This window comes from Blautia sp. MB18-30 (genome assembly GCF_023669475.1).
GTDB lineage: Bacteria > Bacillota > Clostridia > Lachnospirales > Lachnospiraceae > Blautia_A > Blautia_A fusiformis.
Window position 1 is genome coordinate 1 of record NZ_JAMOYY010000017.1, and the last position, 57,671, is coordinate 57,671.

At 45.1% G+C, this 57,671-nt stretch carries 44 protein-coding genes and 1 other annotated feature (1 of these 45 running past the window's edge); of the genes, 11 read left to right on the top strand and 33 right to left on the bottom strand.

Annotated features, from left to right (window positions below):
• The coding region (locus tag NCY57_RS09495) for a hypothetical protein (RefSeq protein WP_250789619.1) at positions 1-211 on the top strand (211 nt) is incomplete at its 5' end.
• Here the strand turns inward: NCY57_RS09495 and NCY57_RS09500 are convergent.
• The 16 genes from NCY57_RS09500 to NCY57_RS09575 form a co-directional block, all read right to left on the bottom strand.
• Positions 198-1,646 carry a uracil-xanthine permease family protein gene (locus NCY57_RS09500; protein WP_118752848.1) on the bottom strand — a complete coding sequence of 483 codons (1,449 nt, stop codon included), beginning with the start codon at positions 1,644-1,646 and terminating at the stop codon, positions 198-200. The genes NCY57_RS09495 and NCY57_RS09500 overlap by 14 nt on opposite strands.
• Positions 1,647-1,852: 206 nt before the next feature.
• A complete protein-coding gene (locus NCY57_RS09505; RefSeq protein ID WP_148446271.1) occupies positions 1,853-3,229 on the bottom strand; it encodes a radical SAM protein in 1,377 nt (458 codons plus the stop codon).
• A 56-nt stretch (positions 3,230-3,285) separates the two neighbouring features.
• Positions 3,286-3,840 carry an HdeD family acid-resistance protein gene (locus NCY57_RS09510; protein WP_021977012.1) on the bottom strand — a complete coding sequence of 185 codons (555 nt, stop codon included), beginning with the start codon at positions 3,838-3,840 and terminating at the stop codon, positions 3,286-3,288.
• Between the two features lie 201 nt (positions 3,841-4,041).
• Positions 4,042-4,602 (bottom strand): TetR/AcrR family transcriptional regulator C-terminal domain-containing protein, encoded by a 561-nt coding sequence (locus NCY57_RS09515; RefSeq protein ID WP_015526280.1) that lies wholly within the window; start codon positions 4,600-4,602, stop codon positions 4,042-4,044.
• 155 nt (positions 4,603-4,757) lie between these two features.
• On the bottom strand, positions 4,758-6,086 hold the full coding sequence (locus NCY57_RS09520) for a hemolysin family protein (protein ID WP_227588962.1): 1,329 nt from the start codon (positions 6,084-6,086) through the stop codon (positions 4,758-4,760).
• A gap of 262 nt (positions 6,087-6,348) precedes the next feature.
• A complete protein-coding gene (locus NCY57_RS09525; protein WP_330638986.1) occupies positions 6,349-8,031 on the bottom strand; it encodes a sensor histidine kinase in 1,683 nt (560 codons plus the stop codon).
• A gap of 187 nt (positions 8,032-8,218) precedes the next feature.
• Positions 8,219-8,902: a phosphate signaling complex protein PhoU gene (gene phoU, locus NCY57_RS09530; RefSeq protein ID WP_250789620.1), complete on the bottom strand. Its 684-nt coding sequence runs from the start codon at positions 8,900-8,902 to the stop codon at positions 8,219-8,221.
• Positions 8,903-8,906: 4 nt separating this feature from the next.
• On the bottom strand, positions 8,907-9,665 hold the full coding sequence (gene pstB, locus NCY57_RS09535; protein ID WP_015526284.1) for a phosphate ABC transporter ATP-binding protein PstB: 759 nt from the start codon (positions 9,663-9,665) through the stop codon (positions 8,907-8,909).
• 9 nt (positions 9,666-9,674) lie between these two features.
• Positions 9,675-10,589 carry a phosphate ABC transporter permease PstA gene (gene pstA / locus NCY57_RS09540; protein WP_148446276.1) on the bottom strand — a complete coding sequence of 305 codons (915 nt, stop codon included), beginning with the start codon at positions 10,587-10,589 and terminating at the stop codon, positions 9,675-9,677.
• Entirely contained in the window at positions 10,579-11,436 is an 858-nt protein-coding gene (gene pstC / locus NCY57_RS09545) for a phosphate ABC transporter permease subunit PstC (RefSeq protein WP_021652474.1), read from the bottom strand. The genes pstA and pstC overlap by 11 nt, the downstream gene beginning before the upstream one ends.
• Before the next feature lie 123 nt (positions 11,437-11,559).
• The gene (locus NCY57_RS09550; RefSeq protein ID WP_173739489.1) at positions 11,560-12,423 is read right to left on the bottom strand and encodes a substrate-binding domain-containing protein; all 864 of its coding nucleotides are present in this window, start codon (positions 12,421-12,423) and stop codon (positions 11,560-11,562) included.
• 155 nt (positions 12,424-12,578) lie between these two features.
• A complete protein-coding gene (locus NCY57_RS09555; protein WP_114001811.1) occupies positions 12,579-13,013 on the bottom strand; it encodes an RrF2 family transcriptional regulator in 435 nt (144 codons plus the stop codon).
• 453 nt (positions 13,014-13,466) lie between these two features.
• Positions 13,467-14,399, bottom strand: coding sequence for a cysteine synthase A (gene cysK, locus NCY57_RS09560; RefSeq protein ID WP_015526291.1), 933 nt, complete (start codon positions 14,397-14,399; stop codon positions 13,467-13,469).
• A 230-nt stretch (positions 14,400-14,629) separates the two neighbouring features.
• The gene (locus NCY57_RS09565; protein ID WP_173745848.1) at positions 14,630-15,640 is read right to left on the bottom strand and encodes a DUF4097 family beta strand repeat-containing protein; all 1,011 of its coding nucleotides are present in this window, start codon (positions 15,638-15,640) and stop codon (positions 14,630-14,632) included.
• On the bottom strand, positions 15,633-16,346 hold the full coding sequence (locus NCY57_RS09570; RefSeq protein ID WP_178688418.1) for a DUF1700 domain-containing protein: 714 nt from the start codon (positions 16,344-16,346) through the stop codon (positions 15,633-15,635). The genes NCY57_RS09565 and NCY57_RS09570 overlap by 8 nt, the downstream gene beginning before the upstream one ends.
• Positions 16,343-16,663 carry a PadR family transcriptional regulator gene (locus NCY57_RS09575; RefSeq protein ID WP_021652481.1) on the bottom strand — a complete coding sequence of 107 codons (321 nt, stop codon included), beginning with the start codon at positions 16,661-16,663 and terminating at the stop codon, positions 16,343-16,345. The genes NCY57_RS09570 and NCY57_RS09575 overlap by 4 nt, the downstream gene beginning before the upstream one ends.
• Positions 16,664-16,838: 175 nt before the next feature.
• Here NCY57_RS09575 and NCY57_RS09580 point away from each other — a divergent pair, with 175 nt between their 5' ends.
• The 3 genes from NCY57_RS09580 to NCY57_RS09590 are packed head-to-tail and all read left to right on the top strand — an operon-like array spanning position 16,839 to position 21,848.
• Complete coding sequence (locus tag NCY57_RS09580) at positions 16,839-17,864, top strand: N-acetylmuramoyl-L-alanine amidase family protein (protein ID WP_235812392.1); 1,026 nt, start codon at positions 16,839-16,841, stop codon at positions 17,862-17,864.
• Positions 17,865-17,885: 21 nt separating this feature from the next.
• Entirely contained in the window at positions 17,886-19,040 is a 1,155-nt protein-coding gene (locus NCY57_RS09585; RefSeq protein ID WP_059086664.1) for a serine hydrolase, read from the top strand.
• Positions 19,041-19,082: 42 nt separating this feature from the next.
• A complete protein-coding gene (locus NCY57_RS09590; protein ID WP_110925833.1) occupies positions 19,083-21,848 on the top strand; it encodes a CAP domain-containing protein in 2,766 nt (921 codons plus the stop codon).
• A gap of 60 nt (positions 21,849-21,908) precedes the next feature.
• Here NCY57_RS09590 and NCY57_RS09595 read toward each other — a convergent pair whose 3' ends face one another.
• From NCY57_RS09595 to NCY57_RS09640, 10 genes are all read right to left on the bottom strand, one after another.
• The gene (locus tag NCY57_RS09595; protein WP_161209897.1) at positions 21,909-23,135 is read right to left on the bottom strand and encodes a hypothetical protein; all 1,227 of its coding nucleotides are present in this window, start codon (positions 23,133-23,135) and stop codon (positions 21,909-21,911) included.
• A 42-nt stretch (positions 23,136-23,177) separates the two neighbouring features.
• Entirely contained in the window at positions 23,178-23,993 is an 816-nt protein-coding gene (locus NCY57_RS09600; RefSeq protein ID WP_250789621.1) for a PP2C family protein-serine/threonine phosphatase, read from the bottom strand.
• A gap of 30 nt (positions 23,994-24,023) precedes the next feature.
• On the bottom strand, positions 24,024-25,973 hold the full coding sequence (locus NCY57_RS09605) for a serine/threonine protein kinase (protein ID WP_250789622.1): 1,950 nt from the start codon (positions 25,971-25,973) through the stop codon (positions 24,024-24,026).
• A 98-nt stretch (positions 25,974-26,071) separates the two neighbouring features.
• Positions 26,072-29,770, bottom strand: a complete 3,699-nt coding sequence (gene rpoC / locus NCY57_RS09610; protein ID WP_015526299.1) for a DNA-directed RNA polymerase subunit beta' — start codon at positions 29,768-29,770, stop codon at positions 26,072-26,074.
• Positions 29,771-29,787: 17 nt separating this feature from the next.
• The gene (gene rpoB / locus NCY57_RS09615; protein WP_110103597.1) at positions 29,788-33,645 is read right to left on the bottom strand and encodes a DNA-directed RNA polymerase subunit beta; all 3,858 of its coding nucleotides are present in this window, start codon (positions 33,643-33,645) and stop codon (positions 29,788-29,790) included.
• A gap of 224 nt (positions 33,646-33,869) precedes the next feature.
• Positions 33,870-36,506 (bottom strand): right-handed parallel beta-helix repeat-containing protein, encoded by a 2,637-nt coding sequence (locus NCY57_RS09620; RefSeq protein WP_195273915.1) that lies wholly within the window; start codon positions 36,504-36,506, stop codon positions 33,870-33,872.
• Between the two features lie 148 nt (positions 36,507-36,654).
• Complete coding sequence (gene rplL, locus NCY57_RS09625) at positions 36,655-37,029, bottom strand: 50S ribosomal protein L7/L12 (RefSeq protein WP_015526302.1); 375 nt, start codon at positions 37,027-37,029, stop codon at positions 36,655-36,657.
• A 75-nt stretch (positions 37,030-37,104) separates the two neighbouring features.
• Entirely contained in the window at positions 37,105-37,614 is a 510-nt protein-coding gene (gene rplJ, locus NCY57_RS09630; protein ID WP_021652200.1) for a 50S ribosomal protein L10, read from the bottom strand.
• A gap of 51 nt (positions 37,615-37,665) precedes the next feature.
• Positions 37,666-37,802, bottom strand: a sequence feature (ribosomal protein L10 leader region).
• A 50-nt stretch (positions 37,803-37,852) separates the two neighbouring features.
• Positions 37,853-38,482, bottom strand: coding sequence for a uracil phosphoribosyltransferase (gene upp / locus NCY57_RS09635; RefSeq protein ID WP_044961929.1), 630 nt, complete (start codon positions 38,480-38,482; stop codon positions 37,853-37,855).
• Positions 38,483-38,639: 157 nt separating this feature from the next.
• Positions 38,640-39,518, bottom strand: coding sequence for a Cof-type HAD-IIB family hydrolase (locus NCY57_RS09640; RefSeq protein WP_021652201.1), 879 nt, complete (start codon positions 39,516-39,518; stop codon positions 38,640-38,642).
• A 331-nt stretch (positions 39,519-39,849) separates the two neighbouring features.
• On the opposite strand from NCY57_RS09640, the gene NCY57_RS09645 reads away from it, so the two are divergent.
• The 4 genes from NCY57_RS09645 (at position 39,850) to NCY57_RS17060 (ending at position 41,877) form a co-directional block, all read left to right on the top strand.
• Complete coding sequence (locus NCY57_RS09645) at positions 39,850-40,986, top strand: FAD:protein FMN transferase (RefSeq protein WP_049947012.1); 1,137 nt, start codon at positions 39,850-39,852, stop codon at positions 40,984-40,986.
• Positions 40,987-41,219: 233 nt separating this feature from the next.
• Positions 41,220-41,327, top strand: coding sequence for a response regulator (locus NCY57_RS17165; protein WP_180211352.1), 108 nt, complete (start codon positions 41,220-41,222; stop codon positions 41,325-41,327).
• A 39-nt stretch (positions 41,328-41,366) separates the two neighbouring features.
• Positions 41,367-41,654 (top strand): hypothetical protein, encoded by a 288-nt coding sequence (locus NCY57_RS09650; protein WP_021652205.1) that lies wholly within the window; start codon positions 41,367-41,369, stop codon positions 41,652-41,654.
• 19 nt (positions 41,655-41,673) lie between these two features.
• Positions 41,674-41,877: a helix-turn-helix domain-containing protein gene (locus NCY57_RS17060; RefSeq protein ID WP_227945655.1), complete on the top strand. Its 204-nt coding sequence runs from the start codon at positions 41,674-41,676 to the stop codon at positions 41,875-41,877.
• Positions 41,878-41,964: 87 nt separating this feature from the next.
• Here NCY57_RS17060 and NCY57_RS09660 read toward each other — a convergent pair whose 3' ends face one another.
• The 5 genes from NCY57_RS09660 to NCY57_RS09680 all read right to left on the bottom strand — a co-directional run bounded on the left by NCY57_RS09660 (position 41,965) and on the right by NCY57_RS09680 (position 47,581).
• Positions 41,965-42,216 carry a hypothetical protein gene (locus NCY57_RS09660; protein WP_044961921.1) on the bottom strand — a complete coding sequence of 84 codons (252 nt, stop codon included), beginning with the start codon at positions 42,214-42,216 and terminating at the stop codon, positions 41,965-41,967.
• A gap of 108 nt (positions 42,217-42,324) precedes the next feature.
• Positions 42,325-44,493, bottom strand: a complete 2,169-nt coding sequence (locus NCY57_RS09665) for a glycoside hydrolase family 2 protein (RefSeq protein ID WP_114001822.1) — start codon at positions 44,491-44,493, stop codon at positions 42,325-42,327.
• 9 nt (positions 44,494-44,502) lie between these two features.
• The gene (locus tag NCY57_RS09670; RefSeq protein WP_021976595.1) at positions 44,503-45,345 is read right to left on the bottom strand and encodes a carbohydrate ABC transporter permease; all 843 of its coding nucleotides are present in this window, start codon (positions 45,343-45,345) and stop codon (positions 44,503-44,505) included.
• Positions 45,342-46,214, bottom strand: coding sequence for a carbohydrate ABC transporter permease (locus NCY57_RS09675; RefSeq protein WP_015526310.1), 873 nt, complete (start codon positions 46,212-46,214; stop codon positions 45,342-45,344). Before NCY57_RS09675 ends, NCY57_RS09670 begins: the two co-directional genes overlap by 4 nt.
• Before the next feature lie 59 nt (positions 46,215-46,273).
• Positions 46,274-47,581: an ABC transporter substrate-binding protein gene (locus NCY57_RS09680; protein WP_092069690.1), complete on the bottom strand. Its 1,308-nt coding sequence runs from the start codon at positions 47,579-47,581 to the stop codon at positions 46,274-46,276.
• A gap of 212 nt (positions 47,582-47,793) precedes the next feature.
• On the opposite strand from NCY57_RS09680, the gene NCY57_RS09685 reads away from it, so the two are divergent.
• The 3 genes from NCY57_RS09685 to NCY57_RS09695 all read left to right on the top strand — a co-directional run bounded on the left by NCY57_RS09685 (position 47,794) and on the right by NCY57_RS09695 (position 52,765).
• Entirely contained in the window at positions 47,794-49,599 is a 1,806-nt protein-coding gene (locus tag NCY57_RS09685; protein WP_118368587.1) for a sensor histidine kinase, read from the top strand.
• Position 49,600: 1 nt separating this feature from the next.
• Entirely contained in the window at positions 49,601-51,208 is a 1,608-nt protein-coding gene (locus NCY57_RS16940) for a response regulator transcription factor (protein ID WP_021652212.1), read from the top strand.
• Between the two features lie 183 nt (positions 51,209-51,391).
• Positions 51,392-52,765 (top strand): sodium-dependent transporter, encoded by a 1,374-nt coding sequence (locus tag NCY57_RS09695; RefSeq protein WP_059086653.1) that lies wholly within the window; start codon positions 51,392-51,394, stop codon positions 52,763-52,765.
• A gap of 179 nt (positions 52,766-52,944) precedes the next feature.
• On the opposite strand, the gene NCY57_RS09700 is transcribed toward NCY57_RS09695, so the two are convergent.
• Together NCY57_RS09700 and NCY57_RS09705 are read right to left on the bottom strand one after the other, a co-directional pair.
• On the bottom strand, positions 52,945-56,337 hold the full coding sequence (locus NCY57_RS09700) for a DEAD/DEAH box helicase (RefSeq protein ID WP_250789623.1): 3,393 nt from the start codon (positions 56,335-56,337) through the stop codon (positions 52,945-52,947).
• A 202-nt stretch (positions 56,338-56,539) separates the two neighbouring features.
• Positions 56,540-57,671: the 3' portion of an aspartate ammonia-lyase gene (locus tag NCY57_RS09705; RefSeq protein ID WP_250789624.1), read on the bottom strand. 299 nt of this gene lie beyond the right edge of the window; only the last 1,132 of its 1,431 coding nucleotides appear in the window; its start codon lies beyond the right edge, outside the window; the stop codon is at positions 56,540-56,542.

Genomic DNA, 57,671 nt, shown 5'->3' on the forward strand with positions numbered 1-57,671 from the left:
GAGGGGAAGAGCGCGAGAAGGGGAGACGGCCTTCGCAACTCCGAGTGCTTCCCCTTCTCGCAAATTACCGCCTTCCAAAAGGCCGAACCTTTATCCTAAAAATAAAAAAATAAAAACATATAAAAAAAGAGACCGTCAGACCAATAAAGTCCAACAGTCTCAAAAAAGAAAAAAACTCTTTTTATTCTTACACTTTTTTATTTATTCTTAACCTTCTCCAGCATCTCCTCAGCTCTCTCAATCTCACTCTTCTCATCCTTCGGAAGAACAATATTAAGAATAATCGCAAATACCGCTGCCGGAACAATACCGGAACCGCCGAAGATCAGGCTGATCGCCTGTGGCAGATGCACCAGGATCGCTGTATTGGAGCCAAGTCCATAACCAAGACCAAGTGCTACGGAAACGATCGTAACATTTCTCGGTCCGATCGGCCACTTGGTAATTAACTGGATACCGCTGACAACAATAGATGAGAACATCATAACAGCAGCGCCGCCAAGAACACTCTGCGGCATGATGGAGATCAGTGCAGCAAGCTTCGGGAACAGTCCGCATGCGATCAGGAAGATTCCTCCTGTAGCGATACAGAAACGGTTTACAACCTTATTCATTGCAACCAGACCAACGTTCTGGCTGAAGGATGTGTTCGGAAGCACACCGAACAGTGCTGCGAAGGAAGATCCAAGTCCGTCACACATAACACCACCGGAAAGCTCTTTGTCTGTAGCCTCTCTTCCAAGACCACCCTCTGTGATTCCGGAAATATCACCAACTGTTTCAACTGCAGTTACAATAAACATGATCAGGATCGGCACGATCGCACGTGCGTCAAACACCCATTTTACAGGCATCAGTGCCGGTACCGCAAACCATTTTGCCTGAGCAACCTTGTCCCAGTTGAGAACCCAGGCCTTTGTAGCCTCCACAGTAGCACCTGTGTCATCTACATATGTAAATGTTGTAGGAAGTACCATAGCCATGATACTTACCAGAATGTATCCCACGATAATACCGATGAGGATTGAAGAAAAGCTTGTGAAGCCTTTTGTTCCATGCTTCAGTACAATGATCACGATCAGAACTACAAAGCCTACGAAAAGGTTTTCAAGAGAACCGTAATCCTTTGCGGAGCTTCCGCCACCGAAAGAGCTGATTCCCACACCGATCAGTGAAAGACCGATTGAAAGTACAACTGTACCTGTTACAACAGATGGGAAAAATTTTCTCAAGGGCTTCAGAAAGCTTCCCAGAACAGTCTCAAAAAGACCGCCGATAAAGCAGGCTGCCATGATTGAACCATAGGCAACGATACCATTTCCCATGACTCCGGCAACGCTCTGACATACGCCGATGAAGCCTGAACTTGTTCCCATAACGATAGGAAGCTTGCCACCGACCGGTCCGATCGTAAAGACCTGTACAAGTGTAACAATTCCTGCGATCAGCATTGCATTCTGAAGTAATGCAACCTGAAGATCCCCTCCTGCTTCGATCCCGCAGGCAGCTGTGATGATCAGAAGCGGGGTAAGATTACCCACAAACATGGCAAGCACGTGCTGCAGTCCAAGGGGAATTGCCACCTTAAGAGGTGGGCGTCCGTCCAGCTCATAAGGGCTGGCTGTGTTTTTCTCCTGTTTTTCCATAATGAATCCATCCTTTCTTTCCCTATGTCCTGACGATAACATAAAAAAGAAGGCAGTTATACCCACTGCTGAATATAACCGCCCTGTTATCTGTCAGTACACGTATCGTGTCTCTTCTGTTTCGACACTCTTATCTGAACTGTTATTTCAGACTCCTGAAAAACGGGTTCATTATACAGTATCCCAACATCTATATCAAGTGTTAATTAACAAGTTGTTGATTTTTTTGCAGCTTTTTTTGCCTGGCTCTCACTCCAGAGCTCATCGGCCTGTTTCTTCCATACCTCTGCATAGTGATCACATTTTGCACAGAGATGCTCTGCTGTTTCCGGAGACTGAAGATCTGTAGATTTCGCTCCTGCACGCTCAACCATCTTGCGGAGAAGCTCAGGATTTTCAAGCATCGGACATGGACGAAGCATGTTTTTGTTGAACGGCTGACCCTTGTGATACTCCATAAAAATCGGGCTCTTCAGCGCCTCAAGGAGTGTACATTCTTTAATATTCGCATTGGAGAAATGAATGAATACGCAAGGATCCACATCTCCGTTTGCATTGATATGGAGGTAACGACGGCCACCTGCGATACATCCGCCTACATACTCTGCATCGTTCTGGAAGTCCATAGTGAAGAGAGATTTTGTGGCACGGAATCTGCGGACGCTGTCGTACATTTTGATTCTCTGCTCCGGTGTGGGAAGGAGATCTGCTGCTGCATCATTTCCAACCGGCATATAGTGGAAGAACCATGCAAAATAAGCTCCGCACTCAATCAGATGATCAAAATACTCCTCACTGCTTACTGCATCTACGTTTGCGGATGTGTAGCATGTGGAAACACCGAACGGAAGTCCGTGGCTCTTCAGAAGCTCCATAGCATGCATAACCTTCTGGTATACGCCATCTCCACGACGTCCATCTGTAGTTGCCTCTGTTCCCTCAAGGCTGATAGCCGGAACGAAGTTTTTCACACGGAGCATTTCCTGGCAGAATTCCTCGTCGATCAGAGTTCCGTTTGTGAAGGAAAGGAACTCACAGTCCGGATGCATCTCACAGATCTTAATAAGGTCTTTTTTGCGGACAAGAGGCTCACCGCCTGTGTAGATGTACATATAAGTTCCCAGCTCTTTACCCTGTTTAACAATAGAATCGATGGTCTCAAGATCCAGGTTCAGCTTGTGGCCATACTCCGCTGCCCAGCATCCTGTGCAATGAAGGTTACATGCGCTGGTAGGATCAAGAAGAATTGCCCACGGTACATTGCAGTCATTCTCTTCTGATACCTTTTCCTGCGTTGCGCTTCCCTTAAGACTGGCATTTACAATAAAGTTGCGGAAAAATGTCTGGCGTACGCCGGCATCCAGCTGATACATACGAAGGATCAGCTGATACCAGTTGTCCTTTGCCTCGATGGAGTGACGGATCGCATTTCTCTGTCCTGCATACCAGCCATCCGGTGTTACTTTATCAACCATTTCCATGATCTTCGGTATGTTTGTCTCCGGATCCTTCTCAAGATAATCCAGTGCTTTTGTTACGGTAGCTGCGATCGCTGCCTGTTTTGCTTTGTCTACGATTCCCATACTCTATTTCCTCCTATGTTATTATCTAAAGTGATTGGTTATTTTTATGTTTATGTTTAAAGCCGACTCTTGATGATCTTGATCGTCAGGATCCCGACCCATAGATTGAGGATCCCTTCCAGTAAAATGGAAAATCCTACCAGTGCCATCATCGTAGCTGCTGCTTCACATGGTCTGATAAAAACCAGAACTCCGATCACTCCGGTGACCAGTGCGACCAGCAGAATCTGCCACCACAGCGCCAGACCGAATCTCTTCGCATCTACAGACATCTGGATCTTAAACAGGGCATCTGCCAGGATCAGGATTCCGAACACGGAAAAAATAAGATCCACTGCGAAATTTTTTCTGGCTATCAGGATCACTCCCACTGCCATCAGCAAGATCCCGAAAGCCAGATCAAACTGAAATGCCAGACAGAAAGCATCTCTCGTGAAATATCCGCTGATCTTAATAGCCCCGTACAGGATCAGCATGATTCCCATAAGCACGCACAGCATTTTTACAGAGCTTTTGGGCCTTGCCATCAGAAAAATACCCAGCACACAGAACAGTAATGACATGACGATGTAGATGTTTTTTACAAGCTTCAGCTGTTTCAGGTCATCCATACGTTCCCTCCTTGATAATTTTTTCTCATTTATTGTACTGAATTATACATCCCTGTGTCGTTTAAAAAAACAGACAAAAAAGAGCCAGTGCCTAAATTTTAGACACCAGCTCAAAATTAACCGTTTCTATACCTTAATAAAATTCGAGGACATTCCTGTTCTACAGCTAAATGGATATTTTTAATCTTCATTTAGTTGAAATCATAGCTTTTCTTTCAGATTTTTGTACTGACTCTCAAGGCTCTTCTCGTAAATATACTCCAGCTTATGCATATCTGACAGGATATCATAATCCATATCATGCCGCAGCCAGTCCAGGATCACTCCCACAAATACGCATTTATAATACCGGCTTATAAGATGCCTATCTTCCTGATCCATTTCAAAGTCTCCGACCGCCCTGTTGATCAGCTCCTCCACCACACGCTCTGCGGCATGATCCAGATAATCGGCAAATACATCCCTCTGGATCGAGCGGTACAGATGTATCATGGCTTTTTTGTTCTTCTGAACTGCGTTGACAAGGATTTCCATACAGTCGCTGACTGATTCCGGTACTTTCTGATCCTTCAGAATGTCATTCAGCTCTTCCTTTACCATTGCTTCCACTGCATCCGGAATATCCCTGAAATGGTAGTAAAATGTATTCCTGTTTACTCCACAGCGTTCCACGATGTCCTTTACCGTGATCTTGGACAATGGTTTTTCGTTCATAAGTTCCGTCAGTGTATGCAGTATGATCTGTCTTGTAAAACCTGGCATTTTTTCTCCCCCATCACAAGCTTTCCTCGGGTTATTTCCTTATTATGTCATAAAAATAACATACTTTCAAGCAACAACATGTTCGAAAATGTCCATAAATCCCCGGAGATCTTTCTCCCGATAACTGTCCCATGACCTGGCTGAACAAGGTTTTGTCAGATCTCTTCTTTCTGTTCCTGCACTTTTTTCTCTGGCTGAACATGAACGATTCCCTCCACAACGGTATGGTTTCTGACCTGATTTACCACAATATCCAGGTTTTTCCAGCTGCATCGGAACTGTTCTCCGTCCTCCGGTACACGTTCCAGAACTCCGCAGACAAAGCCGCTGAAAGTATCATATTTTTCTACAGGAAGCTCCACATTTATGACCTCTGCCACATCATCCAGGATCGCTCCTCCCTGTATTTTCCAGATATGTTCTCCTGTCTTCTCAATATCATCCGGCTTCGGCAGATCTGTCCTGTCGTCAATATCTCCTACCAGCGTCTCCACAAGATCATGCAGAGTGACAATTCCCACAAAGCAGCCGTATTCATCCAGCACTACTGCAAAATAATCCCGTTTTTCCCTCATTTCCCGGAAGATCAGGTTGGCACGCATGGATTCCGGTACAAAAAACGGTGAATAACAGGCATGCTGCAGAACAGCTTCTCTGGATCTGTCATCCAGGCGGAAATAATCTCTGGTGTCCAGAATATGGATAATATCATCCTGATCTTCCCCGCATACCGGATAAAAGGTGTGACGGTTCTCTCTGATGATCCGTTCCCATTCCTCATCGGAGTCTTCCATATAGAGGACAACCACATCTCTTCTGTGTGTACAGATCTCATCTGCCGCAGTATCATCCAGGTCAAAAACATTCTGGATCATCTCGCTTTCTTCCTGCTGGATGCTGCCCTGTTCATTTCCCTCTGTAAGCAGCATACGGATCTCTTCCTCTGTGGCCTGCTCCTCTTTTTCTTCCGGTTTGATTCCCATCAGATACAGCACACCATTGGCAGTTACTGTCAGAAGTGCAGTAGCCGGCCAGACTGCGATCATCGCGATCTTAAGAAGTCCTGCCAGACGCAGAGACAGCTCATCCGGATTTTTCATTCCCAGACGTCTTGGCACCAGTTCTCCGAACAGAAGACTTACATAGGAAAGCAGTATGGTCACAATGATCATGCATACGATCTTCAGAACATTCTGTGGTACATCTATCCCTGACCTTATCAGTGCCTCTGTCATCGGCTGTGCAAAATATTCTGCCGCAAAAGCGCTCTGCAGAAATCCTGCCGTAGTTACCGTTACACGGATCGCTGTCATAAAATGTGCCGGCTGTTCTGTAAGCTTTATCAAAATCTGCGCCCGGTGATCTCCCTCTTCTGCCAGCTCCTTCATCTTCGCTTCATTCATGGACAGAACCGCCATTTCCGCACCTGCGAAAACAGAATTCAGAAAGATCAGGAACACCAGTAAAACAATTGCCTGTATCATATTTTTATTCCCCTCAGTATAGTCGTCCGGAATTATCCCGAACCAATTATAATACAGAAAGCGGACCGTTATCATCCGCTTTCCTGTTGCTTACTCTGATTATTATTACATAAGATAGCATAACCCTTCCGGTCTGTCAAACCATCAACCTCCAACCAGCAATATACTATGATATAAAAAGCAGCAGATACATACAACAGAACGGCCTTTCATCTTCCACTCTGCTGCATGCCTATGAACATCATCGCTGCACGACCTATGTTCACTCTGCTGCTTCCTTTTCCATATGATGTTTCGGAAATTCCATAATGATCTCGGTTCCCTGTCCCGGTTCACTGTTAAGCCACAGCCTGCCGTTCAGAGTTTTTACCCCGTGCTTCACAATGGAAAGGCCAAGGCCGGTTCCGCCGATTTCCTTGGAATGGCTTTTGTCCACCCGATAAAAGCGTTCAAAAATGCGTTCCTGATCTTCCTTCGGAATACCGATCCCTGTATCCCGCACATTCACGCGAACTGCATCCTCGCCATCCTTCAGTCTCACAAAGACCTCTCCACCCCGGCGGTTATATTTGACAGCATTATCGCAGACATTATAGAGAACCTCTTCCATGATCGTCGGCACTGTATCCAGCACTGTACTTCCGCCTTCCATATACATATGCACTTCCTGCTTTTCGGCAGCTTCATGTAAGGTAGAAAAAATATCATGAGTCAGACTGTAAAGATCCAGTTTTTCCCACTGATACGGCAATCCGCCCTCATCCAGACGGGAGATCCGGATCACATCCCCAACCAGACGGATCAGTCTCTGCGCTTCCTTATAGATGCGTCCTGCAAAAACCTTCACATCCTCATCCTTCACAAATCCGTCCTGCATGATCTCAGCAAATCCGGAAATGGAAGTCAGCGGCGTTTTCAGCTCATGAGAAACATTTGCGGAAAATTCTCTTCGCAGCTGTTCCCGTTCTACTTTTTCGGTCACATCCACCAAAAGGATCACCGCACCCTCTGTCTTATTTTCTCTTGTGACAGGATTGGCGATCACCTGAATCTCATTGCCATCCAAACGAAGGATCTTGTTCTCATGCTTTCCTTCAAGGACCTGCCCAACGACACCTCGAAACTCCTCCGAGCGGTTCAGAAGATATACACTTTCTCCTGTTTTGATCTCCTTTACCTTAAGAAGCTTTCCCACACTGGAGTTGACAGAAAGTACCATGGTATAACGGTCGATCACAAGAAGTCCCTCCTGCATGTTCTCCGTGATAATAGAAAATTCTTTCTGCTGTCTTCTGGCTGCCTCAAGCTGCAGACGGATCTGCCGGCTCTGTCTGCCGATCTTGCTAAGAAGCGGCTGTACCTCATCATAGGCATCATTCTCATCCGGATGCTCCAGATCAAGCCCATTAAGAGGTTCCACAACCTTCCCGGAAAGCCTGGATGCAAATACGCCGGACAGGAGCAGCATAAGTATCAGAACTGCAGCAAAAGGCGGAAGCAGCTGCAGGAGCAGCATCCATACAGAAGCCTGGTTACTGGAAACTCTCAGCACATTGCCATTTTCAAGGCGTACTGCATAATACATTGTTTTTTCGGAAAGCGTTGATGACATTCTTTCATCCGCACCTTCTCCGTTGATCTCTGCTTCACGGATCTCCTTGCGATGTCCGTGATTATCCATGCTTTCCACATTTGCCTCATTGTCGTAGATAACTTTTCCACTTTCATCCACATAAGTGATCCTGGAATCCTCATCATTCAGCTTCTTCAGATAATCTGTCCCGGTACTTTCCACGCCTCTGGAAATATACACGGCTTCTTTCTTCAGCTCACCCATCAGCTGTCCCTGAAAATAGTGATAAAGGATTCCCACGACAAATGCCAGTCCCAGTACTGTGATCAGTGATGAAACCAGCATGATATACTTAAATATTTTTTTACTCAAAGCTCAGCCCTTTCCTTTCTCCGAAATCTATATAGCATTTTACAAAAGCAATGTAAAAATAATTATCCGGAAAAAGTTAAATCCTTGTAAATTTTATCACATTATAAAAAGTGCTGTGATATCCTTTCAATACCACAGCACTTTTTTTGCAATAATGCAACTCTTTGCAATCTGCTCTTACTTATTTCTATTCCTCAACAAAATAGTTATCTGTATGACTGGAACCGCTTCTGTGGTTTCCTGTGATGGAATATTCCACCCACTCTGCAATGTTCACAGCGTGATCACCGATACGCTCGAAATATTTTGCAGCCATAAGGATATCCAGACCGATGCTTGCATCCGGCTTTCCGTTATTCAGGACCTCGGCCAGCTTTTCCTTAATAGCATTGAAGGCATCGTCCACCTTATCATCATCGTCAATAACCTTTCTGCAAAGCTCAAGATCACCCTTTACAAAGGCATCGATGCTTTCTGTAACCATCCGGACAGTATCCTCTGCCATCTTCCGGATATTAATGATATCTCCGGTAACTGCTTTGTCCTCGATATGCTTGGACAGATCCGCAATATCTGCTGCCTGATCACCGATGCGTTCCATATCGGAGATCATCTTCAGCGCTGCGGAAATGGATCGCAGATCTCCGGCTACCGGATGCTCATGAAGAAGAAGCTTCATGCAGAGATTTTCAATCTCTTTTTCCTGTGCATCGATCTCTTTTTCCGTCTCAAAGATCTTGCCAATGAGAGTCATCCCGCCTTCACCCTGAATAGCTTTGGCAGAAAGTGAAATTGCTTTTTCGCAGAGACTTCCCATGGTGATCAGTTCCACGTGAAGCTCTTCCAGCTGTCTTACAAAACGTTCTGACATAATATCAACCAAACCTTCCTGTAATATAATCCTCTGTACGCTTATCCGCCGGCATGGAGAACAGCTTGTCTGTATCCGCAAATTCCACAACCTCACCAAGAAGGAAAAATGCTGTCTTGTCGGAGATACGGGTTGCCTGCTGCATGTTATGTGTGACCATAACAATGGTGTAATCCTTTTTAAGCTCTACTGCCAGATCCTCGATCTTGGAAGTGGAGATCGGGTCCAGGGCAGATGTAGGCTCATCCATAAGAAGCACCTCCGGCTGTACTGCCAGGGCACGGGCAATGCAGAGACGCTGCTGCTGTCCGCCTGACATTCCAAGAGCACTTTTTTTCAGGCGGTCCTTGACCTCATCCCAGATTGCCGCATCACGGAGAGATTTTTCCACGATCTCATCCAGCTTTGCCTTGGAACGGATACCGTGTGTTCTCGGACCGTATGCAATATTATCATAAATGCTCATCGGGAACGGATTGGGCTTCTGGAATACCATTCCCACACGTTTACGCAGAAGATTCACGTCCATATCTCCGTAAATATCTTCCCCGTCAAGCTCTACCTTTCCTGTGATGGTACAGCCTTCCACAAGGTCATTCATACGGTTTAAGGATTTCAGAAGTGTGGATTTACCGCAGCCGCTTGGTCCGATAAATGCTGTGATCTCCTTTTCCGGGATTTCCATATTGATTCCCTTCAGGGCATGAAAGCTTCCGTAATGGAGATTCATATTGTCAATTGAAATTTTTGTATTTTCACTCATGATCGATCATTATCCTTTCGCAATTTTTCTGGCTACCAGACCGGACAGTCCGTTGATAACAAGTACAAATGCCAGAATGACTACTGCTGTTGCAGATGCCTGGTTTACATGAAGTCCCTCACTGGAAAGCACATACATGTGAAGTGCCAGGGTACGTCCGGAACCCATCAGGCTGTTTGGAACTGCCGCAACAGTACCGGAGGTATAAAGAAGTGCTGCAGTCTCACCTACCACACGTCCGATGGCCAGGATCACACCTGCCAGGATTCCAGGAACTGCGGAGGGAAGTACAATCGTAAAAATAGTACGGAGCTTGCCTGCTCCAAGTCCGAAGCTTGCCTCACGGTAAGAATCCGGAACAGATTTCAGTGCTTCCTCAGCGGTACGCATGATCAGGGGAAGTACCATGATCACCATGGTCAGGGCACCGGAAAGAAGAGACATGCCCCAGTGCAATGCAGTTACAAAGAACAGCATACCGAACAGACCATATACGATGGATGGAATACCGGAAAGTGTCTCTGCGGTAATACGGATCAGCTTTACAAAACGGCTGCCTTTTTTTGCATATTCCACAAGGAAGATCGCTGCAAAGATTCCTACCGGAGCGGCAATCGCCAGAGATACCAGTGTCATAATCAGGGTATTGATCAGTGACGGGAGAAGGGAAACGTTCTCTGAGGTATAGGTAAGGCTGAACAGACTTGCATTCAGATAGGGAATACCTTTTACAAGCACATAGCCGATCAGGAAGAACAGCAGTGCAAAAGTGATCACTGCTCCCAGCAGTGTGAGAAATGCCAGGACTCCTGCACCGGGATGTCTTGCATAAGACTTCAGCTGGTCTCCTATGGTAAGTGTATTTCTTTTTTTCATGGTTGTTTCTGCCGCAGGATCTGCAGTTACTGATACGTTAGTTTGCATACTCCGCCCTCCTGTTCAGCAGTGAAAGACTTAAGTTGATGATCAGGATAAATACAAAGAGTACAACTCCTGTTGCGATCAGTGCTTCTCTGTGAAGTCCTGATGCATATCCCATCTCTGTTACGATGTTTGCAGTCATGGTACGGACACCCTGAAGAAGTCCCTTCGGCATACGTGGCTGGTTTCCGGCTACCATGATCACGGCCATGGTCTCACCGATGGCACGTCCGATCCCAAGGACAACGCCTGCCAGGATTCCTGACTTTGCTGCCGGAAGCATAACAAAGAAAATGCTTCTCTCTTTTGTTGCGCCAAGCGCAAGTGAGCCTTCATAGTAGCTTTCCGGAACGCTTCGTACTGCCGATTCCGTAACTCCGATGATCGTCGGAAGGATCATGATTCCCAGAAGGATACATGCTGCCAGCATACTGCTTCCGGTTCCTCCGAACAGCTGGCGGATCAGCGGTACCAGGAGAACCAGACCAAAATAGCCATATACGATGGATGGAACACCTGCCATAAGCTCAATACCGGATTTCAGTGGTTTATAGATTTTTTTCGGGCAATATCTTGCCATAAATACGGATGTAAAAAGTGCGATCGGAACTCCGATAAGGATTGCTCCTGCAGTTACATAAATACTTGCCACGATCATTGGCAGGATTCCGAATTTATCGTTTGTTGGTCTCCATTCTGTTCCGAAGAGGAATTTTAAGGGACCGATCTTTCCCATTGCAGGAAGGCCGTTTGCAAAAAGGAACACACAGATAAGAAATACTGCGAGAACCGATGCACAGGCCGCAATGAGAAAAACGACCTTCATGGCCTTTTCTCCTAAATGATTCATAAGACACCTTTCTCTCTGTCCCAGTGGATATCCACTGTGCTGATATATAACGGAGCGGCTTTCCTGACCTTGTCATGATCGCCGCTCTTTGTAAGATACTTCAATCGTTTTTTATCCGGGAATTTATTTGGTCATGTCTTCCCAGTCTGTGATGTCACCTGTGAAGATGGATTTTACCTGGTCACTTGAAAGCTCCTCAAGGTCATTGTCATTATTTACGATGACTGCGATACCATCTTTTGCGATCTCTGTAGTTTTAACACCTTTCTCTGTTTCCTCGTCCTTCAGCTCACGGGATGCCATTCCGATATCACATACACCCTCTGTTGCGCTATTGATTCCTGTTGTGGAGTCGCTGACCTGAACCTCTACTGTGATGTTTTTGTTTGTTTTCTGATATGCCTCTGCAAGCTTCTCCATTACAGGTCCTACGGAAGAAGATCCCATAACTACGACTTTGCCTTTTGCATCTCCGGCTTTGTATGCCTCTGCTTTTTCATCTACTTTGATGTAGCCTTCTTTTTCGATGATGTCCTGTCCGTCAGAGCTCATGATGTAGTTGATGAAATCCTGTGCTGCATCGCTGAGCTTGTCGCCTGTTACGATGTTGAACGGACGTGCTACCTTGTATGTATCATCTGCAACGTTCTCTGCTGTTGCCTCTGCTCCGTCGATCTTTACTGCCTTTACTGTATCGTTGAGGGAACCAAGGGATACGTATCCGATAGAGTTCTCATCGCCTGCTACTGTGGTAAGCATTACATCTGTGTTGTTTGTGATGCTTGCTTCCTGTGTTGTCATATCTACTTTCTCGCCGTCTTTTTCTTCTTCGATCCCAAACAGCTCTACGAATGCTCCACGTGTTCCGGATCCGTCCTCACGGGAAATTACGTCGATCGCTCCGGACGGTGCTGCCATTACAACGGTTCCCATTACTGTAGTTCCGATAAGTGCTGCTGTTAAGATACCTGCGATTCTTTTTTTCATGATTTTTTTCTCCTCATTTCTATGATCATTTTTACTTGCTTACTGCTTAAATACAGGTGTTATTATAGAAATGGAAGGTAAAATATAAAATCGCGGTTTTGTAAAATGTTAGTAAAAAAATGTGATATAAAAAAAAGCTGCTTGCGCAGCTTTTTTTATATGATATATTCGTCCGCCTTCACGGATTGCCAGTTCATCAGGTCTTCCAGTGTTATATGATCCACCACACCTTTGATAGCATCGTCCAGCTTTTTCCAGAGGATCTGGGTGACGCAGTTCTCCTCACGGTCACAGATGGCTCCGTTGTCGTCCAGACATTCCACAGGGGAAAGGCTTCCTTCTGTGAGACGAAGGATCATTCCGACCGTGTATTTATCCGGGGTCTGCTGCAGTGCATAGCCGCCCTGAGGGCCACGGACACTGCGGACAAAGCCTGCTTTGTTCAGGATGGAGATGATCTGCTCCAGATATTTATCGGAGATCTCCTGGCGCTTCGCCACATCCTTCAGGCGGATCGGTTTTCCTGTATAATTTGTAGCAAGATCCAACATCAGTCTCAGCGCATATCTTCCTCTTGTAGAAATCCTCATGTAATATTTACCTCCAATATTTCAGTATTCTTCTGATTTATAGCCTTTTGCTCTTTCTGTTATTGTGCAGCTGTTCAGCCGGAAATATTCCTCTGTATTCCATAACCGGCACCCTTCTCTGTGATGCACAGGCAGCTTCCTGTATCTTCTTTCATAGGAAGCAGAATCTGCTTTGCAGACTTTATTCTTTATATTGTTAATAGGTTTTGTTTGTTTTCTCTATTATACCTGAAAAAGCTACAAGATACAAGCAAGTCCCCACACACTGCTTATTGCTTTTCGCGGGACCTTACCAGTGAACAGTAACCGCAGCCCCACAGAGGGCTTACTTAATTCGATGAAATCAAGAATAAAACCGGCGCTCCGGCAGCCTGCTTGGACAGGCATTCAGGAGCGCCGTAAATAATCCCACAGAATCACGCTTCAAGGCAAAAGAAGCGGTCTTCGGATCGATTATTTTGTAAACAGTGGTGTGGAGTAGTAACGGTCTCCACTGTCCGGAAGAAGTGCTACGATCACTTTCCCCTTGTTCTCCGGGCGTTTTGCAAGCTGGATCGCAGCATAGAGAGCTGCACCGGAGGAAATTCCTGTAAGGATTCCCTCTTTCTTGGTAAGGAGTTTGGATGTTTCAAATGCATCCTCATTCTCTACAGGGATGATCTCGTCATAAACCTTGGTGTCAAGTGTGTCCGGAACAAAACCTGCGCCGATACCCTGGATCTTATGCGGGCCTGCTTTTCCCTCAGAAAGTACAGGAGAAGTTGCAGGCTCAACAGCAACTACCTTCACATTCGGGTTCTGGCTCTTCAGGTACTCACCTGTACCGGTGATCGTTCCGCCTGTGCCAACACCTGCTACGAAGATATCTACCTTTCCGTCTGTGTCATTCCAGATCTCAGGACCTGTTGTTGCTGCATGTGCCTTCGGGTTAGCCGGGTTCTCAAACTGTCCCGGGATGAAGCTTCCCGGAATCTCCTTGGCAAGCTCTTCTGCCTTGGCAATGGCCCCCTTCATTCCCTTGGCTCCGTCTGTGAGAACCACCTCTGCACCATATGCCTTCAGGATGTTTCTTCTCTCAACACTCATGGTCTCCGGCATGGTGAGGATCGTCTTATAGCCCTTGGCAGCTGCGATGGCTGCAAGTCCGATTCCTGTGTTACCGGATGTTGGCTCGATAATGGTTGCGCCTGGTTTCAGGACACCTTTCTGCTCTGCATCCTCGATCATTGCCTTACCGATTCTGTCCTTAACGCTTCCTGCCGGGTTAAAATACTCAAGCTTGGCAAGTACTGTAGCCTCAAGTCCCTCAGACTTCTCTACGTTCTTAACCTCTACAAGCGGTGTGTTTCCGATCAGTTCCAGTGCGCTTCCGTAAATTTTACCCATGATGATATCCTCCTTATTTCCTTTATGTCCATTTCCTTATTTCCTAGTAACTATATATGTTTTCTGTGATTTGATTGAATTATATCATAGTACAGGGATTTGTCAATACATTTCAGCTAAAAAACGCAGGAATTTTTCTCCGGAAAAACCCCTGCGCTTCATATAATTTCATTTATTCTTTTTTAGGATTTTTACAAGCAGATGCATAGTCAGGCGGATATTCATATTCTTTATTTTTCAGATTCTGTTAATGTAATATCCCCATCGCTGCATTCCACATTTAAAGTCGGTGCTGAAGCACCGGCCTTGTTCTCATAAACAGAGGTGTCTTCCTCATTGTCGGTTTTTCCCCTGGAAAGCCCCTCCGTGTCCACATCTCCGTCTGCAGCTTTCAGATAAATATTGGTTTTCTCTGCACTGCCGTTCTTCATTTCTACAGAAACATCACCGCAGGAGCTATTGATCTTCATATCTCCGTTAAAGCTGCTGTTGTCTATCTGAATATCTCCGTCGCTGAGAGCTATCTGCCCATCTGCAAGCTCTGCCTTTTTTATGGTCACATCTCCGTTTCCGGATTTCAGCTGCATGTTATCTGTACATTGAAGTTCTTTTACATTCAGATCCCCGTCGGAAAGCTTTGCATCAAACTTTTCGAACTCGCCCTTATCCAGCATCAGATCTCCACTGAGAAGTTCCAGGGTCATTTCTTTACACAAAAGCTGATCGGCAGCAAGATCCCCGTCGGAAAGCTGAAGCTCCGCTTCGGAAAGCTGTGCCTTCTCCGGAATATAAAGAACCACCGTATTCAATGCATCTTTCTTTTCTGTCAGATCCGCATGTGTAGAGAATATCCCCAGATCATAGGTTATATAATAACTTCCACTGCCGCCTGCAGGCTCCTCAAGCGTGAGCTCTCCATCCTTATCCTTCCAGGTCAGAGGATTTTTCCTCCCGTTTTTCTCAAGCTTATATTCCATATAATAATGGTCATCATCTGAGGTACGGATATCCAGATCAAAATCCTCAAAATCCACATTCAGCTTCGTAAAATCATCAATCTGTTCTTTTTTCATTACTGTAAGATTTTTACGACTGGAAGAATTTCCTCCGGATACATACATATGATCTGAAGTATATGTGAAATCTTTTCCCCCTGCAAAATATCCTGCTGTGGAAAGAACAACTCCCGCTACACAGAGTGCTGTACCTGTCATCAGCACTGTTTTTGCAATCTTATTCATTTTTATGCACCTTCTTTCTTGCAAGTCTGTTAACCAGACGGCCGATTCCCATTGCACACCATTTACATATATATATGGTAAGTACTCCAACGAGGATTCCCGCACCTGCCATCAGAAATCCACTGCCGACCATCATGCAGGCTGCTGCCAGAGATCTTGCGATCAATGTCACGCCGAAACCTGTGAGCACGATACCTCCGGCAATTGCTGATACACCTGTAACTGCCATGGAAAAGATCACTGCTGCGATGACAATCACCACTGCTGCCAGTACTGCAAGGCCTGCAAACAGCAGCGCAATGCTCACCGGCGATGCACAGATCACCAGAAATGCGAGAAGAATGATCTTTCCGGGGGAACGCTTCTTTCCTGCGGATGTACTGTACCCTGTTGTACTCAGGTTTCCTGAATCTGTCCGGCTATGTGCATGGGAGCTCTCTCCGTAATATGAACCTGCTGCCGGCAAAGCTGCTGTTTTTTTCTCGGTGATGTCTTTACTGTCACCAACACTCTCCTGTAAAAGGTTCAGAAGCAGTTCCCTTGCCGCCTCTTTAGGCTGTCCCAGTTCTTCCATAACCTGCTGTTCATTCTCAGGTCCAGCCTCATCGAAGTATTCCGAAAAATACTCAATGGCATTGTCATAATCTTCTTTTGGAAGCCGCTTCAGATATTTCTTCAACTGCTCCATATACTCTTTTCTTGTCATTTTCGAAGTCTCCCTTCCACAATATCGTCTATAGTATCGCGGTATTCTCTCCACTCTTTCCTCAGATATTCCAGCTGATCACGCCCGGCTTCTGTGATGGAATAATACTTTCGCTTCCTGCCCTGGAACTCTTGGGAATACGTTGTAAGATAACCACCTGTCTCCAGCTTCCGCAGGATGGGATACAGGGTAGACTCCTTGATGGATGCAACCATCTTTACAGTCTGGCTGATCTCATATCCGTAGGAATCCTGCTGTTCCACAACAGAAAGGATCAGACATTCTGTCAGCACAGCTGATACCGGATAGTAATACATACGCTCACCTCTTTATGTAATTATTTTATATATAAAATTTTTATATATAATTATTTTACATATATAGTATCATATTTTCCCCTGTTGTCAAGCCCAATTTCACAATTGCTTTTTCCTATCTCCTTATTTATAATATTTACAAATGCAAACACCCACCAAGAAAGGACGTATTTTTATGGAAAAAAAGCCTCATCTGATGGCAATCGTCCTGTTTCTGACGGGTCTTATCTGTATTGGACTGCTTTTTGGACTCAGCTATAAAACCTACCGGAAGATCGATGCCGTTGACCAGAAAATGGCCTCCGTAATCAAACCGGTCCAGAAAAAGCAGAAATCCATGAAAGAGGATATCGAACTTTATACAGCCAAGATCGAAAAGAAACAGGCAGCCAACAAATACCTGCAGCAGCGGGCACAGACAGAAAAAGCTGTCAAAAACAACACTGGTGAACATGAACGGGCACCGGAAACCGAAAACAGTCAGAAAACGACCAAACCCTCTGTTTTCAATGAAGCCGGTGGTGAGGGATTCACCGATGGCGGTAATGATACCTCTTCTGCTTCCAACAACGGCCATATCGTCGGAATCGATCCCGGACATCAGGGCGAAAATGTTGATATGAGTGCCACAGAGCCGAACGGCCCCGGTTCCTCCACCATGAAGGCCAAGGCTTCCACCGGAACCAGAGGTTCCTTCAGCGGTCTCCCGGAGTATCAGCTGAACCTGGATGTTTCTCTTCTGCTTAAGGATATCCTGGAACAACGTGGATACCAGGTAGTAATGACAAGGACAGACAATGATACCGCTATCAGCAACAAGGAGCGTGCAGAGCTGGTCGCTTCCCAGGGTGCGGAGATCTGTGTCCGTATCCATGCAAACGGAGATGATTCTGCAGATGTCTCCGGTGCTCTAACCATGTGTCCGTCCCAGCAGAATCCTTATGTTTCCAGTCTCTATGACAGTTCCAACAAACTATCCAAATGCATTGTGGATTCCTACTGCGCAGCTACCGGCTTCCAGAACCGCGGGATCATCTACACAGATTCCATGACAGGTATTAACTGGAGCACGATCCCGGTGACGATTGTGGAAATGGGATTTATGACCAACCAGAGCGATGATCTGAAAATGGCGGATTCCTCCTTCCAGCAGACTATGGCAGAAGGGATCGCCAATGGAATCGATGCTTATTTCCAATAATAAAAAGGAGTTTGTTTATATATGAAAAAAAATACATTTCTATATATTGTGATCGCAGTGCTTGTCATCGCACTGGCAGGACTTGGGGCACTGAATGTCCGCTCCCTGGACAAGCTTGCATCTCTCCAGACAAAAGTTAACAAGCTGCAGAAAAGTGTGCAGGAGGTTTCTGATTCTGCCGCTGAGCTCAGCAGCAAAGCCGATCAGCTGGATGCTCTTTATCCTGATGATCCTACCGTTTCCAGCGCTGCTGCCGCAGCATCTTCAGCTGAGGTCCAGGGTCCTTCCGCACAGGAAGAATCCACAGATACATCTGCAGCCTCCGATTCTTCCGAAGCTTCTGGCAGCAAGGACAGTTCTTCTTCCACTCAGGAAGAAGGAACTCTTTCCCCATCCAGCGGAAGTACTTTCACAGACAATTCGGATTCCAGCATGGACAACCTTCTGAATCAGGTACAGTCTCTTCTTCCCACCGATAACGGAACCTGGTCCGTATATGTATGCAATCTTGCAAAAAATACCGAAGGTACCATCAACGATCAGCAGATGCAGGCTGCCAGCCTGATCAAGCTCTATATCATGGGTGCCGTATATGAAGATTATGACAGTCTTTCCTCCAAATACAGCAAGGATCAGCTGGACAATGCACTGAACTCCATGATCATAGTCAGCGACAATGATGCTGCCAATACACTTGTCAATTATCTTGGCGGCGGAGATGACGCAGCCGGAATGGCCCGTGTGAATAAATTCTGTCAGGATCACGGATACACCAGCACTTCCATGGGACGTCTTCTTCTTGCAGATAATTCCAATGGGGATAACTACACTTCCGCAAAGGATTGTGGAAAATTTCTGAAGACCATCTATCAGATCGACAAGGGTACTGCTACCGATAACAACGATACTCTGGCAGGAGCCGAATATATGTATCGTCTTCTGAAAATGCAGACCAGGAAAAACAAGATCCCGGCTCAGATGCCTTCCGAGGTAAAGGTTGCCAACAAAACCGGTGAACTGGATCACGTAGAAAACGATGTCGGCATCATCTATGACACTGCAAAGGGGATCGACCTGGTAGTCTGCTTTATGTCACAGGATCTTAACGATACCTCTGCTGCACAGAACACCATCGCACAGGACAGCCGTGCGATCTATGGATACTATAACGAATAACAAAAGAAAATATCTTTATATTATATTGGTAAGGAAAACATCATGAATCAGACAAAAGAGAAAAAAACAAGATACTTATTATGGCCTGCGCTACTGCTTCTGCTTCTTCTGCTGGCGCCGGGCAACATTGTCCGTGTGCAGGCCGCCTCTGACCAGACTGCTGTCCAGCTGAAACTCAGTCAGGGTATCCGCCGCTATGATTATGCTTACCAGGTCCTTGATCTGGTAAATCAGGAACGTGCCAAAAAGAACCGGAATCCTGTCACTATGGATAAGAACCTTCTGGAATGCGCCATGACCAGAGCAGAAGAACTGACCGTTTGCGCCAGTCATACCCGTCCCAATGGTTCCATCTGTTTTTCAGCCTTTCCTTATTTTGAGAATCCAAGTGAAAATCTTGCGATCAACCAGGGAACTCCTGAAGAAGTTATGGAATCATGGATCGAATCTTCCGGACATTACACGAACATCATGAATTCCAAAAATGTTTCTGCCGGAATCGGCTGCTACTCACAGAACGGTCATCTCTACTGGATCCAGTGCTTTTCTTCTCACGCAACAGAAGCCTGCACACAGCCTGCCAATCAGACTGTGTCACCTGTTATTTCCGTGCTTCCAAAGCTGATAAATATCCATTTCAACGAAGCTTCTCCGATCACATTCACAGAAGAACAGAAAACACTGGCTATCTATATAACCTGTAATGGATTCAGCTATATGAGTTCCAGCCTTGACCCAGCTTCTTTCACATGGTCAACCGGAGATCCTTCCATTGCCACTGTGGATCAGAGCGGTGTTATCCGACTGAAAAGCAGAGGAACCACTACGGTTTCTGCCACACTGAAATCCTGCCCGGACAAAACACTGTCTGCAGATCTCAATGCATACTATGATCTGGAAAATTCCAGAGAGACTTCTCTGCGCTATACAAGTTCCTGGAACTATACCGGAAGTCCCATTACTTTTTCTCCTGAACTAAAATTCCATGGTCGTACGCTGACTGAGGGAAAAGATTATACGATTTCTTTCTCCCACAATCAGAACAGCGGTGTGGGAACTTTCACGATCACAGGTCTTGGCCTTTATTCCGGAACTCTGACGAATAATTTCGGTATCTGGCAGATCAATCTCTCTCAGGCAGAGATTGATTTTTCCCAGTCCTCCTATCTGTATACCGGAACTCCACTAACTCCGAAGCCCACTGTCACCTGGAATGGTATAACCCTGACAGAAAATGTAGATTATACACTCTCCTGGCATAACAATGCCCAGCAGGGAAACGCTTATGTTACTGTTTCCGGTAAGGGAAATTTCACCGGTGAAAGTAATAAATATTTCTACATCGACCTTACCCCGATCACGGAAGCTGAGATTGGTGATATCCCGGATTATGAATATGCTCCTGGCAAAGAATTCAAGCCGGAGCCAACGGTCACATTAAATGGTGTTACTTTAAAGAAAGATGTTGATTATACCCTTTCTTATTATGATAACACCATGGCAAGTTCCAGAACCAACAGACCTCGTGTCCATATAACCGGTATCGGCATTTACAGAAGCGGTTTTTCCAAATACTTCACCATCAATCCACTGAAGCTCTCCGGTGAGACCATCCAACTGGCAGATTCAAACTGCAAAAGTGAAAGTGTAACCTCTTATCTGCGAAATAACCTGGTCATCACCTATAATGGCACACAACTGACCTCTGATGATTTTCGCATTACTTCTGTATACTATTCCTCCAGCAATGAGATCCTGGATTTTTCACTTTCCTATAAGCAGAATTATTCCGGTTCAAGGCATATGACATCTGTAAAGCTTTGCGATCTTTCGGATATTCCGGAACAGATCTTCAACGGCAATGCAGTAACTCCGAAGCCTACTGTAAAATACGGCTCGGACACGCTTCAGGAAGGCACGGATTATATCCTTACCTGGAAAGATAACGCCAAAACCGGCACTGGCTCCGTAACGGTTACAGGAATCAACAATTATTTTTCAAGTCAGTCCCTGACCTTTAAAATATCCGCTCCAGCACCAACGAGCACTCCAACTCCGAAACCTACTGCTACCCCAACGCCGAAGCCTACTGCTACTCCAAAGCCGAAGCCTACTGCTACCCCAACGCCGAAGCCTACTGCTACCCCGACTCCGAAACCTACTGCCACTCCAACGCCGAAGCCTACTGCCACTCCAGTTCCGAAGCCATCCACTACCCCGGCTCCAATGCCATCTGGCACTCCGGCTCCTGTGATCACGAAATTAACTGCACCGTCAATTAAGGCCTCTGCCTCCTGGAACAGCTGTACGCTCCGCTGGAACCGTATAAACAATGCCCGGAACTATATTCTCTACAGAAAAACAAATTCCGGAAAATACGCAAAGATCAAAACTTTAAACACAAATACTACTTCATACAAAGACACAAAGATCACTATCGGAAATAAATATTCTTACGTGATCCGTGCAAGCAAAAAAACATCCTCCGGTTATATCTACAGTCCAGTTTCCAAAGCAGTGACTGTGAAACCGAATCTGCTCCGTCCGTCCATAAAGCTTAAAACCCTCAAAGGAAAACAGACCCTTTCCTGGAAAAAGATTTCCGGAGCAACCGGCTATGTCATCTATCAGAAAAAAGGAAATGGTTCCTTCAAAAAAGTAAAAACTATTTCTTACAAAAATACCAGCTATACATTTAAGACAGCAAAAAATGTTACATATAGCTACAGACTGGTTCCATACCGCACAGTAAACAAGAAGGTAAAGACCGGACCTGCAAGTGCGGTAAAAACCGGAAAAGCAAAATAACAGACTTACCGGATCGGACAAAAAAAGGATGATGCGTCACCGAAACGCATCATCCTTTTTTCAGTTCTTTTCTTCTCCCTCTTCATAGGATTTTTCCCAGATCTCGGAAAATACTGCCAGCGGACAGTCTGTCAGCAGGCACATCAGAAGAAAGCACTCATATGGATTCACTATGTAGATCTCACTCATTTCGCAGCGGGCCAGGATCTCCTGGATCTCCTCCAGAAAATGACGGTATCTCGTATACGGATCATCCTCTGCCATCTCCTGAGAGATCACAAAAAACTCCAGCGTGATCAGATCGAACCGCTCCACCGGAAATTTATGGTTCAGGATATTGTTGATCCTCTGGCGGCTGAAGCGCTTCTGGCTGAAATGTTTTGCCAGAATGGATGCGGACATCTTTTTGAGATTTCCCATTTTATTAATAGGAATCCCGCTGCAGATAACCTTTTCCAGATCCGAAGCACTGATATTCTCAGGCTTCCAGATCTTTTTGCCACCGTTTTCTTCCTCATCTTCCTGATACATGGCTGCAATGATCTTCCTTGCCCGCTCCAGAAGGAGCATAAATTCCTGAAAAGCCTGGCTCTTCTCTGATTTCGGATCATCATGTCTTCCTTTCAGAAAAGCCAGATATTCCAGAAGCTTTTCTTCACTGTCCAGACAAAGCCCTGTGCCATACACGATCTCTCCGGTCTTTTTTTCCACCGGAGTCATCTGTTTGTAGGTTTCTTTATATTCCTCCGCTTTATAATAGCCAAGATGATTCCGGTAACAATACCAGTAGATCACTTCTTCCGGATTATGAAAATCAAAATCCTGCTCACGAAGCACCCGGGTCAGAAAATCTGAAACATCCTCTGTACTCATCCGAAGTCCGAACCCCAGCAGAAAAACTGTTTCACGCTTCACAGATGCCTGAGTCAGCCAATTATTCACCAGAGAACTCAGCTTGGCTGATGTAGGTGACATGGATTTCGGTGTGTAGGTTTCCTTGAAGGATTCCACAACGATCTCTCTGTAGACTTCCTGCGGCACCTGGGAAAAAGGCTCCTCAAGCTCTGCACGCTCATACACATATCGTTTCAGATAGTCACCAAAGGAAACCAGTTCCATTTCCTTGTAAAGATAATGAAAAATAACATCTGCATCCTCATCCTCAAAGGAATCCAGACTGACAACCTGGCGGAACTTCTGTGCCGCCTTTCTTGTAAATTCAAAGTCCTTCACTGAATCGAAGGCAACTGTCTGTTCAAAATCAAGATCCTGCATTCGATTTCTCATCGCAAATTTTCTCCTTATCCCTTTTCTTACTCCCCGGGTTTATTACCGTCCGGTACTGTGGCGCTCTGCCCAGCGTTTGAGAATATTTTTTTCTTCATAGCCGCTGATCTGTGCAAGGACCAGTGTCACATTATCTCTGCCGCCTCTTTCCAATGCCTGTTCCAGGATCTTACCTACTTTTTCTTCTGCGGTTTCTGTCCCGCCAAGGATCTTCTGAAGCTCCTGATCAGAAAGCATGTCTGTCACTCCATCTGAACAGATCAGATACGAGCTTCCCGGCTGATAACCGATCTCCACGATAGAAGGCTCCAGTGCCATGTTTTCTTCCTGGAAGCCCAGATACTGCGTCAGCGGAGCTTTTCCCAGCATTTTTCCGCCGATCACATGGTCCGTGGAAATCTGCTGAAACTTCCCCTGAAAATGACGGTAGATACGGCTATCCCCAAGGTTGCAGGCATAGATCGCCTTTTCACTGAAAGACAAAAGTGCCATGGTTGTTCCCATGCTTCTGATACAGTTTTCATTGCTGTAGCGACATACTGCCTCATTCATATTTTCGCAGGCTTCTGTCAGAAAAACCACAGGCTCTTTTTTCAGGGTCTTTTTGTTTTCTTCATAGAAGCCTCCCAGCGCTTCCACAGCTGCAGAAGCTGCCATTTCACCGCAGCTTTCTCCGCCCATGCCGTCAAAAACAGCCAGCATTGGAAGCTGCCAGTGCTGTGTATGACCTGCCAGGATTCCGTCAACCCCCTGGTTGTGCACCGGCAGGCGCACTCCGCAGCACCAGAAATTATCCTCATTATTTGTCCTCACCTTTCCGGTGTGACATGTATACGCATAATCAATCTGATAGGCCATTCTTTTTCCTTTCGTAAAAACCCTTCGACATTACTGCTGAAGCTCCACTACAGAATTACTCCAGTATTTGTCTCCCAGTTCTACATATTTGTCGTTATCGCTCTCTTTATCATGAACCTTACCATCTGCATCGATCCATCGGATCAGAAGGCCGTCCTGATAATAAAAATACTGCTTCTCATCTCCGTCCCATACATAAGTATAAAACATCTGCTCGCCCCAGTAAAAATATTCCTCATAAACGCCATCTGCGGAACTGCCGGGATATACAAGTACTTTGGCGATCTCTCCTGATCCATTATAAAAGCGCAGGCGATCCCCCTCTGTACCTTCACGTCTATAGCTGTCCAGAGCATTTTCTATGGTTGTCGCATGGTCACGTATCGTTTCCATTGCCTGTGCGAAACTTTTATCCGAATTGTCTGCAGTACCGAAATTTCCTTTGTTCAGAGCATCAGAATCATCGGAATCTGTATACGAAGGTTCCCCGTTATCCACAGGTTTCCGTATCGTTCGTACCGCAAGGATCCCGCCGATCAGCACAACAAGGATCCCGGCTGTTATAAGCATTCTGAAAATACCTTTCCGTTTCCTTCTGTCATCGTCATTTCCGTCATTCTCTGGTACGGATCCTTCCCACTCCTGGAGATTCTGGTCACGGTCGTCTTCCAGATCTGTGATAGAGGTAACTCTAGGCTTTACAGCTCCGGTTTTTCTTATACCGGGATCTGACTGACGGGAACGTCCTGACGGATAACCGGACAGGCTATCCTTTTCGGATGCTGTTTTTCCGGATGCAGATTTCTGAGGCTTCTGTATTGTGCTCTGAGCCTTTGGCGTATTCCGGGCTGCATTTTTTGCTATTTCTCCGGCTATCGGTTTATCCGGCTGTATGGATACCGGCACAGGATTTTTACGTGCCTGACGGATCGCATCCGTATTCAGCTGACTCGTTCTTGCCAGCTGTCTGGCTGCACCCTCCTGGAGAAACTTCGGCATGGACTCCGGAACAGGTCTTTCCTCCACTGGTTTCGGTTTCTCATGAACTCCCTGTTCTCTGTTTGCTGCTCCATACCGGATTTCTTCCAGTGCATCCCGAAACTTCTCAGGAGTCTGATATCGTTCTTTTGCATCATAAGCACAGGCTTTTAAGATAACGGAGCCGAAAGCCTCTCCTGCATCCACAGGTGGTGGCGGTGTTTCGCCTGACATCCTCCTCGTGAGTGCGTTTTCCTTATCTCTGTATGTGATCAGCTGTTTTTCAAGATTCAGAAACGGAAGCCTGTTATGATTCATCAGTTTATATAACACCAAGCCAAGTGCATAAATGTCCACTCTGCTGTCGTACTGTTCTCCCCTGTACATCTCCGGCGCCATATAGGAATAAGTTCCCTTTTTGGAAAGGGTACTCATAGTTTTTTCCAGTTCTCTGGCGATTCCAAAGTCCCCCAGTTTGAAATCCCCGAACCTGGATACAAAAATATTCTCAGGTTTGATATCCCTGTGGATGATGTGAAGCTGCCCACAGTATTCCAGTGATCTGCAAAGATCGATACCCAGCTTCATCACTTCTTTTTCTGTGAGATTTTTTCCCGCATAATATTCCATGAAGCTTGTGAGATATTCCATGCGGATAAAAACATCCCATCCGATCTCGTCCAGATATTCCATCACCTTGTAATCTTCTACAGATACAATATGGGAATTTCCCCGGAAATACTCCATGGTGCTTACTTCCTGAATGCACTCCTCCACCAGATTTTCAAAATAACCGCGGACAGATTTTTCATCACCGGATTCTGAGCGCACACTGTCCAGCTCCCCTTTACTGGCGGGGATTGTGATTATCTTAATTGCCGAGTAAAAAGAACGTCCCTTCTCAGTTCTCTGAGCTTTATACACTCTTCCAAAAGAGCCTTCCCCGATCTTGCTTACGATCTTCCATTCCGGCCACGGGGAAATTGGCAGTTCCTTGTCCATCGCAATCCCTCCTCTCTCAGAAAATCCCTGCTTATAAACAGAAATCTCCCTCCGGATTTCCGGGGGGAGATTTATTTATATTAGCAAGGTATATCGACTTATTCTTCTACCGGTGCAGTTTCCTCTGCTGTCTCTTCAACAGCAATGGTCTCTTCCTCCGGAGCAGTCTCAGTCTTCTCTTCCTCTACGGAAATTTCCTCTGTATCCTCAGGCTCCTCGGAAGCTGTTTTTACCTCCGGCATTCCTGTGTCAAGACTGATCTCACTGTAACGCTTCATACCTGTACCTGCAGGAATCAGCTTACCGATGATAACGTTCTCTTTCAGACCGATCAGCGGATCGATCTTACCTTTGATAGCAGCCTCTGTCAGGACTTTTGTTGTTTCCTGGAAGGATGCTGCTGACAGGAAGGAGTTTGTAGCAAGGGATGCTTTGGTAATACCAAGCATAACCTGTTTGCCCTCTGCCGGCTGTTTGCCCTCTGCCTCAAGTTTCTCGTTAACTTCCTCAACATCAAGGACATCAACAAGTGTTCCTGGCAGGAACTCTGTATCTCCGTTATCCTCGATACGGATCTTCTTCAACATCTGATGAACGATAACCTCGATATGCTTATCGTTGATCTCAACACCCTGCAGACGATATACACGCTGAACCTCACGAATCATGTAATCCTGAACTGCACGCACACCCTTGATTCTCAGGATATCATGCGGATTTACACTACCTTCTGTCAGCTCATCGCCGGCCTCAAGAACCTGTCCGTCAAGGACTTTGATACGAGAACCGTATGGGATCAGGTAAGTCTTGGAATCACCTGTCTCCGGATCGTTTACGATGATCTCACGTTTCTTCTTAGTGTCGTTGATCGTGGCAACACCTGGGATCTCTGTGATGATTGCAAGACCCTTCGGCTTTCTTGCCTCAAAAAGCTCCTCGACACGAGGAAGACCCTGTGTGATATCTCCACCGGCAACACCACCGGTATGGAAAGTACGCATGGTCAGCTGTGTACCTGGCTCACCGATAGACTGTGCTGCGATGATACCAACAGACTCACCAACCTGTACCGGCTCACCGGTAGCCATGTTCGCACCATAACATTTTGCGCAGACACCAACCTTGCACTTACAGGAAAGGATGGTACGGATCTTCAGTTTGTCGATCGGTCCGCCTGTCTGGTTGCTTACGCCCTCTTTCATGATACGGGCTGCACGCTTCGGTGTAATCATGTGGTTTGCTTTAACAAGGATTTCTCCATCTTTATTCTTAACTGTCTCACAGGAGAAACGTCCTGTGATACGCTCCTGAAGGCTCTCGATCTCTTCTTTTCCGTCCATGAATCCACGAACGACCATACCGGAGATCTCTGCTCTGTTCTCACAGCAGTCCGCCTCACGAACGATCAGATCCTGGGATACGTCAACAAGTCGTCTTGTCAGGTATCCGGAATCGGCTGTACGAAGAGCGGTATCAGAAAGACCTTTACGAGCTCCATGAGCGGACATGAAGTACTCCAGTACGTCAAGACCTTCACGGAAGTTTGACTTGATCGGGAGCTCGATGGTATGACCGGTTGTATCAGCCATCAGTCCTCGCATTCCGGCAAGCTGTTTGATCTGCTTATCGGAACCACGGGCTCCGGAGTCAGCCATCATGAAGATGTTGTTGTACTTATCAAGACCTGTAAGAAGTGCCTTTGTAAGCTCATCATCGGTCTTCTTCCAGGTATCAACAACCTCTTTGTAACGCTCTTCCTCTGTGATAAGACCACGTTTGTAGTTCTTTGTGATACGGTCAACAGTATCCTGAGCCTGCTTGATCATCTCCGGCTTCTGCGGCGGCACGGTCATATCGGAAATAGATACGGTCATGGCTGCACGTGTGGAGTATTTGTAACCCATAGACTTAACGGAGTCAAGTACCTCGGCTGTCTTTGTTGCACCGTGAGTATTGATAACCTTTTCAAGGATCTGCTTCAGCTGTTTCTTACCTACAAGGAAATCAACCTCAAGAAGCAGTTCGTTTCCAGGTACGCTTCTGTCCACAAATCCAAGGTCCTGCGGAAGGATCTCGTTGAACAGGAAACGTCCCAGTGTGGACTGAACATTGCCGCTTAAAACAGTTCCGTCCGGCATTGTCTTATGACAATGGACAATGATCTTTGTCTGGAGTGTGATGACCTTGTTCTCGTATGCAAGAATTGCCTCGTTGACACTCTTGAAGAACTTGCCTTCACCCTTATTTCCAGGTCTCTCCTGAGTCAGGTAGTAGATACCAAGGACCATATCCTGTGAAGGAACGGCTACAGGACCACCATCTGACGGTTTCAGAAGGTTGTTCGGTGATAACAGAAGGAAACGGCACTCTGCCTGTGCTTCCTGGGAAAGCGGAAGATGTACAGCCATCTGGTCACCATCGAAGTCAGCGTTGAACGCGGTACAAACAAGCGGATGAAGCTTGATCGCCTTACCTTCTACAAGGATTGGCTCGAATGCCTGGATACCCAGACGATGCAGTGTAGGTGCACGGTTCAGCATAACCGGATGCTCCTTAATGACGTCCTCAAGGACATCCCATACTGCCGGCTCAAGCTTCTCTACCATTTTCTTGGCATTTTTGATGTTGTGGGAAGTTCCGTTGGCAACAAGCTCTTTCATAACGAAAGGTTTGAACAGCTCGATAGCCATCTCCTTCGGAAGACCACACTGATAGATCTTCAGTTCAGGTCCTACGACGATTACAGAACGTCCGGAATAGTCAACTCGTTTACCGAGAAGGTTCTGACGGAAACGTCCGGATTTACCCTTCAGCATATCGGAAAGGGATTTCAGAGCTCTGTTTCCAGGGCCTGTTACAGGACGTCCGCGGCGTCCGTTATCGATCAGGGCATCTACAGCCTCCTGCAGCATACGCTTCTCATTGCGGACAATGATATCCGGAGCACCAAGCTCCAGAAGTCTTTTCAGACGGTTGTTTCTGTTGATGATCCTTCTGTAAAGATCATTCAGGTCAGATGTTGCAAAACGTCCTCCGTCCAGCTGTACCATAGGACGAAGATCCGGCGGGATAACCGGGATAACGGTCATGATCATCCACTCAGGACGGTTGCCGGACTCACGGAAGGACTCCACAACCTCAAGACGTTTGATGATCCTTGCACGTTTCTGGCCTGTTGCATCCACAAGCTCTGCCTTCAGTTCTTCAGAATCTTTTTCAAGATCGATAGCCTGAAGGAGCTCCATGATGGACTCGGCACCCATACCTACACGGAATCCTTCTCCGTAAGACTCACGTGCTTCCTGGTACTCACGCTCGGTGAGTACCTGTTTGTACATAAGTCCGGAATCTGCAGGATCCAGAACGATATAGTTAGCAAAGTAAAGCACTTTCTCCAGTGTTCTCGGAGAAATATCAAGGATCAGACCCATACGGGACGGAATTCCTTTAAAGTACCAGATATGAGACACCGGAGCTGCAAGCTCGATGTGTCCCATACGCTCTCTACGAACGGCAGATTTGGTTACTTCAACACCGCATCTGTCGCAGACAACGCCTTTATAGCGAATTTTTTTGTACTTTCCACAGTGGCACTCCCAGTCCTTGCTCGGTCCGAAAATCCTTTCACAGAAAAGACCATCCTTCTCAGGCTTCAAGGTTCTGTAGTTGATCGTTTCAGGTTTTAAAACCTCACCGTGTGACCACTCTCTGATCTTCTCAGGGGACGCCAGTCCGATCTTGATGGCATCGAAAGTCATTGGCTGATATGTTTCATTGGCGTTGGTTGTTTCTGCCATGTATTCTTTCCCCTTTCTTATTCCTCATCATCAAAGGACTCTTCAAACTCGATCATATCATCTTCGTCTTCCATGTCCTCATCTTCTTCTACATTGACAAGCTCTTCTCCGCTGAACTCCTGCTTGGTGTAGCCGTGTTTACCGAAGGACTCCTCATCTCTGCGTCCTCTGGAATCGCCCTCGATGACATGACGAAGATCAGTATCTCCGTAATCAGAGGTCTCCATAATGTGTACCTCTGATCCGTCTTCGCTGAGCACACGTACATCCAGACCAAGAGACTGAAGCTCTTTAAGAAGTACCTTAAAGGACTCAGGAATACCTGGCTCAGGAATGTTGTCACCTTTGATGATCGCTTCATAGGTCTTAACACGTCCGATCACATCATCAGACTTCACTGTCAGAATCTCCTGCAGTGTGTAGGAAGCACCATATGCCTCCAGTGCCCAAACCTCCATCTCTCCGAAACGCTGTCCACCGAACTGAGCTTTACCACCCAGAGGCTGCTGTGTTACCAGGGAGTATGGACCTGTGGAACGTGCATGGATCTTATCATCTACCAGATGATGCAGCTTCAGGTAGTGCATGTGACCGATAGTTACAGGGCTGTCGAAGTACTCGCCTGTACGTCCGTCACGAAGTCTTACCTTACCGTCTCTGGAGATCGGAACGCCCTTCCAGAGTGCTCTGTGAGCTTTATTCTCATCGAGATACTGCATAACATCCGGTGCAAGGATGTCTTTATATTTCTCACGGAATTCCTCAAAGTCTTCCGTATTAACGTAATCGTTGGCAAGCTCCAGAGTATCCTGGATATCAACCTCGTTTGCGCCATCGAATACAGGTGTTGCAATATTGAAGCCAAGTGCTTTGGCAGCAAGGCTCAAGTGGATCTCCAGGACCTGTCCGATGTTCATTCGGGAAGGTACACCCAGAGGATTCAGCACGATATCAAGAGGACGTCCGTTTGGAAGGAATGGCATATCCTCAACCGGAAGTACACGGGAAACGACACCCTTGTTACCATGACGACCAGCCATCTTATCACCAACGGAGATCTTTCTCTTCTGTGCAATATAAATACGTACTGCCTGATTTACTCCAGGGCTCAGCTCATCGCCGTTCTCTCTTGTAAATACCTTGGCATCTACGATAATACCATACTCACCGTGCGGTACCTTAAGGGAAGTATCACGTACCTCTCTTGCCTTCTCACCGAAGATAGCACGAAGGAGACGCTCCTCAGCAGTAAGCTCAGTCTCTCCCTTAGGAGTAACCTTACCGACAAGGATATCACCGGCACGTACCTCAGCACCGATACGGATGATACCGCGCTCATCCAGATCCTTCAGAGCGTCATCGCCGACACCCGGAACGTCACGTGTGATCTCTTCCGGTCCCAGCTTGGTATCACGGGATTCTGCCTCATATTCCTCAATATGGACAGATGTATAAACATCATTCTGTACCAGTTTCTCACTAAGAAGAACAGCATCCTCGTAGTTATAACCCTCCCAGGTCATAAATCCGATCAGCGGGTTCTTACCAAGTGCAAGCTCACCATTGGATGTAGACGGGCCATCCGCGATAACCTGTCCTGCCTCAACATGCTCACCCTGGAACACGATCGGTCTCTGGTTGTAACAGTTGCTCTGGTTGCTTCGCATGAATTTAGTCAGATGATAATCATCTTTTGTTCCGTCATCATTCTTGATAGAGATATCTGTAGATGTGGAACGAAGTACTGTACCTGCTTTTCTTGCAACAACGCATACACCGGAGTCAACAGCTGTCTTGGTCTCCATACCTGTACCAACAACCGGAGCCTCTGTTGTAAGAAGCGGAACGGCCTGACGCTGCATGTTGGATCCCATCAGCGCACGGTTCGCATCATCGTTCTGCAGGAACGGGATCAGGGCTGTAGCAACGGAGAATACCATTCGCGGAGATACATCCATGTAATCGAACATGTGCTGCTCGTACTCCTGTGTCTCCTCGCGGTAACGACCGGAAACGTTCTTATGAATGAAGTGTCCCTCTTCATCCAGCGGCTCATTCGCCTGTGCTACATGGTAATTATCTTCCTCATCCGCTGTCATGTATACAACCTCATCGGTTACACGCGGGTTGGAAGGATCTGTTTTGTCGATCTTTCTGTACGGAGCCTCTACGAAGCCGTACTGATTGATCCTTGCATAGGATGCAAGGGAGTTGATAAGACCGATGTTCGGTCCCTCAGGAGTCTCGATCGGGCACATTCTTCCATAGTGGGAATAATGTACGTCTCGAACCTCGAATCCGGCTCTGTCTCGTGACAGACCGCCAGGTCCCAGTGCGGAAAGTCTTCTCTTGTGAGTCAGCTCTCCAAGCGGGTTGTTCTGATCCATGAACTGTGACAGCTGGGAAGAACCGAAGAACTCTTTTACTGCTGCAGTTACAGGTTTGATATTGATCAGGGACTGCGGAGAAATACTCTCTGTGTCCTGTGTTGTCATTCTCTCACGTACCACACGCTCAAGTCTGGAAAGACCGATGCGGTACTGATTCTGAAGCAGCTCACCGACAGCACGGATACGACGGTTGCCCAGGTGGTCGATATCATCATCGTTACCAAGGCCATACTCCAGATGCATATTGTAGTTAATGGACGCAAGGATATCTTCCTTGGTGATGTGTTTCGGGATCAGGTCGTGGATATCACGTTTGATCGCATCACATCTGTCCTCAAATGTGTCATTTTCTTCCAGAATTTTTTCGAGCACTGGGTAGTATACTAATTCTGTAACACCCAGGGACTTCGGATTCTCAAGCTCCGGCAGATAGTGACGGATATCAACCATAAGGCTGGAAAGGACTTTGATTTCTCTCTCCTCACCCTGGATCCATACGTACGGAACTGCGGAATTCTGTAATGTATCAGCAAGCTCTTTTGTAACAAGTGTCTCAGCCTCAGCAAGGATCTCACCTGTTGTTGTATCTACAACATCCTGAGAAAGCTTGTGGCCTACGATACGTTTATTGAAATGAAGCTTCTTATTAAATTTATAACGTCCGACTTTGGCAAGGTCATATCTTCTCGGATCGAAGAACATTGCCATGATCAGGCTCTCTGCGCTCTCTACTGCAAGCGGCTCGCCCGGACGGATCTTCTTATACAGCTCAAGGAGACCTTCCTGATAGTTTGTGGAGGTATCCTTTGTAAAGCTGGCAAGGATCTTTGGCTCTTCACCAAACAGATCGATGATCTCAGCATTGGTTCCAATGCCCAGTGCACGGATCAGAACAGTGATCGGAACCTTTCTTGTTCTGTCTACACGTACATAAAATACATCATTTGAATCTGTCTCGTACTCCAGCCATGCACCTCTGTTCGGAATTACAGTACTGGAAAACAGTCTCTTACCAAGCTTATCATGAGCGATCGCGTAGTAGATTCCAGGGGAACGTACTAACTGGCTGACAATAACACGCTCAGCACCATTGATAACAAAGGTACCCGTAGCTGTCATCAGCGGTAAATCTCCCATGAAAATCTCGTGTTCGTTGATCTCTTCTGTTTCCTTATTGATCAGCCTTACTCGAACCTTCAAAGGTGCGGCATAAGTCACGTCACGTTCTTTACACTGCTCGATGGAATATTTTGCATCTTTTTCATCGTATGTGAAATCGATGAATTCCAGACTGAGCTTTCCGCCGTAATCTGCGATCGGAGAAATATCATCAAATACTTCTTTTAAACCTTCGTCAAGAAACCACTGGTAGGAATCTTTCTGAACTTCGATCAGGTTTGGCATTTCCAGGACTTCTTTTTGTCTCTGGTAGCTCATACGCATGCTTTTTCCAGTTTTTACAGAACGAATTCTGTTTTTTTCCATTGACGTTTCACCCCTGTTTTTTTATTATTTATTACAACATGATCCCGCCTGACCTTTAGGCAGGCATATCTAGCCATAATATAGCATCCTCCACTTTAACATAAGAAAAAAAGTGTGTCAAGCACTTTTTTTGATTTTTTTACATTTTTCAAAAAAAAGATTCTGTTCCTTCTATACATACGATGTATGGATATCCGGAACAGAATCTTTTTTATCACACATACTTACTTCACAATAGTATTTACTGTTACTGTATTTCCGTATTTATCTTTTGAGACAAGTTTCAGAGCAGTATTCTTTTTTTGCTTCTTTATTTTAATAACGTACTGTTTCTTTTTGTTTACGGATGATACACCCAGCTTTGTCTGTTTTCCGGAACGCCGCGCATAGGCAATAACTGTCTGGCTACCTGATGCAGTTCCGCTTATAGCTGTACTTCTTGATGTAACAGCTCTGCATGAAGGACGGTTGATGCCGGTCCATCCTTTGCAGCTTTTTACATATACCGCCTGAACCTTTCCGTTTTCACAAAATGTATTCTTTTTCATGACCGGTATTACAGATGCATATGCATAAACACCATTCCCCCTATTTTTCTCCGCACGGTTTCCTGATACTTCGGATACTTTTGATTTCCAGAGCAAAATACCACTTTTTGCATTTGATGTCACACGATTGCTTTTTACCCTGACTCCGCCGGCCACATACTCAATTTTCACGCCATGATTTTTGTTGGATAAACAGATATTACCAAGAACATTATTGTTCTTTCCTGCATTTACACGTATTCCCGAGCCGGCCACTGATTTAACAGTATTCTTCTGTGCAGTGGATGAAGTATTTACAGATTGCAGATAAATTCCATCTCCGCCTGCTCTGGAAACAGTATTCTGCTCTACAAGATTTCTCTGTTCTGATCCTGCTGCATAGACAGAACCGGAGAGATAAATTCCCGTATTTGCAGTTCCGGACACTGTATTCCTGCTGATAACGCTTCCTCTGGAATCCTGGGCATAAATCCCAAAATTGGAATATGAAGAAGTTTTTTTCATTGTTACCTGATTATCTGTTACGGTATCTGTGTCAGTAAGAGACATGCTGATTCCGTTTCCATATCCGCTGATCTGATTATCTTCTACAGTCACACCTTTCACCGGATATATCTTTTTAGGGAGCACAGCTCCATCTTTTTTCATATTATAGCCTGAAACTTTTATACCACTGCAGATCCATGCAATTCCACCAATACTGGTAGTTCTGGCAAGACTGATGTAGTTTCCTGCCACACGAAGATTCCTGTTTTTCAGCATGTCCGGCCCATCATCATAGCCTGGCGTCTGGTGTGTATTGCTGCTCACAGAAGAAATGTCCACTCCATTTCCCACATTTACCATGGTATTATTTTCTGCTGTAGAATCTTCATAATTCATAAACCTTATACAGCGTTTTTTTACATTATGGAAAGTATTATTCGTAACTGTGATCCTTTTATATGTTTTTCCGGACATCATACTGTGCGTTCCCAGCCCTGTAAAGACATCTTCGAACACATTTCCATCGATCACAAAATCTTCACAGGTCGTTCCATCATAAGGTCTGTACTGCGGAAAAACATTGCTCTCATCTGTACAGCAGTCGATCTGAATACATTCCTGTCCGCCTTCCACATAATTCTTATAATAGCCACTGAATGTACAGCCTGTGATCTTGGCATTTTTCACTCCGCCAAATTCCAGAAAATGAGATTTCAGATTATTAAGAAATGTAGCATTTTTAATCGTAACATTCGTAGCATGTCCAATGCAAAATCCCACAAATCCGCCTGGTGCATCCTTATTTTCCACACACTGATAATTGTAGTCCCAGGTTCCTCCATCGATCACAATGTTGCGATATCCATCATATCCGCCTTCTGAATCTTTGGTATTTCCAAGACGGAGGATCAGATGTTTGGTGGTAGACGTTTTTGTAATATTAGCGTCTCTTGCATATAAGTACATATTACTGTACATGCAAAGTGTACCTGTCAGTTCATAATTTCCCGGTGGAATTATGATCTTGCAGGGATTTTCATCTGTGGCCTGATCTTTCAGTTCAAGAAACAGTGTGTTCAAGGGTGCTGTGATATCCTGTCCTTCCTCAACTTCCAGAGTCACAGTCTGATAAGTTCCAAGTTCTCCATCTGAAGCATCTCCTGCGGAAAAATCCCCAGCAGCATTGGCATCATCTGTAAAATCAGCCTGTGCCTGACCTGCGCCTTCATCAGCTTTATTATTATCCGGCTCTGCGACGTTTTCTACATTACCGTTTTCCTGCTGAAGCTGAAGTTCTTCGGAACCGTTATCGCCGTTCTCCGTTCCTTCGGAAAAATCTGCCGGCAATTCTCCGCTGATACTGCCATCTGCTGTCTGAATATCCTCACTGCCAGCTTCCGTTGCTGCATTGTCAGAAATATTCTTATTTGTGTCAAAATCTCCATCTGTGCTTCCATCTGAAAATGTGTCTTCAGTTGAATTTTCCGATATTTCCTCATCCCCCGGTGCCTCTGATACATCCACTGCTTCTACAGCACCTGACTCTATTTTTGTCCAGGATGCCTGTGATGCAGGAACCACACTGCCATCGTTATCCAGCACAAGCGGATCCAGATCCTGTTCCGGCATATTTTCCTCTTCTTCAAGCTCCTCCTGCTGCTGCATTGCAGCTTCCTGAGCCCGAAGTTCATCCAGAGGATTTTTCACGTTTACAGTTATATTTTTTACATTTTTTCCGACAGACACTGTCTTGGCTGCCGTCGGAAAAGAAACTCCTGTGATTCCCAACGCAGCAGCAAGGATACAGGCCATTATTTTTCGTTTCATATTCCATCCACCCTTTCCTATCTCCTTTATTATCCTTTCTTTTTCTTCAAAAAGCAAGATTTACCCTGGATTTTTCACTAAAAAAGGCTGCTGTGCCGCCGGTAAACCGGCAGGCACAACAGCCTTTAAAACTTCTAATCTGATCGGATTATTTAAGTGTAACCTTAGCTCCCTCAGCCTCAAGTTTAGTTTTGATGTCCTCAGCCTCAGCTTTGGATGCGCCCTCTTTAACAACCTTCGGAGCACCATCAACGATAGCTTTAGCCTCTTTAAGTCCAAGACCTGTAACCTCACGAACAACTTTGATAACTTTAACTTTGTTAGCGCCAACCTCTGTAAGCTCTACGTCAAACTCATCTTTCTCCTCAGCTGCCTCGCCTGCTGCACCTGCTGCTGCTACAACAACACCTGCTGCTGCGGAAACGCCGAACTCTTCCTCACAAGCTTTTACAAGGTCATTTAACTCTAATACAGATAATTCTTTGATTGCTGCAATAAATTCTTCTGTTGTTAATTTTGCCATTTTAATTTCCCTCCATTTATAAATTTTAATTAATAATCATGCGGTCGTTATGCCGCCAATTGCACGTTGCTGGGATTACTCAGCAGCTGCTGCGTCAGCTCCGCCATTCTGCTCTGCGATCTGATTAAGCACACGAGCGAAGTTTGCGATCGGAGACTGCATACTTCCAAGCAGTTTTCCAAGAAGTTCCTCTCTTGAAGGAATTGTGGACAGTGCCTGAATTCCGGCCTGATCATTGTAGTTACCTTCAACTACACCTGCGATCAGCTCCAGTGCCGGGAACTGTTTTGCATATTTAGCAAGGATTCTTGCCGGAGCAGTTGCGTCTGTCTCGGAGATAGCGATCGCATTTGTGCCATGTAAATGATCACTGAGGCTCTCAAATGCTGTACCCTCGAATGCACGACGCATCATGGTATTTTTATATACCTTGTACTGAACACCAGCTTCTCTTAACTCTTTACGAAGAATTGTATCCTGCTCAACTGTAAGACCGCTGTAGTTTACAAGTACAACAGACTGTGCGTCTTTAATGCTGTTAGAGATCTCTTCTACGATTGGTTGTTTCAGTTCTACTTTTGCCATGAAATGGTACACCTCCTTATAGATTTTGTATACCGCCGTCGCAATAAGTCAATCTGTTTAAAAAAAGACCTTACTGCTTCGCAATAAGGCCTTGTGTAATCTTAACTCAGAATACTTGGACCTCGGTAGGCGTTTTGATCCTTATGCCTTACGGCACCTACTGTCTTCGGCAGCGTTCTTAGGTACAATACCATAACAGTGCCGGGTGTGTCAAGTATTTTTTTAGATTTTTTCAAAATTATTTAGTACCAAAAATACGGTCTCCGGCATCTCCAAGTCCCGGGCAGATATAAGCGTTCTCATTGAGCTCTCTGTCAAGGGAACCACAGTAGATCTGTACATCCGGATGTGCCTCGTGAAGTCGTTTCAGTCCCTCAGGAGCTGCGATGATGCACATAAACTTGATATTCTTTCCGCCCTGTTTCTTGACAAAATCAATGGCAGCTTCGGCAGAACCGCCGGTTGCAAGCATCGGATCAACGATCACTGAAATACGCTCGTCAATAGATTCAGGAAGCTTACAGTAATACTCATGGGGCTCATGTGTTACCGGATCACGGTAAAGTCCCACATGTCCGACCTTTGCAGACGGTACCAGTGTGAGAATGCTGTTTACCATTCCAAGTCCTGCACGGAGGACCGGGATCACTGCCAGCTTCTTACCTGAGATCATCGGTGTCTTACAGGTTTCTATCGGTGTCTCGATTTCCACTTCCTCTGTAGGAAGATCACGAAGCGCCTCATATCCCATCAGGATTCCGATTTCCTCCACCAGTTTACGGAACTCGTTTGTTCCTGTATTTTTATCACGGAGCATTGAAATTTTGTGTTTGATCAGCGGGTGATCCATAATATAAACATTTTTCATTTTTTCCATCGTGATTTCCTCTCTTTGTCTGTGTTTTTTGTAAAGCGAAACTTCTCATTCCACTCTGCTTCATACACCGGAACGCAAGCCTTTCGCTTTTCTGTATTCATCTTTCTACATTATAATATATATGACACTTTTTCAAAAGGGGGAAAAACTATTTTCCCTGGCGTTCCAGAACCTGATCAATAGCATAGGCCACACCAAATTCATTGTTGTTCTTTGTGATGTATTTTGCTGCTCTTTTAATCTCCGGAACTGCGTTTTCCATTGCAACAGTTGCGCCGAAATCCATGGAAATCATGGAATAATCATTAAGGCTGTCACCAAGGACCATCACCTCATCCATGGTATAACCCAGAGACTCGATATATTCTTTCAGCACCGGGCCTTTCTGCGCCTCTACTGCTGTAATCTCCTGATTATATATAAAGGAAGAAGCCACTGCAACGGCTGGATTTTCTTTCAGCTCATCGCTGAGTTTCTCCAGCTGCTCCACATCTGCCGCAAAAATGAAGATCTTATATACCGGCGCACCGCTGCTCTCCAGGGAACGGATATCGGAAATCCCTTTCGTGTTTCCGGCGATCCTGCGGTACTGCGGGGATTTCCGTACAATCTCCTCGCTGGTATCTATGTCCATATTGAAAAGACGGATCTGCTGAATGATCCCGTCTTCAATTTCTTTCTTTGTTCCAATACGGTAATCATAGCGATCCGTAAAAAATGCTACAGATACCGGGTATTTTTTTGCCGTATTGTAAACCTCCTCACACAGCTCAATAGAGATCGGTGTACTCTTTACAACCTCCTGCTGCGGATTTCGTACTTCAGCACCGCTGCTCACCACATAATCACAGGTCAGCTCTGTTCCCTTCAGTTCCTCCATGGCACCGGGGAAATTCCGGCCGGTGGCAACCATAAAGCGGATTCCCGCATCGCAGGCACGCCTGACCGCCGCAAGGGTTTCCGGTGCGATCCTGTGGTCATCACCAAGAAGTGTGCCGTCCATATCACTTGCAATTACTTTTATCATGAAAATTTTCTCCTTTTATCTGTAAAAATTCCGGTCAATCATTCGGATCCATAGCATCCATAGCAAATATGTCCTTTTTTCGGAGAAATTATATCTTATATTATTGCAAAATACAATGATTTTTGCGACAGGCATATGCCTTTCTGATTTCAGAAATACATGGTATAATGAGATTTCATAAATCTGTCCGATGTCGGTCAAGCGTATATCCGCAATCCGCGTCGCTGCTTGATCCGGTTAAGTGAATAACCCCATCCACATGTACTACATAGATTTGCATCAAATAAATGCTCTTCAGTTAAGTCAGTCAATCAGAAAGCAGGAGAATATTATGTCAACTTATTTTTTTCATTCCAAAAGAAGCCGCTCGCATTCCCGTTTCTTCTATTTAATATTGTGCACAGTCCTTGTCTGTCCAATGCTCCTTTTCACAGGCTGCGGAAATATCACGGATGCAGATACATCCACCACCGGAAATCAGCCCATCAGTATCAGCAGTATCAAATTGAATACAGCTGTACAGATCACAATTTACGATTCTCAGGATAAAGCTCTCCTGGATGACTGTCTGGCACTGTGCGATAAATATGAGCTGGTCTTCAGCCGGACAAATGAGAAAAGCGAGCTTTATAAATTAAATCACCGCAAAGATACATCGGATAAAGATTCCAATACCGACCGGCAGACTACTCCATATCCGGTCAGCGGCACAGCAGACACCTGGCATATATCTGAAGACCTTGCCGCTCTGCTTTCCGAAGGACTCGATATCACCAGGGAGTCCGACGGTGCCTTTGACATCGCCATTGCGCCTTTGACCTCTCTCTGGGATTTCACAGCAGAAGACCCGAAGGCTCCGGATGATGCAGATATTCAGAAAGTTCTCCCCCTGTGCAGCTCCGACGGCGTCACCATTGGCGGGCAGGATATCACACTTCCCTCTGATGACATCCAGTTCGATGTAGGCGCCATTGCCAAAGGCTATATTGCAGACCGCCTGAAAGATTTTCTGGTAAAAAAAGGCGTAAACAGTGCTATCATCAACCTTGGCGGCAATGTCCTCTGCATCGGCTCGAAGCCTGACGGCACTCCCTTCAAAGTAGGCATCCAGAAGCCCTTTGCAGATCGCAATGAAACAGAGGCTGTTATGGATATCGCCGGAAAATCCGTTGTATCCTCTGGGATTTATGAGAGGTGCTTTAAGCAGGGCGGTAAATTATATCATCATATCCTGAATCCCCAAACCGGCTATCCTTATGATAACGGCCTGATTTCTGTGACGATCATCTCCGACCAGTCTGTGGACGGCGATGCCTTAAGCACCACCTGTTTCGCCCTTGGCCTGAAAGACGGGCTGAAATTTGCAGAGAAAAAAGGCGTGCAGGCCGTTTTTATCACAGAAGATTATGAACTGCATTATACTGACGGATTCCAGGATGAGATCAATGTCACTGATGTGGAATCCTGAACCATGAAATCTTTTTCAGTAACAACCAAAAACCTTACGGATAGACCATATTTGTCACATAAGTCTGCGGATAATCTTTCAGAAGATTTGCCATTGCTGTCTGTGTCTGTGTCGTTGAAAATGGCTAAGATGGACCGTTCCACAGACATTCATAATCTGCTCCCAAGCTTCTTCATATTCCTTATCCGGAAGTTCAAAACACCATGGGATAAATCCGAGCAAACAGTGATCTTCTGGAAGCAGATAATGCCGAAGATGGCCTGAAGATCATTCTCAAAGAGCATCCTGACATTATTATCACAGATATGAAAATGCCCGTCATGGACGGAATACAGCTCTAAAAAAAGCCGGAAGAACTTCACATCGACAGCAAAATCAGTGTGATCAGCGGATTCAGCGATTTCAAATATACAAGACTTGCGATCCAGGCTGGTGTTATTGATTACATACTGAAGCCTGTTGATCCCCAGAATTTGAACAATGCGCTTTCAGCCACAATTTCTCAGTTGGAAAGTGAAGCAGGCAAAACTGGGACTTCCGATTCTGCTTCATCACCCGAACTCTGCTCTGCATTCACCAGTAGGGTAATCAGTGATGTTTTTGATTATATCAATGCACATTATCTGGAAAATATCTCCCTGGCCGATATTGCAGAATCTTTTTTCTAAGTAAGGAGCATCTGTCCAGATTGTTTTAAAAAAACGTCAGAATCTTTTTTCCTATGCTATGCAGTTAAAGCTCACCGAGGTGAAACGGCTTCTGCAGTCTACGGATATAACTCTCGACGACATTGCCTGGCATCTTGGTTTCAGCAATGGAAATTACTTCAGCAAGGTTTTTAAAAAGAACTGTCAGATGTTTCCCAGTGAATACCTGAACGTACAGCTATAGTTCTTCAGAAAACTTTTCTCCGATAAAAAGTAGCTGTAACTGAGCGTATTCGTTCAGTTACAGCCACTTTATTCAATATTATTATATTCAGTTATTGATCATATCCGGCCAGGAAAGAATCTCTGCAGAAATCTTCTCTTCATAATCTCCGTCAATGTCCTCACTTCTTCCAGCCGCATAAATATTGGTCTCGGCACCCCAACCGTTGTCCTCGTATTCCCATACATGGAATTTCAGTCCACGGAACATGAAATCCAGACTTCCGCAACCATCTTCCTCTGTGTATTCGAATTTGATATTTTTTTTGTTCAGAGCATCCTGTACTTTCTGTAAACGCATATAATATCGCTCCTTCCACGCCGAAAATCTTCCTTTATACACAAAGTATAACATGTTGTGATTTTTGACACAAGTCAAGGATGAAAGTGCCTGTGAGCTGCAGATATCTCAGGCCCAGTAGAGTCTCATTCCAAACTCATGGCTCATACGGTCCGGATGCCCATCAACTCTTGAAAGCAAAGTACAGATATCCTGATAGGTATTCTTTGCCATACATTTACCGCTATTATCAGAAAGAATTAGTGTAAGGTTCCACTTCTTGCCTTTTCCGTATTCTTTCTCAAAGGTTTTTACCATGACACGGCTGTCTGCCGGAACTTCTGCTTTAACACTTCCCTTTTCCACCAGTTCTCCGTTCAATGTTTCTGTAATGATCCATGTAAGTTCACACTCTCCCAGAGCTCCATCTGTATCATTTACAATATACAGACTGTCCAGATAATCTTTGTGCTTTGCAAAAACACCCACTGGTGCGTTGCTTTCCAGTATAGCCTGAAGACCCTTTTTGGGAATTCCCCACCAGTCATATAAACCGTAGAAGCTCTGAGGACACAGGTCGATAAACATAAACTGTACATATCCTGAGCAAGGTTCATATTTCTGGATCCTGTAATGCTCTGTATAATATTTCAGAAGCTTATACTGATATTCCTGGATCTTCGGGATATCATCCACCAGTTTTTCCAGACGATGATATACCGCCGGAACAGTTTTCAGATTTTCACTGCTGCCCGGTGCATCAAATCCGTACTCTGTATTCAGCTTTTCTGTCTGCTCATAAATATCTGCATATTCTCCACCGCTTAAAGAACCCAGATAATTGTGGCTGTCCCCGCTAAGCGGATCATCTTCGCAGAAAGAACCCTTGATGATCGGTCTGCCCGGATCCATCTTCTGTACCTCCCTATACAGAGCAGGTCCCGGATTTTCCTCCATAAATCTCCTTCTCACATTTCCATCCGGATCAACACATCCCGGTTCATTCATAATGATCCAGCAGATCAGAGACGGATGATGCTTCAGAAGTTTCACATTTTCTCTGTAAACATCTGCAAATCTCTGCGCCCATTCATCTGTTGAAGGATGCGTCCAGTTGTACTCCGAATCCTGAAGAACTGCAATTCCCAGCTCGTCACACAGATCATAAAAAACTTCCTGCTCTGTGTGGACATGTACTCGTACCAGGTTAAAACCTGCCGCCTTTACATTAAGAAGATCTCTCAGGTACCGTTCCCTTGTCATTGCGGAAATATAACAATCCGGAAAATAAGAGGTTCCTCTTATATACAGCTTCCTGTTATTAAGCCAGAATCTTGTTATTTTTTCATTACGCTCAATCTGAATGTCCCGGAAAGCAAAATTCGTTGTTCTGCTGCTCAGTATGTCTTTTCCCCTGCTTAACGTAAGTTCTGCCTGATACATCCAGGGATAACCATGATCCCATGTGGACCACAGTCTGACATCTTCCACTTTAAGCTCACATTTAAAACCTGTCTCTGCTTTCTCTGCCATTATCTGAACAGTTTTTTCTGCCTTTATAAGACCGGACTCTTTTTCCCGGATCTTTACATTAAAATCATATGTCTCCCCGGATTTCAGACCTCGCGCTTCAGTTTCCACATATACGTCTGCTTTCTTTCCATCTGGATCCAGTTCATACTTCAGATCTGTCTGATCTTCCAGAACACCTTCTTCTGTCAGGATCAGCTCCACTTTTCCGTAGATTCCTACAGGATTTACATCTCTCTGGATAAATGTATCAGAATGTTCGTAGGTACCTTTTACCATATTTCTTTTTACCAGGGTGGTTCTGGAATCCTGTGCATCCAGCTCCACCTCATCATCCCATGGAGAACTTACCTTTACAATGAGATAATTTTTCTTTCCAAAAACAAGCTTATCTTTTACATTAAAGGAAAATGGAGCGGAATATCCTTCATGCTCTCCAAGAAATTCTCCGTTAAGCCATACTTTTCCATAATAATCCACATTGGTAAATTTAAGGACAGCATCCGTAACTTTCTGATCCGGAACTTCAAACTCTGTTTTGTACCACCAGGGTGCCTGATTGAAATATCTCAGTTCACGCCCGAAATATGGCTGTCTGGCATAGATAAGCTGCAGATGTTTCAGTTCCTCCAGTTCCTCCCATTCAGACACCTGGGAACCTACGGAAGTATCTGCTTCCCTGGCAGCATAAAGCCCGATCTTTTCCCCTGTATCATGAACATCCTGCAAAATTTTCCATCCTTGTTTCAATTCAATCCTTGTTTCCATTTCAGCCTCCTAACTCTTGACCGCACCTGCAGCCATACCTTCGATTATGTTCCTGTTAAGAATAAAATACACGATCAGTGTAGGCAGGATCGATATTACGATCGCCGCAAATGTACTTCCCCAGTCCACTCTTCCGAACTGCCCCACAAAGTCATTCAGGCCAATTGGCAGAGTTTTCATATCAGAAGATGAGATAAACGTATTGGCATAGGTAAATTCATTCCATACAAAAACAAAATTGTATGTAAGAACTGTCATTGTAGTATTTTTAGCCATAGGTACCACGATCTTGCGGAATGTGGTTCCCATTGTGGCACCGTCAATAACTGCCGCTTCCAGAAGAGAATCCGGCATAAATTTAAAAAATCCGGTGTAAAGATAGATACACATTGGAAGTCCGAACCCGATCTGCGGAAGCACCAGTGCCCAGTATGTATTTCTCAGTCCGATCCTGTTATAAATCTGGAACATGGGTACAAGGCAGGAAAAAATAGGCACCATCATTCCAAACAGGAAAAATGCCATCAGTGCATTGGCATATTTTACCTTTACCTTACTGATCACAAATGCAACCGGGCATCCCAGGACTACGATGCCAAGAAGTGTGAGAACTGCCACAACCGTACTGTTAAGAAAATATCTTGGAATGGATGAGATCGTCAGTGCGCTGATATAGTTTCCAAGATAAAATCCTGATGGCAGGGCATACTGTGCAGTATATGTCATTTCATCCGGTGTTTTCAGACTGGAGCAGATAACCCAGAAAATAGGGTAGACCTGTATCATGACAAAAATAAGGATCACTACATAGAACACAGCACGAATAGGTATATTTTTTCTTGATTTTATCATTCTGACCCATCTCCTTTCGCCGATCCCAGGCATTTCTGTATAATCCCTACTGCTACCAGACATTCAATGACCAGAAAAACGGACAATGTACTTCCATAGCCAAAGTCAGCCGAATTAAAAGCGGTTTTATACATATAAGTTGCCACCATCTCTGTTGATCTGGATTTATTGTCAAGAATATAGAATACATCAAAGGTTTTCAGACAACCATTTACAAGCATTACAATGACAATGCTGAATATATTTTTCACCAGTGGAAGCTTTATGTAACGATACTGTTGAAAAACATTGCAGCCATCCATTGTAGATGCCTCGATCACATCCTTTGATATGGATACAAATGCGGAATAAAAAATGATCATGTACAGACCACAGTATTTATATCCATCGATCAGGGTTATGGTAATCAGCGCTGTATGGGAATTTGCCAGCAAAGCGATAGGTTCCATTCCCAGTTTTTCCATCACATAGCAAACCAGGCCCTGGGGCTGGACAGAAAGCATTTTGGAAAAAATCTGGCAGATCGCCATAGATGAAATGATACATGGAATAAAATAAATAACCCGCAGAATATTTCCACCTTTGGAAATATGTGTAAGCAAAATTGCCAGGATCAGTCCTGCACATAACTGGAACAAACTTCCCAATACAACAAATTTAAGATTATTTACAACAGCCTCACGAAATGTCTCATCCTGAAACATCCTCACATAATTTTCCAGTCCGATAAACTTCATATCACCGATTCCATTCCAGGAAAAAAGGCTGTAACCCATTGACCACAGAATTGGGATGATAACAGTAAGAATATATACGAACAGTGCAGGAAGAACAAACGGTAAAGGCTGGATTTTATTTCTGGGCTTCATATCCTCTCCCCTTTCATACGCAGATGCAGATAAAATTCCGCATCTGCGTATTCTCTCAGTTATTCTTCAGTGTCAAAATAATCAGATGCATACTGTTCTACAGCTTTGTCCATGTTTTCGCAGAACTCTTCAGGAGTTGATTCTCCCATTCCAAGGCTTGCCAACTCTTTTCTGTAAACCTCGTTTGTAGAAGGATCCAGACGAACATCCCAGCACTGGGCAAAAGTGCCGCAGTTCTCAAGATCACTTAAAATCTGCTGTGTAAGCTCCGGAAGCTTCTCCGAATCACTTGGCATCATGGATGGAAGCATATTGAACTCATACATTGCCGTATCAGCAAAATTATCCCATACATAACTGATGAAATCTTTCATCTCATCACTCATGGAATCCTTGAGAATGGCAGTTCCGATTCCACAATTCGCATAGTAATCATTTTCTCCTGTAGCGGTTCCTTCGCTGTCTACAGGAAGTTTGAACATGGAAATGTCATCTTTAAGATTTCCCTCATCATCTACAAGATCCGGTGTATCCCATGTTCCGGTGTATAACATTGCCGCACCACTGTTCAGAAACAGATCCATCTGTGCGGTAGTATCTGAACTTGTCCATCCTTCACTGAAATACTGGGCTATATCCTGTGTATACTGGGCTGTTGCGATACCTGTCTCAGAATTAAATTTTTCTTTTCCCATTCTTGCATTGTCAATGAAGTCATTTCCTTCCAGTCTGAAAGCCTTAAATGCAGGATAACGCATGATCATGTCGTAATTTCCTGCGGATATCGGGGTCATTCCCGCATCTTTCAGCTTCTTGCACACATCCAAGAGGTCTTCCAGTGTCTGAGGTGTTTCAGTAATTCCGGCTTTTTCAAACATGTCTTTGTGATACCAGAAATACTCTACATTTCCCTGCCAGGTCATAAGGTAATTGCTTCCGTCACTGAGTTTCGGATAATTCAGTGCAATATCAAAGAACTTGTCTTTGATACCCAGTTCATCATAAAGGTCATCCACACTGTAGATCAGATCCTTTTTGCAAAGTCCTTCAAAAAATGCCTCCGGATCTGCGTCAAACCAGTCCGGCAGTTCATTGCTGGATGCAAGGATCTTGATCTTCTGAAGATATGTTTCTCTGTCTGCAATAGACTCTACATTGAATTCAAAATCCGGGTGATCTTTTTTATAATCTTCTGCAAGCTTCTTCAATGTTTTCAGTGCCGCATCTGTTTCGCCCCTGGCACTGATATAATTGATCACAAGTGGTTCGGAATCCTCTTTTTTATCTGCCCACACATTCATCATGCTGAATGAAGAGAGACACATCATTGTGGCAAGTGTAGCAGCCATCACTTTTTTTAATTTCATTTTCGTCCTCCTTTTGGTACATTTCTATTCATCCGGATTGAATATTTTGTTCCGCTTTCCTTATCGATGAGACCATTATATTAAATCCGTCCGGAAAAATACATGGAAAATCTTCGCTGTACCTGGAATATTTTCTCCAATCTTTCCCCCACACTTGTGAGAATTTTTCCCTTATTATATAATGTAGCCAATAAAACCAGAGGGGGGATTCCATGATAGAAAATCTGAAAAAAAAGGTGTTTCACTTATTTTTAGGAATCAGTCTGAAACGCAGGCTTTTTATTACATATCTGCTGCTCAGTTCTCTGATACTCATGCTTACTTCCGTGTTTTTTTATACTGCATCCAAAAAAGTACTGATCAAGCGTGCCGCACTTTCCAGTCAGCAGCAGCTATCCCTGATCACCAGCAACCTTGGAGAAAAGATCGATAATATATCAAACTATGCCATCACCCTTTCCATCAACAGCAATATCGCCGATGTTTTAAAAGAAAATCCCACAGTTCCCGAAAACACACTGGAACATTTTCTGGTAAATTCCGAGCTTACAGACCAGGCCCAGCGTATCATCGGACTTCACAAAAACATCTATGCCTGGGATATCCTGGATACAGAAAACCACTGGTTTCACAGCAGTACCACAGAAACAGATCAGCTTGATTCCATTTTAGGTCCCGAAGTCCTTGACAGCCTTCAGACTAATCTGGCCTTTCAGTTTCTCGGACCCTTCCAGATAAGTGGGGAGCCAACCTTTGTAGCCTTAAAAAGTATTACAAACATTGATAACACCAAATATCTGGGCGCCCTGGTCCTTCTGATCAGAGAAACAAATATTTCCTCTGCATTCCGCGACCTTCCGGACAGCTCTTCCAGGGATTTCTATATTACTGATGAAAATGGACAGATACTTTCCTCTTCTTCATCCGGAGGTATTTATAAAGACTTCTCATCCTATACAAAAATCAGTTCAGAGAATTATAAAACCCTGACAGAAACCGACAGGCAGTTTTTTTCCGTAGACGGCACTGACACTCTTTTTATCTGCAAATCCTATCCTGACCTAAACTGGAATGTGATCAACCTGATTCCTCTGGAAAGCCTGACTCTGGATCATATGGTGATCCTGCACAACATTCTTCTGATCAGCATTGTAGTGTTTATTTTATCTGTATTTTTTTCCATATTATGTACAGGTACTGTCACCGCACCTATACAGAAACTTGTGGAAAAAATGAAATCTGCATCTGCCGGAAAGCTGAATATTTCTGCCAGTTACTCTTCAAATGATGAACTTGCAGTTCTCTATAACCAGTTTAACCTTATGATGCAGAAGATCCAGACATTACTTAACGATATCTATGAGGAACAAAATGCCAAACAGAAAATGGAAATACGTCTTTTACAGTCCCAGATCAATCCCCATTTTCTTTATAATACTTTAAACACCATCAAGTCTCTCATAGAAATTGATATGAATGATACCGCAGTAAAAGCAGTGTCTGCCATGTCATCTTTCTACAGAAACTCTCTTTCAAAGGGACAGTTTATCATTCCTCTGCGCCAGGAGCTGCTTCTTACAGAACAGTATCTTTATATCCAGAATCTGCGGTATATGGATTTTGTTGATTACGAGATCATCTATGAGCCGTCCTGGGAGGATCATGGGGCAGAGATACCCAAGCTGACCATACAGCCTGTTGTGGAAAATATTTTTGTCCACGGACTTACCAGCCAGATATGCCATATTCACTTAATTGTTTCTATCAAAAATGGTACCATCTGTATTTCTGTTTCTGATAATGGTTCCGGTATCCCGCCGGAAAAACTTGCCGAACTTAACCGTTCTATCAGAGACTTCAAAACTGCCCGACATTCTTTCGGGCTTCCAAGTATCAACCACAGGATTGCTCTTCTCTACGGTGAGAATTACGGACTTACCATCGAAAGTTCACCTGAAAAGGGAACCACTGTAACCATAGTAATACCTGACAAAAATCTGATCGAGGGGGAAATATAAAGTGAAAACACTTGTAATTATTGACGACGAAGTTTTTTTCAGAAAATCTCTGATCAATTTTCTTGAAAAACAAAACCTTTATAACATTGCAGGGGAAGCTAATAACGGACAGGCCGGAATCCGGCTTATTGAAAATGTTAAACCCGATATTGCCCTTGTGGATATATCCATGCCGGTTATGAGCGGTCTGGATATGATCGCAGCTCTTGGAACAGACTGTCATACCAGGTTCATCCTTTCCACAGGATACGAAGATTTTGACTATGCCAAAAAAGCCATCTCTCTTCAGGTCCGCGGATACCTCCTGAAGCCATTGGATCACCGGGAGCTTATGGAGACACTCCAGAAAGTAAGTGACGAGATCGATCAGGAAAATTCCAGAAACAGTTATGTGAATAATTATTTTCAGTTCCGCGATCTGTATACACGGCAAATGCAGCTTAATTTCTTCCAGAAGGTGATCAGCGGAACAACCATTTCCCCGGATGATCTGGAAAAAATTCCGATTCATAAAACTTCCGATTATCTTACCATTCTTATGGAGATCCACAATGCCAATCCGGAAATATGGGATGAAAAAGGTGATTTTTCTCTGCTCCACACCATCCTGGAAAATATATGCAGGGAAATCTTACAGCCTGTGTGCAAAGAGCTTATTTACATTGACTATTCTCAGATGAGACAGTATATCATCATGGAAAAAAGCTCTGATTTTTCTTTTACCGATCTGGAACAATCCTGTCTCAGACTTGCCGGGATATATGATAATATCGCACAGATTTCCACTTTTTTCTGCTGTGGAACACCTCATGAAGGCGTGGAAGGAATCCGCTATTCCTATGAAGAGGCTCTTTCTGTTTTTCATAACAGAACTGCGTCTTCTTCCGGATTTCTTTATTTCACGCCCCAGTCCCATTCCGGTGATTTTACATTAAAGCCTCTGGTTTATAATGATATCCTGATCTTTCTGCGCCAGCAAAATTCACCGGCTCTCTGTAAATATATTGATGAATATTTCAACGATATCATCACCAAAAAAATCCATATCCGGCAGACCTGGAGTGTAGCTGCTGCTTTTCTTACTGTACTTGACGGTTTTATCACGGAGTGCAGTCAGCGTGAAACGCTTTTTCCTCTTCTGGAAAACGCCCTGAATACTTACCAGAACTGCCAGAGTGCCCTGCAGTTAAAACAACTGCTCCAGTCTACCTGCAAGGCAGTTCTGGATTCTCTTGCTGATGAAAAAAATCCGCGGAAGTCAGCTCTTGTATCCCAGGTTCAGGAATATATCTGTCTGAATTTTAATCAGCCGGATCTTCGTCTTGAAACCATTGCTTCCCATTTTTTTGTCAATCCCCAGCATCTCTCTGCTGTATTCAGTCAGGAATCCGGAGTTACACTTACCTCATATATCAATGTCTGCCGCATGAAAAAAGCCAGACAGTTTCTTCTGGAAGACAGCCCTTCCATTCAAAATGTAGCTTCTTTATGCGGATTTTCTGATTCCGGATATTTCAGCAAATGTTTCCGGAAATATTACGGAATCTCTCCAAAAAACTTTGTATCCCTGACTGAAAAGAACAGTTATCCAGGTTCTATCGGCATATGATCTTCATCTAATTAAAGCGTAACGTTTCACCGCTTCATCTCATTAAAATTACATTTTACTCTAACATATGTTTTATGTAAAATGCAAGTTCTTTTTATTGTGCAATATCCCGGAATGTGTTAAGATAAAACCTGCGACTTTATACAAATAGCAGTTTACCATACTGCAATAATGAGGTGAGTTATGAAAGAAAGAGAAAAACTTGGATCCCGTCTGGGATTCATTCTGATTTCTGCTGGCTGTGCCATCGGAATCGGAAACGTCTGGAAATTCCCTTACATGGCCGGACAGGGCGGTGGCGGCACATTCGTACTGTTTTACCTGATCTTCCTGGCCCTTCTTGGACTTCCTGTTATGACTATGGAGTTTTCTGTTGGACGTGCCAGCCAGAAGAGTCCCGTCAAAGCCTATTACGCACTGGAAAAACCAGGACAGAAATGGCACATCCATGGATATATCACTCTGATCGGATGTTATCTCCTGATGATGTTTTACACCACTGTTACAGGCTGGATGCTGAATTACTTCTATATGACAGCCACCGGTAAATTCCAGGGACTTGATTCCGACGGTGTTGCAGGACAGTTTACCAACATGCTTGGCCAGCCCGTTACTATGGGATTCTGGATGATCGTTGTTGTTATTGCAGGTGTTTTTGTCTGCTCCCGCGGTCTTCAGAACGGCCTTGAAAAAGTTACCAAGGTTATGATGATCTCTCTTCTGGTGATCATGGTTGTTCTTGCCATCAACAGTTTTACCATGGATGGTGCCAAAGAGGGACTGAAATTCTACCTGATCCCGGATTTCGAGCGTATGAAAGAGATCGGTATTATTTCTACCATTACCGGTGCTATGAACCAGGCATTCTTTACTCTCAGCCTTGGTATCGGTGCTATGGCTATCTTCGGAAGCTACATCGGAAAAGATCATGCACTGCTTGGTGAATCCATGAATATTGCGCTTCTGGATACTTTTGTTGCGATCACCTCCGGACTTATTATTTTCCCGGCATGTTTCACATTCAATGTTGACCAGACTTCCGGACCGAGCCTGATCTTCATCACACTGCCGAATATTTTCAACCACATTCCGCTTGGAAGACTGTGGGGAAGCCTGTTCTTCATCTTTATGTCATTTGCAGCTTTCTCTACCATCCTGGCTGTATTTGAAAATATTATTTCCTGCGGTATGGAGCTTACCGGCTGGAGCCGAAAAAAATCCAGTCTTGTAAATGCCATCGCCATCATCCTTCTGTCTCTGCCATGCGTACTTGGATACAATGTATGGTCCTGGGACTGGCTCAAGGTATTCGGCGGCGCAATTCTCGACCTTGAAGATTTTCTGGTAAGCAACATTCTGCTCCCGCTTGGTTCTCTTGTATACCTGCTTTTCTGTGTTTCTAAACGGGGCTGGGGCTGGGAAAACTTCACAGAAGAAGCCAACACCGGAAAAGGCATGAAGATCCAGAAATGGATGCGCGGATACATCACTTATATCCTGCCGCTGATCATTCTGTTTATCTTCTTCTTTGGTCTGTACGATAAGTTTTTTGCATAAAATAAAACACCCCTGACGGATATCGTATGTGATTTACACACGCGATTTCCATCGGGGGTGTTTTTGTTGAGTCAGGCGGATATTCACAGCCTGCATTCTTCCCGATACAAGCAAGTCCCCTCACCGCGTATTGCTTTTCGTAATTGAAGCAGGGAACTTACTTGATTCAGTTAAGAATTTTACCTGCCTAGCAGCTCCAGTACTTCCTCTCTGCTGATCAAAGCCTGGCCGATTCCCTCTCCGCTTAAGATCTCATCAGCCAGTTCCCGTTTTCTTTCCTGAAGAGCCCGGATTCGTTCTTCTATGGTGTCTTTCATAAAGAGGCGGTAGACACTGACAACGTTCTGCTGACCGATGCGGTGGGCACGGTCTGTTGCCTGATTCTGCACGGCAAGATTCCACCAGGGATCGTAGTGGATCACAATATCTGCCGCAGTAAGATTTAAGCCTGTTCCTCCTGCTTTCAGAGAAATGCAGAAAACAGAAGTATCGTCCTCATTAAATGCATGTACCATCTGCGCACGTTTTTCCTTGGAAGTAGCCCCCGTCAGCATATAAAAAGAAACCTTTGCTTTTTTCAGACGGACAGCCAGCACATCCAGCATGGTAGTAAACTGGGAAAACAACAAGAGCTTATGTCCGCCATTCACCGCATTCTGAACCAACTCCATGCACATCTCCAGCTTGGAAGAATTCCCTTTGTATCCTTCATATACCAGTCCCGGATAACAGCAGATCTGCCGCAGCCTCGTGATCTCTGCAAGGATCTGCAGTTTAGAAGTGCGAAACTCCGCATCCGACTGCATCCCAAGCATCAGGCGAAGCCGTTCCGTATGGGCCTCATACAGCTCCTTCTGCTCGCTTTCCAACGGGGAAAACATATCTTTTTCCAGCTTATCCGGAAGATCCTTCAGCACATCCCTCTTCAATCTCCGCAGCACAAAAGGACGGATCATTTTCTGCAGACGCTCCATCGCATCGGAATTGCTGTACTGCACAGCTGGAAGCTCTATTTCCTTGCGGAATTTCTCATAAGAATACAAAAATCCCGGCATCAGAAAATCAAAAATACTCCACAGCTCACTGAGCCTGTTCTCCACCGGTGTACCGGTCAGCGCAAGCCTGAATTCCGACCGGATCTCCTTCACAGCCTTTGCCACCTGAGTTCCGTGATTCTTGATATACTGCGCCTCATCAATGATCTGCACAGCAAAATCCAGGTTCTGATAAGCCTTCAGATCCCGTTTCAGAAGGTCATAGGAAGTGATCAGAACCTCCCGTTCTCCCGCATTTTTGATCAGTGCTTTCCTCTCCTTCACATCACCAATCACAACGGTAGCCGGAAGTCCCGGCGCAAAACGTTCGATCTCGTTCATCCAGTTAAACACCAGCGAAGCAGGCGTTATCACAAGGGCACGTCTGTTTTCTCCCGGCGCAGATTCCTGAAATTCTGACCAGAGAAATGTGATCACCTGGAGGGTTTTTCCAAGTCCCATATCATCTGCCAGGATCCCTCCAAACTGATTATGCTTCAGAGTTTTGATCCAGTAAAAGCCCTCTTTCTGATAGCTCCGGAGGATTTTTTCCTGCTCCCTAGGAATCTGAAATTTATGTTCTTCCATTGTCTGCATGTTCCGGATCAACGCACGAAAGGCATTGTCCTTCTCTACCTTGATCAGATCGCCGCCCTTCAGCTGACTGTCCAGATACATAGCACGATAGGCCGGAACCTGAGTCTTTCCTTTTTTCAGTTCACGATCACTGATCTGCAGTCCATTTTTCAGAGCAGAAAGCTCCCTGAGCTGACCATCGGAAACATCCAGAAAGCTGCCATCCTTCAGGCGAAAATATTTTTTCCTGCGATCGTACCTGGAAAGAATATCAAAAAGCTGCGCCTGATCCATCCCCTCCACATCCAGATCCAAGTTCAGAAGTCCGGCTGACAGAGAAACGCCAAGACGGATGTTTGGCAGCTTTGTCACCCTCATCTGTTTGATGGACTGGGAAATATAGACAGCTGCAACTTTCTGCATGGCGGGGATCCCTTCAGTAAGAAGCTGGTAGAGCTTTTCTTCGGAAGCTTTCACACTGTCGGGCTTCCCTGAACCTTCCCTGCACAAAGATTCCAGTTCCTCGGCACGACAATCCAATGCCAGCTCCATCCGCTGGTCATCATATCCGTTAAAATATTTTGACAGCAGCGCAAACACACCAAGCTCTCCCGGAATATCCCTGGTGCGGGCAGACACATCTCGGTCAAAAACCGAAAATTTATCCTTCCCGTAAACAGAAAATGCCTTACAGGTGATCCAGTCACGCTCCGGCGCATCCAGATAGATCTCATATGCAGCCTTGTAGCATTCAAGACCTGTTTCTTCCGGGAAATCCCTGAGATCACAGTGAAAAAATTTTTTCAGGGAAGGAAGCAGCTCACGCACAAACGCGGGCACATCCGGTTCATCAATAAAGCCTCGGCCTGCAGGAAGCCGCTCCAGACAGGCAACAAATTCCTCCACTGCTCCAAGCTCCTGCCTGGAAACCAGATATACCTTCGCATTATCAAAATACATATGATACCGTATGCCTGTCACACTGTATACCGGCGCGATCTCAAGAGATAACCCCTGATCCTTCTTCCGGATCATCAGCGTCCTGTCCGGAATTTCTCTGACAGAATGCCATGTTGTCTCCGGATCATTGTTCATTTTGAACTTGAAACTTTTTTCGCCAAGTATAAGAAGCAGATCCTCAAGTTCTTTTCTGTCAACGGTAAGATCCCTCACCTTTTCCACAGCTATATCCTTCAGCTGTTCATATCTGGACATGTAAGTGCCGTGATGATTCTCGACCCATTCCCGGATAAAGGCCAGCACGCTTCTGGATCCTTCTGAAAAGGCTTCATCGGAATGGATAAATTCCAGATTTTTTCCATAAGAAACCTTCTCATTATGATCCAGATTCCACACAAAGGCCAACACATCCTTGAGGATATATTTTTTCTCACAGCCAACGCGGAATTCCACGGTAAAACAATTTCTCACAGAATTAAATTTCAGGCAGGTTTCCAGCTCCACCCTGCCAAAATACGGATCCCCGGAAAACGGAAGCATACGGCTGTATAGCTGGCGATTAAGGAGGCTTTTCAGCTCAACGGTGGTTTTCGTTGCAGGCTGCCCTGGTCCGGATAAAGCAGCCGGAAATGCTGTTCCGCTGAATAACTCTGCCTGCTTCTGTTCCTCATCCTGCTGTCTGCGGATTTCCACACGCTCATAGGCCTTACGGTCTCCATATTCCAGAAGCACTGCCACGCAATGCTTACAGATCCCGGAATAGCTGCGAAAGGCCGGGCAGTCACAGTATGCTTCTTTTATGCGGTCCACTTCTGTATCATACTGAAAGCCTGTATTGTATACATTACGCCCACTTCCCTTCACTGCTGCAGATATTTTATCCACAGCTCCTTCCGACTTAATATCCAGCGACTGAATCCTCTTTCCGGTACGGTAAATATCAAGACCTCTCTGATATGCCGTTGTATTACAAAGTGCCCGTATGGCTGTTCGTTTAAGCATGCATCTTTCCCTTCTTTTCTTATCGCGTTTCTTCCATTATAAAAGGAGACCTGCACTGTGACAAGTCTCCTTATAGTACTCATTGATATCTCATTCCTGATCTGCCTATAGCATTTCCATAAAATCCCGCATCAGGTTCAGCTGCTCTGAAATGAATTGCTGCATCAGACGTTCCCGTCATACGTTGGTACAGATAACTTTCTCAGCAGGCTTTCCTTCTTGCTTCATCCTCTTTCCGCTCTTCTCCGACTTCTGTCATCAGATACGGATCAAGAACCTCTTCCAGCTCTTTCTCAGTCATGATCCCTTGTTCCAGAACAAGTTCCCGGACAGACTTGCCAGTTTTTACTGCAGTTTTTGCGATGGTTGCAGACGCCTTGTAGCCAATATGCGGGCAGAGAGCCGTTGCGATTCCTGCACTGCTTTCCATCAGGTCTTTGCAGTGTTTGCGGTTTGCGGTGATTCCTGTGATGCAGTTTACGATCAATGTATCCACTGCTTTTTCCAGAGTCGTAATGGATTCAAAAAGATTACAAAATACAACCGGCTCAAAAGCATTCAACTCCAGCTGTCCGGCTTCTGCCGCCATGGTAATAGTGGTATCATGTCCTACGATGTGGAAAGCAACCTGGCTTACTACCTCCGGAATGACCGGATTTACCTTACCTGGCATGATGGAAGACCCATTCTGCTTTGCCGGAAGATTGATCTCACCAAATCCGGTTTTCGGGCCGGAAGACATCAGTCGAAGATCGTTGCACATCTTGGAAAGATCCACCGCACAGGTTTTTACTACACCGGATACGGCAACAAAGCCGTCCAGATTTTCTGTTGCGTCAAAAAGATCCTCGGCCTGTTTCAGCGGATAACCTGTAATCTTTTCCAGATTTGGCACGATCTTATAAAAATAAGAATCGGAAACGTTGATAGCAGTTCCCACTGCAGTTCCTCCAAGGTTTACGGTGTACATTTCCCTGTGAGCCTTTTCGATACGTTTCCTGTCTCTGGAAACCATGGACGCATAACCGTGGAACACCTGACCAAGACGGATCGGAACTGCATCCTGAAGCTGTGTACGTCCCATAGTGATCACGTCATCGAACTCCTCTGCCTTTTTTGCAAGCTCCTTCTCAAGTCTTACCAGTGCTTTTTCCAGAGGTGCAAGAAGATCCAGAACGGTAAGCTTACCGGCCGTCGGGATCACATCATTGGTGGACTGCGCCATGTTTACGTGATCATTTGGATGGACCATTTTATAGCTACCCTTCGGACATCCGAGGATCTCACCGGCTCTGTTTGCGATCACCTCATTCATATTCATATTTGCGCTGGTT

Excerpts from the sequence above, each read along its gene's own strand:
- NCY57_RS09680 (WP_092069690.1), bottom strand. The coding sequence starts at position 47,581 with ATGAAATTAAAAAAAGTGATGGCTGCTACACTTGCCACAATGATGTGT.
- NCY57_RS09570 (WP_178688418.1), bottom strand. The coding sequence starts at position 16,346 with ATGACAAGAAAAGAGTATATGGAGCAGTTGAAGAAATATCTGAAGCGG.
- phoU (WP_250789620.1), bottom strand. The coding sequence starts at position 8,902 with ATGTCAGAACGTTTTGTAAGACAGCTGGAAGAGCTTCACGTGGAACTG.
- NCY57_RS09510 (WP_021977012.1), bottom strand. The coding sequence starts at position 3,840 with ATGGATGACCTGAAACAGCTGAAGCTTGTAAAAAACATCTACATCGTC.
- NCY57_RS09580 (WP_235812392.1), top strand. The coding sequence starts at position 16,839 with ATGGAAAAAAAGCCTCATCTGATGGCAATCGTCCTGTTTCTGACGGGT.
- NCY57_RS09620 (WP_195273915.1), bottom strand. The coding sequence starts at position 36,506 with ATGAAACGAAAAATAATGGCCTGTATCCTTGCTGCTGCGTTGGGAATC.
- NCY57_RS09515 (WP_015526280.1), bottom strand. The coding sequence starts at position 4,602 with ATGCCAGGTTTTACAAGACAGATCATACTGCATACACTGACGGAACTT.
- NCY57_RS09660 (WP_044961921.1), bottom strand. The coding sequence starts at position 42,216 with ATGCGTTTACAGAAAGTACAGGATGCTCTGAACAAAAAAAATATCAAA.
- NCY57_RS09665 (WP_114001822.1), bottom strand. The coding sequence starts at position 44,493 with ATGGAAACAAGGATTGAATTGAAACAAGGATGGAAAATTTTGCAGGAT.
- NCY57_RS09550 (WP_173739489.1), bottom strand. The coding sequence starts at position 12,423 with ATGAAAAAAAGAATCGCAGGTATCTTAACAGCAGCACTTATCGGAACT.
- pstC (WP_021652474.1), bottom strand. The coding sequence starts at position 11,436 with ATGAATCATTTAGGAGAAAAGGCCATGAAGGTCGTTTTTCTCATTGCG.
- NCY57_RS09520 (WP_227588962.1), bottom strand. The coding sequence starts at position 6,086 with ATGATACAGGCAATTGTTTTACTGGTGTTCCTGATCTTTCTGAATTCT.
- upp (WP_044961929.1), bottom strand. The coding sequence starts at position 38,482 with ATGAAAAATGTTTATATTATGGATCACCCGCTGATCAAACACAAAATT.
- rpoB (WP_110103597.1), bottom strand. The coding sequence starts at position 33,645 with ATGGAAAAAAACAGAATTCGTTCTGTAAAAACTGGAAAAAGCATGCGT.
- NCY57_RS09695 (WP_059086653.1), top strand. The coding sequence starts at position 51,392 with ATGAAAGAAAGAGAAAAACTTGGATCCCGTCTGGGATTCATTCTGATT.
- NCY57_RS09640 (WP_021652201.1), bottom strand. The coding sequence starts at position 39,518 with ATGATAAAAGTAATTGCAAGTGATATGGACGGCACACTTCTTGGTGAT.
- NCY57_RS09645 (WP_049947012.1), top strand. The coding sequence starts at position 39,850 with ATGTCAACTTATTTTTTTCATTCCAAAAGAAGCCGCTCGCATTCCCGT.
- NCY57_RS09595 (WP_161209897.1), bottom strand. The coding sequence starts at position 23,135 with ATGAGAAATCGAATGCAGGATCTTGATTTTGAACAGACAGTTGCCTTC.
- pstB (WP_015526284.1), bottom strand. The coding sequence starts at position 9,665 with ATGAGTGAAAATACAAAAATTTCAATTGACAATATGAATCTCCATTAC.
- NCY57_RS09575 (WP_021652481.1), bottom strand. The coding sequence starts at position 16,663 with ATGTATTACTATCCGGTATCAGCTGTGCTGACAGAATGTCTGATCCTT.
- pstA (WP_148446276.1), bottom strand. The coding sequence starts at position 10,589 with ATGCAAACTAACGTATCAGTAACTGCAGATCCTGCGGCAGAAACAACC.
- NCY57_RS09500 (WP_118752848.1), bottom strand. The coding sequence starts at position 1,646 with ATGGAAAAACAGGAGAAAAACACAGCCAGCCCTTATGAGCTGGACGGA.
- NCY57_RS09600 (WP_250789621.1), bottom strand. The coding sequence starts at position 23,993 with ATGGCCTATCAGATTGATTATGCGTATACATGTCACACCGGAAAGGTG.
- NCY57_RS09700 (WP_250789623.1), bottom strand. The coding sequence starts at position 56,337 with ATGCTTAAACGAACAGCCATACGGGCACTTTGTAATACAACGGCATAT.
- NCY57_RS09555 (WP_114001811.1), bottom strand. The coding sequence starts at position 13,013 with ATGAGGATTTCTACAAGAGGAAGATATGCGCTGAGACTGATGTTGGAT.
- NCY57_RS09565 (WP_173745848.1), bottom strand. The coding sequence starts at position 15,640 with ATGAATAAGATTGCAAAAACAGTGCTGATGACAGGTACAGCACTCTGT.
- NCY57_RS09585 (WP_059086664.1), top strand. The coding sequence starts at position 17,886 with ATGAAAAAAAATACATTTCTATATATTGTGATCGCAGTGCTTGTCATC.
- NCY57_RS09685 (WP_118368587.1), top strand. The coding sequence starts at position 47,794 with ATGATAGAAAATCTGAAAAAAAAGGTGTTTCACTTATTTTTAGGAATC.
- rplJ (WP_021652200.1), bottom strand. The coding sequence starts at position 37,614 with ATGGCAAAAGTAGAACTGAAACAACCAATCGTAGAAGAGATCTCTAAC.
- rplL (WP_015526302.1), bottom strand. The coding sequence starts at position 37,029 with ATGGCAAAATTAACAACAGAAGAATTTATTGCAGCAATCAAAGAATTA.
- NCY57_RS09670 (WP_021976595.1), bottom strand. The coding sequence starts at position 45,345 with ATGATAAAATCAAGAAAAAATATACCTATTCGTGCTGTGTTCTATGTA.
- NCY57_RS09590 (WP_110925833.1), top strand. The coding sequence starts at position 19,083 with ATGAATCAGACAAAAGAGAAAAAAACAAGATACTTATTATGGCCTGCG.
- NCY57_RS09505 (WP_148446271.1), bottom strand. The coding sequence starts at position 3,229 with ATGGGAATCGTAGACAAAGCAAAACAGGCAGCGATCGCAGCTACCGTA.
- NCY57_RS09675 (WP_015526310.1), bottom strand. The coding sequence starts at position 46,214 with ATGAAGCCCAGAAATAAAATCCAGCCTTTACCGTTTGTTCTTCCTGCA.
- cysK (WP_015526291.1), bottom strand. The coding sequence starts at position 14,399 with ATGGGTAAAATTTACGGAAGCGCACTGGAACTGATCGGAAACACACCG.
- NCY57_RS09605 (WP_250789622.1), bottom strand. The coding sequence starts at position 25,973 with ATGGACAAGGAACTGCCAATTTCCCCGTGGCCGGAATGGAAGATCGTA.
- rpoC (WP_015526299.1), bottom strand. The coding sequence starts at position 29,770 with ATGGCAGAAACAACCAACGCCAATGAAACATATCAGCCAATGACTTTC.